The following is a 56168-nucleotide window of genomic DNA, read 5'->3' on the forward strand; positions in this document are numbered from 1 at the left end:
GCCGGCTCTGCGATCGCTGGACCGATCCGCAGCCCGCGGAACACGCCACCCGCCTGGCCACCCAACAACGCGGGTCGGCTCGCGATTGGTGGGTCGACGCGGGGCCAGCCCGGTCCACCACCACTCAGGAGGTGGGCAGATGAGCCGGCTCTGCGATCGCTGGACCGATCCGCAGCCCGCGGAACACGCCACCCGCCTGGCCACCCAACAACGCGGGTCGGCTCGCGATTGGTGGGTCGACGCGGGGCCAGCCCGGTCCACCACCACTCAGGCGGCGGGTGGATGAGCCGGTTCCTGGTCGTGGTGCCGCCGCTGATGGGGCACGTGGCACCGTTGTTGGGGGTCGTGGCCGCGTTGCGGGCGCGTGGGCACGCGGTGGAGTGGGTGGGGGGCGGTCAGTGGGTGCCCGCCGACCACGTGGTGCACCCGTGCGACCTCAGTGGGATCCCGCCGCGGCCACCGGGGTTGCGCGGGGCGGCGGCGTTGAAGTTCCTGGTGCAGGACTACCTGGTGCCGTTGGCGGACGTGATGGCGCCGGTCGTGGCGGACGCCGTCCAGCGGGCGCGGCCGGACGTGGTGATCGCCGACCAGCAGGCCTACGCCGGGGCGGTGGTGGCGCGGCGGCACGGCGTCCCGTGGGTCACCTCGGCGTCGACCTCGGCCGAGCTCGTCGACCCGTACTCGCCGGTGATCGCCGACTGGGTCGAGCGGGTCCTGGTCGAGGCGTGCGGGTTCGACCCGCGGTTCTCGCCGTCGCTGATCCTGGTGTTCAGCACCCGCGCGCTGACCGGCGAGGTCACCCGCCCGGTGCGGTTCGTCGGGCCCGCGATCGCCGACCGGGGCGATCGCGCCTGGCACCCGCCGTGGCCCGGTCCCGCGCCCCGGGTCCTGGTCACGCTGGGCACCGCGAACGTGGACGTCGGCGGCCGCTTCCTCGCCGCGAGCCTGGCCGCCCTGGCCGCGAGCCGGTGGCAGGCGGTGCTGGTCGACCCGGTGGGCACCCTGGGCCCGGCACCACCGAACGTCGAGGTGGTGCGGCGGGCACCGCAGCTCTCGGTCCTGTCCCAAGTGGACGCTGTCGTCTGCCACGGCGGCCACAACACCGTGTGCGAGGCGCTCTGGCACGGGCTCCCGCTGGTGGTCGCGCCGATCCGCGACGACCAGCAGGTGATCGCCCAGCAGGTGGTGACCGCGGGCGCGGGCGTCCGGCTCCGCTTCACCCGCGCCACCCCCGCCACCATCACCGAGGCGGTGTCGACGGTGTTGACCAAGCCGTCGTTCCGCGCGGCCGCGCGCCGGATCCGCGCGGAGTTCCACGCCGCGGGCGGTGCCTCAGCGGCCGCGGACCACCTCGAACACCTGGCGGCGACCGCGCCCCAGTCGGTCAGCCCGAGGTAGCCGCCTGCCCCGTGCGGACTGCGGCGGCGGGTGGTCACCTCGCCCCGAGTCGGCGCGCACGATCGCCACCACCGACCGCTCGGCCGGTCAGTCAGTCAGCGGTGGCAGGCGCGGGATCCGGCCGCGCGGCGGTCGGACCCGGGTCGGCTGGGCCGTGATCACCCGGACCAGGCGCTCGACGCCGTCGGGGGTGAGGGCGGGGATCGGGTAGTGGTCGGCGGTGTGCGGCTGGAGGAAGTGCGGGATCTCCTCGACCGCGTGGCCGGGGAGCAGCACCGGCAGCAGCTTGGGCAACCAGGTCGGGCGGTCGCCGTGCAGCAGGTCGCGCAGGACCGCCGCCTCCGACTGCACACCCCGGTTGACCTGGCCGGGACCCAGGCCGTCGCCCGCCCGCTTGTAATCCGGGGAGGCGACCACGACGACGTAGTCGGCCGCCGTCATGGCGCCGATGGCCCAGCTGGACCAGTCCTGCCGGGCCGCGGTGCGCCACTGGTCGAGGTCGGCGGCGATACCCGCCCCCTCCAACAGCACCGCGAGCGCGCGCACCTCGGCCTTGTGCTGGTCCGTGTCGTGCGCGTAGCTGAGGAACACCTTCGGCGAGAGATCCACCGGCCCAGCATGTCAGGACCGACCGACACCGAGCAGGCCGGTGTCGATCTTGATCGAGGATGAGCAGGCGACCACGCACGCCTCTCCTCGTTACCTTCTCCGTAGTTCCTGATCAGGGAGCTGTGGTCGCCGGTTCGGTGTGGCGCACGCCCCCAGTCGCACGCGTGATCCGGGGGTCACCGGGTTCGGTGGCATCGAGGACCACTGACAGGGCACGGCCGCCACCTTGAGAGGCGATCATGATCGCCCTCGGCGAGCAGAAGGTGATCGTGTCAGGCTCCGCGGCCGCCGACGTGGTTCTCCCGAGGCCGGCCGACAGTCTGAAAACTGCGCCGCAGCAACCCAAACAGGTCGCTGAGCAGGTTGAAGGGGCACTTGACGCGCACCCACTTGCCGAGGTCCTGATGTCGATGCCCGGCATCGCGCCGCGTTCGCTGCCCTGCACGACCCGGTCAGCCGCACCTACTACGACCGCGAACGAGCCGAGGGCAAGAAGCACAACGCCGCGCTCATCTGTCTGGCTCGCCGCCGCTGCGACGTCCTCCAAGCGATGCTCCGCAACTGCACCCACTACCGCCCAACCAGCTCCGGCTCCCACAGCGGCTTGACAACCACATAGGGACACCACCACTCGGCCGCCCCGCCTGCGGGGCGGCCGAGTGGCCGGCGATCGTGCTACTCGGCCCCCGCCGACCGCCAGAGCGGCCACATCAGCGGCCCGTCGTCGGGCAGGGCGTAGGGCGAACCGTGCGGCTGGTAGCCGTGGCGGTGGTAGAGCCGGGCGCTCTCGGGCGTGCTCGCCTCCAGGAACGCGTCCAGCCCACCGCTGTCCAAAGTGGAGTGGTGGTGCCGGAGGAGCTCGCCGCCCAGCCCCGCCCGCTGCGCCTTCGGGTGCACGGCGAGCAGCGCCAGGTGGTGGTGCGGCCGGGTCGGGTGGTGCGCTTCGAAAGCCTTGTCCAGCGCGCGGAACCGGTCCGCGTACTCGCCGCAGTCGGCGTCCACCCGGGCGTCGTAGTCCGGCGGCTCCGGGATCTCGACGCCCGCCTCCCGGTGGAACCAGACCGCGACCGCGCGGTCGTCGACCAGGTCGACGTGGCCGTGCGCGAGCGCGTGCTCCACCAGCATGGTGAAGTTCGCCGCCATGACCGGCAGCCTGCGCTCGGCGTCGCCGATCAGCCAGGCCGCCTGCGGGAGGTGCTGGAACGCCGTGGCGACCAGCAGCCCGCAGTGCCCGGCGTCGGCCGCCCCGGCGCGGGTGATCACCGGTCGGCCAGCGCCCGGGCGCCCCGCCCGATGGCGTCGTAGACCTGCGGCCGGGTCTTGCGCAGCAGCACGCCGTAGGCGCAGCCCGCCACCGCCACCAGGCCGAACACGACCGGGATCACCCAGCGCAGCGGCGAGGTCGGCGGCACGCCGAGCAGCAGGGCGTAGTTGGTGACCACCAGCACCAGGATGGCGGTGACCGCGACCGCGGCGATCGGCGGCGCGAAGCGGCGGGCCGAGCGCAGGTCGTCGTCCTCGTGCTCGCGCAGGTAGCGCACGGTCGCGAAGGCCGTGGCGGACAACAGCATCAGCACACCCAGCGCGCCCGCCGTGCCGCCGATGTAGAACAGCTGGGTCAGCGGGTCCCAGCCGCCCACGGCGTAGGCGATGATCACGATCAGCGCGATCGCGCTCTGGCTCAGCGACGCGGGTCCGGGCTGCCCGGTGCGCGGGGTGGTGTGGCCCAGCACGGCGGGCAGCACCCGGTCGCGGCCCAGGGCGAAGGTGTAGCGCGAGCAGGTCGCGTGGAAGCTGATCAGCGCGGCCAGCACGCTGGTCACCAGCAGGACCTGGCCGACGTCGGCCGCCCACGGGCCCAGGTTCTTCTCGGCGAGGGAGAACAACACCCCGGCGGGCTGCGCCGCGGCGGCGGCCACGACCTGCTCGGGCCCGGCGGCCTGGATGGTCGACCAGGACGAGAGCGTGTAGAGCAGGCCGAGACCGCCGACGCAGATGACCGTCGCGCGGCGCACCGCGCTCGGGCTGGCCTGCTCGGAGAACACCGCGCTCTGCTCGAACCCGACGAAGCCGAGCACCGCCAGGCCCAGCAGCGGGCCGAGGGCGGCGCCGAGCAGGTCGGCCGGGGCCAGGCCCTCGAAGCCCAGGCTGCCGTCGCCCGGGTTCGCGAAGTTGGCGACGGTGTAGACCAGCACCAGCGCGACCTCGGCCGCCAGCAGCACCAGCAGCACCCGCGCGGAGTGCTTGATCCGGCGCAGCCCCAGCACGGCCACCACCGCCCAGGCGATCAACGCGATCACCCACCACTGCAGGTCGACGCCGAACCAGCGCGACAGCAGCGGCGCCGCGGTCGGGCCGATCGCCCCGTAGAGCCCGATCTGCAGGGCGTTGTAGGCCAGCAGCGCCACCCAGGAGGCGCCGACCCCGGCCGGGCGGCCCAGACCGAGGCTGACGTAGGTGTAGAAGGCGCCCGCGTTGGGCACCCGGCGCGCCATCGCCACGTAGCCGACGCTGAACACCGCCAGCACCAGGGCGATGACCACGAACGCCAGCGGCAACCCGAGCCTGCCGGTGGCGGCCAGGCCGGTGGTCACGATCGCGGCGCACACCGTCAGCGGCGTGGCGGCGGAGGCGGTGAAGAACACCACCCCCGCGGTGGTCACGCGCTGCCCGGCGAGGGTTTGAGCGGCGGTTGTGGACACTGGTACTCCATTCGGCGGAACGGGGGGACCGGTTCGAGGGGGGTCAGAACGGCGTGAGCGTCTCGGTCACGAGGACGTCGGTGGTGTGCGCGAGCAGCTGACTGGAGTCCGGGCCGAGGTTGCGCCGCAGCTGCCGGGTGAGCTCGTCGTGCACGCTCGGGTCGCAGTGGCTCAGCACGTACCGGTCGCGACCGGTGGCGCGCAGCAGCCCGGCCAGCAGCAGGTCCGCCGGGTTCAGGTCGCGCGGCACGTTCAGGTTCCCCGCGATGCGCACGCCGGAGGCGGCCGCGGTGCTCAGCGACGGCGGCGCGTAGATCTCCAGCGGCTTGCGCAGCAGCCTGCGCCGGGTGCTGCGCACCACCTTGTTGGCCGCGTGCAGCCGGTGCCGCACCAGGTCGGCGATCTCGCGCGCGGCCAGCACCCGGATCCAGTCCCGGGCCAGCACCACCGAGCGGTCCTTGCGCACCCACTGCCGGACCCGGTTCTGCAGCTCGTCGGCGCACGGTTCGTCGAAGGCGCGCAGCCTGCCGTCGTCGATCACCAGCCGCCCGCCCAGGACCAGCTCGCCGAGCACGGCCGCGCCGAGCCCGACGCCGAGCGCGCGCGGCTCCAGCCGCTGCTCGCCGGTGACGTCGTCGAGGCCGGTCAGGAAGAACTCGTCCGCCAGCAGTCCGGGTACGGAGGTCTGCCGGGGCGGGATCGGGCCGGTCACCCCCGCCACCGCGCGGCGGTCCCGCGGCGGCGGGCCGGGGCCGTGGCGGGTCCACCCGGGTCGCGGGTCATCGAGCCGGGCGCCGCGGTGGTGTGCCCGCGCGCGCCCGTGGTCCGCCCATGGTCGGGTCGACTCACGTTCCTCACTTCTCCATCTGGTGTGCGCGCCGGAGGATAGGGGGCAACATCCACATGACGGGATACCCCAGAGCTCGCGACCACCCGATCGGCGCAATCCTTTACACCACACCGGTGGCGTGGCCCACACCAGGACCAGCAATTAGTTGTCGCCGCAACTCGGTCAAGTGATACTTGTGGATCAATCGGGTGGTATCGCTCCCGGTCTGATCAGTCCCGGTCGGACGGTTCCCGAATCGCGCACAACCACACCACCGGGTTGCCCGGCACCGGCCCGCGGACCGCCGTGTGTCGCATTCGGACGATCGCCGGGTACGCCGGAGGGGCCGCGGGCGCCTGCCCGCGGCCCCTCGGACCGAAAAGATCAACGAGCGACGTGGCTCGACCGGGGATCGATCAGCAGACCCCGAGGTCCGACCAGACCCACGGCGCGCCCGAGGGCCGCTCCGACCGGGTCCACCAGTTGGCCTGGTACACCCGGCCGTCGTGGGACACCCGGGCGCCCGCGGTGTAGGTGCCGTTGCGCGCCCAGGTGGGCGCGGTGCAGCGCACCGGGTAGGGGCCGCCGGTCACGGCCGGGAAGTCGAACCGCCAGCCCGCCGCCTTCCACTCCGGGATGAGCTGCCGGTACGCGGCCAGGGTCGGGCCGCGGTCGCCGCCGCCGTCGTGGCTGAGCAGGACGGCCGTCGGGTAGAGCTGGGACCGCAGCCGCTCGACGATCACCGCGGCGGGCGAGCCGTCCCAGTCGCGCGGGTCGACCGTCCAGGCGAGGGCGGACATCCCGTACTCGGCGGCGATGGCCGGGGTGCCGCCCCAGCTGCCGAACGGGGCGCGGAAGTACGGGATCGGCAGCGTCGGGTCGCCCGCCGCCTGGCGGATCGCGGCGTTGGTCGCGGTCAGCTCGGCGCGGACCGCCTCGGGGGTCTTGGCGCCGAGGTCCTCGTGGTAGAGCGAGTGGTCGCACACCTTGTGGCCCTCGGCGACGATCCGCCGGACCAGCTCGGGGTACTTGACCACCTCACCGCCGAGCAGGCAGAACGTGGCCCGGACCTTCTGCTCCCGCAACAGGTCCAGCACCTGCGGAGTCCACACCGGCGACGGGCCGTCGTCGAAGGTCAGCGCCAGCGCCTGCCCGCCGCCACTTGTCGAGTAGACGATCTCGCCGGTCGGCCCGGTCGCCGACGCGGGGGTCACCGCCGCCAGCGCGAGTCCTACCGCGACCGCCGCGACCGCGGTCCGCTTCATCCAGCCCATGCCGCACGCCCTTATCCCTCAACCGAAATGGTGAGCAGACCTTATTGGTCCAAACCATCCAAGGGGAATGGCGCGCGGCGGTCCTTCGACGGCCCAGGGACTCACCGGTAGGCGGCGAGGAACACCCGCACGGCGTCGTCGGCCACCCGCTCGAGTTCGGCCGCCGCGGGCGGCTCGGACTCCGGGTCGAACATGGCCCGGTCGAGCGCGGCACCGAGGACGAGGAACGAGAAGTGCTCCGCCGCCCGCACCGGGTCGGGGGCCGCGAGCTCGCCCCGCTCGTGCAGCGCGGCGAAGGCGTCGGCGAGGGCGGCCAAGACCCGGCCGGGCGCGCGGCGGTGGTACTCGCGCGCCAGGTCGGGGAACCGGGACGCCTCCGAGACGACCAACCTGCGCAGTCGCACGACCTGCGGCGCGGTGATCGCCGCCAGGTGCCTGCGGGCGAGTTCACCGAGGGCGGCGGGCACGTCCGGGGCGTCGGACAACGCGCCGAGCAGGTGGTCGGCGAAGCGCTCGGCGGTGGCGGTCACCCCGATGACGATCTCGGTGAACAACCGCTCCTTGTCCTGGAAGTTGTTGTACACAGTGCGTTTCGAGACCGCGGCCAGCGCGGCGATGTCCTCGACGCTGGTGCCCAGGTAGCCGTGCCGCAGGAACAGCGTGGTGGCGGCCTCGACCACCGCGGCTCGGGTGCGCACCGAACGCGGGTCGGGCCCGCGCTCCCGCGGAGTCCCCTGCGCGGCAGCCGGTCCGGTCGCGGACACCCGGACCAGCAGTGTGTCGTCCACCGGCCCTGACGGCATCGGCGATCCCCCTTCGCACCTTGTTGCACGCCACGGTACCAGATGGGTACTGTACCGTGCAGTTTCCTCGGTACCGCACAGTGCAAGACAACCCCGGAAAGAAGGTCCGCGATGTCCTGGGACGACTGCGACCGCCCGGCGGCGATCACCCGCTCGCTGCTCGGCTACGGCCTGCTCGCGGGCCCGTTCTACCTGGTGGTCGGCCTGGTCCAGGCGCTCACCCGGGACGGCTACGACCTGCTGCGGCACGACCTGAGCCTGCTGGCGAACGGCCCCCTGGGCTGGATCCAGGTGGTGAACCTGGTGCTCAGCGGACTCATGACGATCGCGGCCGCGGTCGGCGTCCGGCGGGCCCTGCGCGGCAGGCCGGGCGGGACGTGGGGCAGCGCGCTGATCGTCGGCTACGGCGTGGGCCTGGTCGCCGCGGGCGCGTTCACCGCGGACCCGATGAACGGCTTCCCCGCGGGCACCCCCGCCGGACCGCCGGCCGCCCCGACCCCGCACGGCACCTTGCACTTCGTCGCGGGCGGCGTCGGCTTCCTGTGCCTGATCGCGGCAACTTTCGTGCTGGCGCGGCACTTCGCGCCCGGCTGGTCCTGGTACTCCCGGGCCACCGGCGTCGCGTTCCTGGCCGGGTTCGCGGGCATCGCCACCGGGTCGGACAACCCGGGCGTCGTGCTCGGTTTCTGGGTGGCGGTGGTGCTCGGCTGGACCTGGCTCGCCGTGCTGTCGCTGCGGCTCTACCGGGAGACGCCCGACCCGAACCGGCCGCGCCCGGCGGCCGAGGTCACGGCCGATCACCAGCCGCAGGGCAGCGCCTAGCCCGCACAAGCAGTCCAGGTGCCCGCCGAGCGGCCACCCGCCGGGTCAGAAGCCGCGGACCCGGCTCGGCCGGAAGCGCAGCGCGACGGTGTACTTCGCGGCGAACTGCTCGACGCCGCCGAAGACCTCGGTGATCCGGTCGGCGTACTTGGCCAGGTAGTCCGCGTTGTCCGGGATCGAGGGCGCGTCGGGCGCCTCGGCGAGTTCGCCGGTGAACACGGCGAAGTTCTGCCCCAGGCCCTCGTCGCTGAGGTGCACCGACGTCCGCGGGTTGGCCCGCGCGCGCTCGACCCGTTTCGCGTCGGGCGTGCTGTAGATCAGCACCGTCGCGCTGTCGGCCTCCCAGACGAACCACACCGGCGCGGGCTGCGGTGTGCCCGCGCGGTCGACCGAGGTGACCCACGCGATCAAGTCGGTGCGCAGCCGCTCCGCGACGCGAGCGCCGAACTCGGTGTCCTGGTCGAGCAACGTCATGGCGTTCTCCCCTGCTCCGGTGGTGATCACCACGGCGAACGCCGCGGGCCCCGGCGGCTATTCCGGGGCCCGCGGCGATCACACCGATCGTGTCTCCCTCGGTCCTGCCCGACGGTCAGGTGGACATGCTCTCGATGAAGACGTCCAGCACGCCGTCGCCGAGCAGCACCGGGCCCGGCCGGTTCAGCTCGCCCGGCGGGACCTGGATCGCGCGGGCCTGCGCGATGAGCTGGTTGGCCTCGGCGAAGTGCTCCTGCGCGGTGGCCTCGTCCCCGTTGACCTGGGCCGACTCCCCCACCAACGCGGTCTGCAGCGCGTCGGTCCACAGCGCGAGGGCGTCGAGCCAGGCGTCGGAGTCCGCGCCGAACCCGGCGTCGGTGGTGCCGGTGCGGATCAGCTGGGGCGCGGTCTTGAGGATCTCGGAGTAGTCCCACATGGCGTCGATGGCCCCCTGCGGGTCACCGGCGAAGTCCTGGCGGTACTGGGCGATCCGCGCGGCCAGCGCGGGGGCCTGCGGCTGCCACGGGCCCTCCTCGTCGTCGGCGACCGGGGCGAGGTTGTTCAGGTCGAAGAAGGCCAGCAGCGCCTCGGTGACCTCGCCGCCGGGGCCGTCACCGAGCCACTCGGCGAACTGCCGGACCGCGCGGTCGGGCTCGTAGCCGCTCTCGTTCCAGGTGAAGTCGGCCAGCCCGAAGAGCACGACCTTGCTCGCCGAGGGCAGGTTCATCGGGTTGGCGGTGATCCCGGACAGGTGCGCGCTGATCCCGGCCTTGCGCTCGTCGTAGGGCCCCATCAGCAGCCTGCCCGCGGCCTGGTCGTAGTCGTTGGTCGGGTAGTTGTCCCACACCAGCGGCTTGCGACCCCAGATCGTCTCGGCGGCGGCGGCCTCGGAGACCTCGATGGAGGTCGGGGTGACGCCGTACCCGGTCCACATAACCTGGACCCGGCTGTCCAGCTCGGCTCGGTAGGTGCTCTTGTAGGGCGAGTCGTCGATGTCGTAGTAGTCGGTCGGGACGGTGATCAGCGGCGCGGCGCCGGGCAGCGTGTCCAGGAACGACCGCTGCACCTTGTTCAGCAGCTCGACCTGGGCGTGCGCCATGTTCGCCTTGGTCGGCGAGCCGTAGTGCTGCTGGTCGGCCGCGCACTGCCAGAGGTAGTCGTTCTCCGCGTCGACCTCGATGTCGTCCACCGGCAGGGCGAACGAGCGGACCCCGATGTCGTAGAGCTGACGCAGCTTGGTGGTGATCGCGGTGTAGTCGGCCGCGTTCGAGTAGCACACGCTCAGGCCGGGGGCGAGGGCGTAGGTGAACTTGATGTGGCTCTCCTTGGCCCGCTGCACCAGTTCGGCGAGCTCGGCCCGGCGACCGGCCGGGTAGAGCTGGCGCCAGTTGTCCCGGTGGTAGGGGTCGTCCTTGGGGGCGTAGATGAACGAGTTGTACTTGACCCGCGCGCCGAACTCGATCTGGTCGAGCTCCTCCTCGTGCGTCCACTGTGGACCGTAAGAGCCCTCGACCACGCCGCGGACCGGGAAAGACGGGTAGTCGGTCACCGTGACCGGGGCGATCTTGCCCGGCTGCATGAGCTGCCAGAAGGTCTGCGTGGCGTGGAAGGTGCCGTCGGCGTCGCCGCCCGCGAGCACGATCTCGCCCGGCCGGGCGGTGAGGTAGTAGCCCTCGGCGGGCAGCGAGGCGGGCAGGGTCACCGCCGCGGCGTGGATGTTCGCGCCGCTGAGCACGCCCACCCGGACCTTGAGCGGCGAGGCGTGCTCGTGGCCGTACTCCACGACCTCGACGGTGCCCACCCCGCCCTCCCGGAGCACGTCCTCGACACCGTCGCGAGTGGACTGGTCGGTGCCCGGGTCGACGACCACCAGGGCACTGGTCGGGAGCACGACGTCCGCGCCGGAGCGGCTGATCTGGTGCGGCCGCGGCCACACCTCCGGCGGGGGCAGGCTGTCGCCGGCGTGAGCGGGCACCGCGAGCAGCGGCAGCAGGACGGCGACACCGGCGAGCAGGGCACGAGTACGCATTGGTCTTTCCCCTCAGGTGGCGGCCCGGGGCGGGCGAACCCGCCCCGGGCCGGACGAACGTGCTGGTATCAGGAACTTCGGGAGTGCCTCGGACCGGGTCAGCTGACCCGGACGGGCTTGCCGAGGTCCGCGCCGATCTGGAAGGCGGTCACCGAGTCCGGGTCGACGGTGACCCACTCGTCCAGGTCGCCCTCGGTGACGTAGAGCGCGCCGCCCTTGAGTCCCGCGACGCGGTCGCCGTCGATCTGGTAGCCGTCGACCTGGGTGCCGATGAGGTCCGCCTGGGTGCTCAGCGCGCCCTCCTGCAAGTAGAGGTCACCGCCCTTGGCGAAGGCGATCCGGCCGCTGTCGAGCTGGAACGAGGTGACCGAGTTCGGGCTCACGGTGAGCCAGCCCGGACCCAGGTCGCCCGCCTTGACCTCGAGCGCACCCCCGGTGGTCAGCACCGCGACCCGGTCGCCGGAGAGCTGGTACTGCGCCACGCCGGACTCCTGCTGCTCGGACGGGGCGTCGAGTGCGCCGTCCTGCGCCCACAGCACGTTCCCCTCGGTGTAGGCGATCCGGGCGCCGTGCAGCTGGAAGCTGGTGACGCCGGTGGCGATGTCCACCCAGCCCGGTTCGAGGTCGCCCTCCTTGACCTTGAGCACGCCGTCCGGGGTCAGCACGCCGACCCGGTCGCCCTCGATCTGGAACTTGGCCACCGCGGCGTCCTGGTGCACCAGGGGTGCGTCCAGGCCGCCCTCCTTGATGTAGAGGTCCTGGCCCTCGGTGAAGGCGATCCGCTCGCCGTCGAGCTCGAAGTCGGTCACCGAGTCGGTGTTGATCGTGGCCCAGCCGGGACCGAGGTCACCCTCCTTCACCCGCAGCTCGCCGTCCGGGGTGAGCACGCCGACCCGGTCGCCCTCAAGCTGGAACTTCTTCACGTCGTCGTCCTGGTCCTGGTTCGCCGCGTCCAGCGCGCCCTCCCGGGCCCACAGGTGGTCGCCCTCGGCGAAGGCGATCCGGTCGGCCGGGGAGGTGTGCGGGCCGCCCTCGTAGAGCCGGACGGCGCCGTAGTAGCCGCGGTTGGCCACGCTGGCCACGCGCACCGGGATGCCGGTGGTGGGCGCCTCGACCATGTAGCCCTCGCCGAGGTAGATGCCGACGTGCTCGAGGTTGCTGAAGAACACCAGGTCACCGGGCAGCAGCGGGTCGAAGCCCTCGGCGGCGCTGAACCGCGCCACCCGCCGCGGCGAGTCCCACTGGGTGTAGGTGGTGCCGTTGATGATGTCCTCGTCGACGGCGCGGGCGTAGGCCACCCGGGTCAGCCCGGAGCAGTCGAGACCGCCCCCGGTGGGACCGGGCTGCGCGCCGTGCCCGCCGCCGTAGAGGTAGGGCGTGCCGAGGTAGTCGCAGGCGCGGTCGACGGCGTCCTCGGCCTCCGGGGCGGCGCCCGGGGCGAGCACCTCGCAGGCCGGGGTGGCCGAGGCGGCCGGCGCGGTGGCGACGGCGAGCCCGCCCGCGCCCGCCAGGGTCGCGATGACGAGGCCGAGCCGGGCCAGCGCCTTCTTCGTGGTCAGGGTGTTCATGGTGTGGTCCCCAGTGTTGGTTTCAGAGGGTTTCGGTGGTCGTGCGGGGTGGTCAGTAGCGGACGCAGTTGATGCCGTCGGGCAGCTCGCCGTCGTTGAAGTGGCGCAGCGCGGTCTTGAAGCGGTCGCAGCGGCGGGCGTCCTCGGCCGGGTTGGCCCCGTAGCCGATGCCCCGATCGACCAGCCCCATGTCCAGGTCGTCGGCGGCGGCGTTCATGTAGGTGCGGGCGACGGTCCAGTACCAGACCGCGATGGGCGCGCTGTACTCGTGCGAGGCGGCGGCGTCCGGGTCGGCCATGAAGTTGTAGTCGAAGTAGTCGGTCACCGCCTGGTAGTTGAAGTTCGCGGTGAGCTGGATGTAGCCGCGCCCGCGGTAAGTGATGTGCTCTTGACCGATCTCCTGGGCGTTGTAGCGCAGGCCGCTCTCGCTGAACATGGTCGCCAGGAAGGCGGAGACGCGCGCCGGGTTGTCGACGTCGCCCGCGGCCATCGCGGCGTTGAGGTTCGCCAGGTCCGACTCGGTGGCCTGCTCGTCGCCGAGCGGGCCGAAGATCTGGTGCAGGTCGTCCATGGTCACCCCCGGTCCGCCGCCGTGCCGCAGGCCGTCGAGCAGCTGCAGGTCGGTCGCGGAGTCGGCGTCGGCGGTGAACCAGCCCGGGCCGAGGTCGCCCTCCTTGACCAGCAGCGCGCCGTTCTTGATCACCGCGACCCGGTCGCCGTCGAGGTCGAAGCCGCTGACCCCGGTCTCCTGCACGGTCGAGGGGGCGTCCAGGTCGCCCTCCTGGGCCCACAGGGCGCCGTTCTCCAGGTAGCCGATCCGGTCGCCGTCGAGCTTGAAGTCGGTGGCGTGCTCGGTGACCGTGGCCCAGCCGGGCTCCAGGTCGCCGCCCTTGACCTCCAGCTTCCCGGTGGTGGTCAGCACCCCGACCCGGTCGGCCTCCAGCTCGAACTTGGTGACCTCCTGCTGCTGGTCGATCGAGGGCGCGTCCAGCTCACCCTCCTGGGCGAACAGGTGGGTGCCCTCGGTGTAGGCGATCCGGTCGTTCCTGAGGGTGAAGTCGGTGACGTTGTTCGCGCTGATCTCCACCCAGCCGGGCCCGAGGTCACCCTCCTTGACCAGCAGCCGGTGGTCGGGGGTGAGCACGCCGATCCGGTCGCCCTCCAGCTGGAACTTCACGACCTGGGCGTCCTGGTGCTCGATCGCGCCGTCGAGCCCCTCCTTGACGTAGAGGTCCTGGCCCTCGGTGTAGGCGATCCGGCCGTCGCGCAGCTGGAAGTCGATGACCGAGTCGGTGTTGACGGTGGCCCAGCCCGGGCCGATGTCGCCCTCCTTGACCAGCAGCGAGCCGTCGGTCTTGCGCACGCCGATCCGGTCGCCGTCGAGCTGGAACTTGGTGACACCGGTCTCCTGCAGCTCCCAGTCCGCGTCCAGCCCTCCTTCCTTGACGTAGAGGGCGTCACCTTCGAGCACCGCGATGCGGGCGCCCTGCGGGGCGTCCGCGTGGGCGGCGGCGGGCAAGGCGACCAGCAGGCCCGCGCCTGCCAGGGCAGCGAGGGCGGCGGTGAGTGGTCTCCGGGTGCGGGACATGGTCGGACTCCGTTTCGGTTCCTGCGGTGTGTTCCTGCGGTGGTGCTGGGCAGAAGCCTGGGATCCGGACTTGACTCGGCGGTGACTCGGTGACGACGGCGGGTGTCAGCGTTGTGCGAAACACGTCGAACAACATCATCAGTGGCCGTAGAGTCCCGGTGGGTGATGGCTTCGCTGTGGTTCGGGCTGCTGGGTCCGCTGGAGGTGCTCCGCGACGGGGAGCAGGTCGCGCTGCCCTCGGCCAAGCAGCGCATCGTGCTCACCGCGCTGCTGCTGCGCGCCAACCAGGTGGTGACGGTGGACGAGCTGATCGACCGGCTCTGGCCGGACGAGGTGCCCTCGAGCCCCCGACCCACCGCGCAGGCCTACGTGATGCGACTGCGCCGGGTCCTGGGCGACCCGGCCGAGGACTACCGACTCGTCCGCACGGTGGAGAACGGCTACCTGATCGACGTGGCGCCCGGACAGCTCGACCTCACCCTGTTCCGCGAGGAGATGCGGCTGGCCGACGAGGCCGCGGGCCGCGCCGACCCGGCCCAGGAGACCGTGCACCTGCGCGCGGCTTTGGCGCTGTGGCGCGGGAAACCGCTGGCCAACGTGCCCTCGGACCAGATCCGCCGGGAGGAGGTGCCCTGGCTCGAGGAGCTGCGGCTGCAGGCGCTGGAGCGGCGGATGCGGCTGGAGCTCGACAGCGGCGGGCACGACCAGGTGATCACCGAACTGCGCGCGCTGACCACCGAGTACCCGCTGCGCGAACGGTTCTGGGCGCAGCTGATGCTCGCGCTGCACCGGGCCGACCGGCAGGCCGACGCGCTCGAGGCGCACCGCGGGCTCACCAAGATCCTGGCCGACGAGCTGGGCATCGACCCCGGCGACGAGGTGCAGCGGTTGCAGCTGGCGATCCTCAACAACGACCCGGCCCTGCGGCTCGCGGTCGCCGCCCCGGTCGCCGCGCCCCGACCGGCGAGCGCGCTGCCGCCGGACTCGGTCGACTTCGTCGGGCGGGCCACCGAGATCGCCGCGGTCACCCGCCTGCTGGACCCGGCGGCGACCGCGCGGGCGCCGCGCTACGTCGTGCTGTCCGGCCCGCCCGGGGTCGGCAAGACCGCGCTGGCGATCCACCTCGCGCACCTGCTCGACGGCGCGTTCCCGGACGGCTGCCTCTACGTCAACCTGCGCGGGTACTCCCAGCAGGCGCCGCTGGGCGTGCCGCGCGCGCTGACCCAGCTGCTGCGCGGCCTGGGCGTGCGCCCGGAGCAGATCCCGCTCGACGAGGAGGACCAGCTCGAGCTCTACGGGTCGCTGCTGGCGGGCAAGCGGATGCTCGTGGTGCTGGACAACGCGGCGGGCTCCGGCCAGGTCCGGCCGCTGCTGCCCACCCAGCCCGGCTGCGCGGCCGTGGTGACCAGCCGCAACGACCTGCGCGGGCTGGTCGCGCTGCAGGGCGCCCGCCGGGTGGCGCTGGACCCGCTGCCCGACGCCGACGCCCGGCTGCTGCTGGCCGACATCGTCGGGCCGGGGCTGGTGGCCGCCGAGCCGGACGCGGCCGCCGAGCTGGTGCGGCTGTGCGCGCGGTTGCCGCTGGCCGTGCGGATCGCGGGCGCGAACCTGTCCAGCCGGTCGGCCACGACGATCGCCGACTACGTGACCGAGCTGCGGCAGGCGAACCGGCTCAGCGCGCTGGCCATCGAGGACGACGAGCAGGCCGCGGTGCGCACCGCGTTCGGGCTGTCCTACGAGATGCTCAAACCCGAGGTGCGCCACCTGTTCCGGGTGCTGGGGCACGTGCCGGGCCCGGACTTCACCCCGGCCGCGGCGGCGGCGCTGTCCGGGGAGTCGGTGGAGCAGGCGACCCGGCTGCTGGGCACGCTGGTCACCGCGAGCCTGGTGCAACCGCAGGCGCGCAACCGCTACCAGTTCCACGACCTGCTCCGGCTCTACGCCCAGGAGCGCGCCGAACTGGAGGACTCGCCGGAGTTCCGCGAGGCCGCGCTGCGCAGGCTGTACTCCTGCTACCTCGGCCACACCGACGCGGCCGCGCGGGTGCTCGACCCGGCACTGCCCAGGACCGCGCCCACCGAGGAGGTCGCGCGGTTCGAGGGGCCGCAGGAGGCGCTGGGCTGGCTCAACGAGGAGCGGGTGAACCTGGTGGCGGCGGTGGAGTTCGCCGCGGGCGAGGAGTCGCTGCGGCCGTTGAGCTGGCAGCTCACCGACGGGTTGACCGGCTACCTGCACACCCACCGGCACGACTCCGACCTGCTGGCCAGCGGCACGACCGCGCTGGCGGCGGCCCGCGAGCACGGCGACCAGGCGGCCGAGGCGACCATGCTGGGCGCGCTCGGCGTGCTGCGCTGGAGCGTGGGCGACTACGTCGGCGCGCTCGACCACCTGCGCCGCTCGCTGGCGCTGCACCGCGCGGGCGACAACCCCGCCGCGGTGGGCACCGCGCTGGTGAAGCTGGGGGTGGTGCACCTGGAGGACGGCACGCTGTCCGAGGCGGTGCGGCACCTGACCGAGGCGCTCGGCCGGAGCACCCCGGCGGGCGGTGTGGTGGCCCGGGTCCGGCTCGGCGCGGTGCACCTGGAGATGGGCGAGTTGGCCACCGCGCGGGCGCACCTGGACGCCGCGCTGGCCGAGTGCGGCCCACTGGGCCTGGTGCACACCGAGGCGCTGGCGCTGAACACCCTGGGCGCGGTCCACCTGCGGCTGGGCGAGTTCGACGACGCGATCACCTGCCACGAGAGCGCGCTGGCGCGCTACCGCACGCTCGGCTCCCGGCACGACCAGGCCGAGGTGCTGCAGAACCTCGCCGCGGTCTACCGGGACGCGCGCCGGTACGAGCGGGCCGTCGAGTACGGCGAGATGGCCCTGGAACTGGCCCGCGACACCGGGAACCTGCGGTTCGAGGTCGACACCCTCAACACCACGGCGACCGCCCGGCGCGGTCTGGGCAGGCACGACCCGGCGCTCGACGCGCACGCCGCGGCGCTGACGCTGGCGGTGCGCTCGGGCTACCGGCAGGGCGAGATCGCCGCGCTGATCGGGATGGCGGCCACCCGGCTCGACCTCGGCCTGGCCGGGGAGGCGGCCGAGGACGCCTGGCGGGCCGCGGAACTGGCCCGCAGCACGCGGTTCCGGCTGCGGGAGGCGCAGGCGCTCACCGTGCTGGCGGCCGCGGAGCTGGCCGTCGGTCGGCACGCCGCGGCCGGTGAGCACGGTCGGCAGGCCCTCCGGATGCACGCCGACGCGGGCAACGCGCTGGGGCAGGCCGGGGCACACCGGGTGCTGGGACTGCTGGCCACCGCGCTGGGCGACCGCGAGGACGCCGAGCGGCACCTGACCGAGTCGCTACGGCTGCACGAGCGGTTGGCGACCGGTGCGGCGCGGGCGATCCAGGCGCTGCTCGACGAGCTGTAGCCGCGGAGTCAGAACCGAGTCACGACGGAGTCAACGGCGCCGCCGACGCTTCAGCGCCATGGCCGCAATCAGCAGAAGGACCTTCCTCCGGGGTGGCGCGTTGGCCGCCACCGCCGTGTTCACCGCCCGGCTCGCGGGCACCGCGGGCGCGGTGCCCGCCACCGCCTCGACCCTCGCGGTCGCCTACAACGACGCGGTGATCACGCCGCACTTCCCCGAGTACTCCAGCCTGTGGATGGGCGGCTACGGCTGGACCCCGCGCGGCAACCACCACCCGGTGTCCGTCGACCGGGACCTGCGCGCGCACTGCATGGTGATCCACGACAACGGCACGCCCAACGTGCTGCTGCGCCTGGACGTGGTCAGCATCCCGCGCGACATCCACCAGGAGATCCGCCGCCGGGTGGTCGAGGTGGAGCGGCTGGTGGCGACCGAGGACTTCATGATCGTCTCCAGCCACACGCACTCCGGCCCGTTCGTCGGCGACACGCACCCGGACCCGGTGCTGATCATGGGCATCGGCCAGGCCGACGTGGACGTGATCAACGAGGCGGGCTGGCTGCTGATGGACGCGCTGGTCGAGCTGGTGCGCAAGACGGTGCAGGAGCCGCCGATCGAGGCGACCCTCGGCTACGCGGAGGGCTCGGTGGAGCTGGGGGTCAACCGGGCCGGGCTGCCGTACACGCTGCCCCAGGTGCCCGTGCTGCTGGCCCGCGACGCGGGCGACGGGACGCCGCTGGCCGTGCTGTTCGGCTACGCCTGCCACCCGGTGGCCCGGGGCCGCGACGAGGTCTACGACAGCGACTACTGCGGGTACGCCGCCGAGCGGATCCACGAGGAGCTGGGGATCCTGGCGCTGTTCTTCCAGGGCTGCTCCGGCGACATCGACCCGCCCGCGCACGGCACCGCGGTGGTGGCGGACCTGGGCGAGCAGCTGGCGCAGACGGTGCTCTCGGTGATCGACGACGACGACTTCACGCCGGTGACCGGGCCGTTCGGGACGGCGCTGATCGAGGTGCAGCTGCCGTTCAGCCGCGACCTGACGAACCCGCGGGAGCGGGCGGACCTGGCCGCGCGGTACCAGGCGCGGTTGGACTCCTACGCGGGGATGGACTCCGCGCAGGTGCCCTGGCACACGGTCCGACACGCCGAGCTGATGCTCCGGCAGATCTCGGACGGCGTGCTGCCCACCTCGATCCCGATGCCGATCCAGCGGTGGCGGATGGGCGGGCTGACGATCCTGGGTCTGGGGCACGAGGTGTTGAGCACCTTCGACGTGCTGCTGCGCGCCCGGGCGGCGGACCTGGGCGTGGGGCCGTTGTGGATCATGGCCTACGCGAACGAGACGCAGTGCTACGTGGCGGCGGACGACAAGATGTGGATGGGCGGGTACGAGGCCGGGCGCACGGCGGACGACGACACGATCGCGGAGCCGAACAGCTACCTGGTGTCGTACGGGTGGCCGCTGCCGTTGAACGCGTCACCGAATGGGACGGATCCGTCCGCTGTGGACAGTGTGGAGACGATCGTGCTGAACGCCGCGGTGTCGTTGCTGGCTTGAGGGTTCGGCCTTGGTTGGCTCGTTTCGCCTTTGGTTGGCGCGTCGCGCCTGGGGACTGCTCGTTTCCACGAGTTGCCCGGGCAAAGAGGGGGGCTCGATTGGTTGGACTGCCTTCGCGTGGGGCCCCTAGGCGACCGCGTGGGGACAAAGAGTGGGGAGAAGGGCATCCCCACTACTGAGGCAAGTTTAGCGGTCGCCTCCCCCCACACGAAGGCAGTCCAACCAATCGAGCACATCCGTAGCGGGCCGGCGGTACCAGCGGGCTTGGCTGTAGGGATGGAAAGACTGAGAGATTCAGGGACTCAGAGACTGAGGGAATGGAGATTGGTGCTTGCCGGGTGGGCGGGGGGTGGGTGGGTGCGGCTTTGAGAGGTCGGAGTGCCTGGGGCGCTACGACTTGTCTGAGGAGTGGGTCCGACTCGGCTACTCGGCTACTCGGCTGGGGCCGGGGCTGGAGTGGGGTCCTCGTCGTTGCGCCAGGTGGTGCCGGGGGTGCCGGTGTCGCGGGTCCAGGCGACGACCAGTTCGTCCTTAGTGCCGAAGCGGACGAGGTGCTTGCCGACTACCTCCTCGAGGCGCGGGAGGTCGTCGGGGGCGCCGTCGACGGTGAGGAGGAGGGCGCCGGGGTCGGCGTGCAGGGTGGCGGTGCCCATGGCGAAGGTGAGGGTGCCGTGGCCCGCCTCGGCGTCCCAGTCGGTGGTGATCTTGCGGGCCATGTGCGCGGCGAGCTGCTTGGCGTAGCGGCCTGGGCGGTCGGTGGTCACTCGGGCGTGCGAGGTCGCCATGGCAGTACTCCCGTCGTCGGTGGTCCCCCGGGCGCGATGCTACACACGGTCGGTGCTCGGACCGGGTGGTGAAGGCGGGTGGCGGCCGGGTTCTGGGAACCGGCGCTCAGCGTTCCGTGGCTGGTGGGCGGGGTGGGTGGCTCGGCGCGGGGCGGTGTTCAGCAGGTCGCGCGGCAGGTGGGGATGTCGACTGCCAAGGCGACCACGGCCTTAGTGGAGTCGAGTGAGTCCACCCACACAGTGCCTCGGCGGGGGCACGCGGCCTCGGCGGGGCACGCGAGAGGCCGTTGGCCGGGAGTACTCCAACGTCTGTCGGTGATCGCGCTCGGACAGCCTCGGCGGGAGGCCGTTGGCGGTCAGGGCCAGTGGGGTTCCTCGGCCAGGAACTCGGCGACCGCGTGGGCGACGGCGGTGGGTTCGTCGTCGTGGATCCAGTGGCCTGCGGTCGGGAACTCGACCAGGCGGGTGTCGGGGCGGGACAGCATCTCGGCGGCCACCTCGGCGGGGAACAGCGGACTGCGGCCGCCGCGCAGGACGAGGGTCGGGCAGCGGGTCGCCGTCCAGTCCGACCACCACCGGCCGACGCCGCCCTGTTGCACGGCCATCATCTGTTCCCAGTCGAACAGGAACCGCCACCCGTGGGCGTCGGGGACGGCGCTGTGCAGGAAGTAGCTCGCGTCGGGGATTCCCTTGGTCAGGATGGCCTCTTCCAGTGCTTCGCGGGTCAGTGCCGATCGTGGCCAACCCCGCACGTCCAGCACCGGTGCCGGGACCCGGGGCGCGCACAGCTCCGGCCCCACGTCCTCGATGACCAACGCGCGCACCAGATCCGGCCTGCGCGCGGCCACCTGGAACGCGGTGATCCCGCCTAGCGAGTGACCCAGCAGCACGACCGGCCCCCACCGCTCCAGGAAGGCCACCGCGTCACTGACGAACTCGTCGCGCCCGAAGCCGCCGGCTGACGGACTGAGCCCGTGCCCGCGCTGGTCGGGCGCGATCACCCGGGCCCGGTCACCCAGGTCGGCCGCCAACCGGGCGAAGACGCTCCCCCGACCGAACGACCCGTGCAGGGCGACCAGCGACGGCCCCGGACCACCGAAGTCCACATAGGACAAGACCTGCCCACCGACGGTGACCGCGCGCTGCTCCACCGCGACATGATCTCAGAGCGACTCGACCACCACGACCGCGTGCCCCCGAACCCGGCCCGCCCGGTTGTCCTCGATCGCGGCTGCGGCCTCGGCCAGCGGGTAGGTCCGGTCCAGCACCGGCGCCAGCGCACCGGACTCGATCAGTCCGGTGAGGGCCACGAGGTCGTCCCGGCTGTTCTTGTGCACGAGCGGGCGGACCTTGACACCCAGGAACGGCGCCCGGAGCAGCCCGCGCAACCACCGGTCGGTGCCCATGAACCACGGGCCACCAGTGCCACCGACGAAGACGAGCGTGCCACCGGGCCGGAGCACGCGCTTGCAGTCCGACAGTGCCGGATTACCGTAGATGTCAAGGAAAGCGTCGAAGTCGTCACCGACGTCGACCAGTTTCGTGGTCGCGTGGTCGACCACCCGGTCGGCACCCAGCGACCGCACCAGATCGGCCTTGGCCGCGCCGCACACGGCGGTGACGTGGGCGCCGAGCGCCTTGGCGATCTGCACGGCGTAGATCCCGACGCAGCCGGACGCACCGGTGACCAGCACCCGCTGTCCGGAGTGGACCTTCGCGCTGTCGCGAACCGCCTGCAAGGCAGTCAGCCCTGACAGCGGAACAGCGGCGGCCTGGGCCAGGGTCAGCGTGGCGGGCTTCGGCGCCAGGTTCCCTTCCGGGACGGCCACGTACTCCGCCAGCGTGCACCGCGACCAGCCGTAGACCTCGTCCTCGATGGCGAGGGTACGCACGTCCACCCCGACCGCCGCCACGGTGCCGGACAGCTCGAACCCCGGCACGCGGTACTTGGGTCTGCGCATCCCATCCGAAACCCTTGCCACGTAAGGCTGTCCGCGAACCCAGTGCCAGTCGGTACCGACGACCGGGCTGGCGTGCACCCGCACCAGCACCTCCCCGGGCCCCGGCTCCGGCTTGTCGACCTCGGCCACCGCGAGGACCGCCAACGGCGGACCATAACGCTCTTGCACGATCGCTCTCATCACTCATCCTCCGGATACTGGAACACGTCCCCGAGCGGAACCCCGAACACCCGGGCGATCTGGAACGCCATCTCCAACGACGGTGAATACCGCCCCTGCTCGATGGCGATGACGGTCTGCCGAGTCACGTCCACCCGACGCGCCAGCTCGGCCTGGGTCATCTCACCGTGCGCGAACCGCAACGCCCGGATCGAGTTGGTGATCCGGGTGGCCCGCCCCACTACAACCCCCGCCGGTACGCGACGAGCTTCACCACGGTCCCCACGGCGGCCGCCAGCACGAACGCCGCATACATCCCATTGGCGATCCAGAACCGGTGCGCCTGCAGCAGGACCAGCGCGAACGGCACGGTCATCGCGATCCCCAGGACCAACCCACCGACGTACTCCCCCAGCCGATTGATCTCCCGGTCCCGCGCGTCGCCCCGGTGCCGCTCACTGGGCCGCAGCACCTCGACCAGCACCCGCCCGACCACCGACACCCCGACCCCGACACCGATGGCCCACAACATCGTGGCCACATAGGGAACCCGGCCCACGTCACCGGCCCAGCGCCCGACGAGCAGGACGACGTAGCAGGCATAGGTCCCCAGGGACGCCACCAGGTAGACCCAGGCCCCCTTCTCCTCGTACGACATCCCACCACTCCCTTGTAAAACAAACTTGACATCACCAAGGTAAAGCACACCAGACACCATGTCAAACATCTTTGACACACCCGACCATCCGCCCACACCCAGGCAACCGCCCACCACACCCGAGCACCCCAGACCAACCCGACACACCCCCAGTCCACCCGCAGACCCGGGCCAACCCGCAACCCTCGACACCGACACCGGCCCCGGCCCCGACACCCTCGGAACACCCCACGGACCGACCCTCTCAATGTCCACTGTGGAGAGTCCGCACAACGCCACCACCCCACAACCGCACCCGGGCAACAATCCTGCTCGATGGGGTGGTGTGGCTTTGTTTGGGGAGAAAAGAGGCGCTAGCCTGGTCCCGGCGTGGGTGATCCCTTCCCCACCCGCTTCACCCCGGCGCCTCTTTTCTTAGGGGCCCCAAACAAAGCCACACCACCCCATCGAGCACACCCACAAAGCCCCCGCGCCACGCCAGCAGACCCGCAACGCCCCACACCACGCCATCGAGCCGCAAGCCCCCTCGCCATCCCCAACGAGCCCAGCCAGCAGCAGAACAGCCCACAGCAGAGCCCAGTTGACGCCACCCCAGCACCCCGATTCAATCAAGCCGTGCGCCTGAAGCGAGTTCTCTCGATCACCTGCGTCATCACCTCAGTCCTGACGGCCCCGATCCCCGCCGCCGCGACCCCCACGCGCTTCGACCTCGACCGCGCCACCATCCCCCAACTGCGCAGGCTGATGGACCGCGGTGAGCTCACCGCAGTCGAGCTCACCCAGGCCTACCTGAACAGGATCCGCGTCGTGGACCCCAAGGTGCACGCCGTGCTCAAGGTCGACGACACCGCCCTGGCGCAGGCCGCGGCCAGCGATCGCCGTCGCCGCGCCGGTCACGCGCGTGGTCCGCTCGACGGGATCCCCGTGCTGCTCAAGGACAACATCGACACCCGCGACCTGGACACCACCGCCGGGTCACGCGCGCTCGCGGGCGCGCCGCCGCTGGTCGACGCCCCGCTGGTCGCGCGGCTGCGCGGGGCGGGCGCGGTGGTGCTGGGCAAGGCGAACCTGTCCGAGTGGGCCAACTTCCGCTCCACGCACTCGACCTCCGGCTGGTCCGGGGTCGGCGGGCAGACGAACAACCCCTACTCGCTCGACCGCAACCCGTGCGGCTCGTCCTCCGGTTCCGGGGCGGGCATCGCCGCCTCGCTGGCGCAGGTCGCGATCGGCACCGAGACCGACGGGTCCATCGTCTGCCCGGCCGGGGCGAACGGGATCGTCGGGCACAAGCCGAGCCTGGGCCTGGTCAGCCGCACCGGGGTGGCGCCGATCTCGGCCGAGCAGGACACCGCGGGCCCAATGGCGCGCAACGTCACCGACGTCGCGATCACGCTGTCGGTGCTGCAGGGCCGCGACCCGGCCGACCGCGCGACGCTGGCCTACCCCGGCGACCAGACCACCGACTACGCCGCGGCCCTGCGCCCCGGCGCGTTGCGCGGCACCCGGATCGGCGTGTGGCGACTGTCCGGCATCGACCCCGATGTCGACCGGGTGGTCGCGCGCAGCATCGCCGTGTTGCGGGTCAACGGTGCCACCGTGGTCGAGGTCGACCTGCCGTACCAGGACGAGATCGGCGCGGTCGAGTACCCGGCGCTGGTCACCGAGATCGGCCGCGACCTCCCCGCGTACCTGCGCACCCGGCGCGGCGCGCCGCAGACCCTTCAGGCGCTGGTCGACTTCAACCGGCGGGACCCGGTGGAGCTGAGCAAGTTCGGGCAGGAGCTGTTCGAGCAGGCGCTCACCGCGCCCGGCACCGACGACCCGACCTACCGGCGGCAGCGCGCGACCGCGACCTCGCTGGCGCGGCGGTCGATCGACGAGACCCTGGCGGCGAACCGGCTGGACGCGATCGTCGCACCGACCAACAGCCCGGCGTGGAAGACCGACTACGCCGCGGGCGACGCCTATATCCTCGGTTCCTCCACCCCGGCCGCGGTGGCGGGCTACCCGGATGTGAGCGTGCCCGCCGGGTACGCGGGCGAACTGCCCATCGGCCTGTCCTTCTTCGGCGGCCGCTGGTCCGACGCCCGGGTGCTGTCGCTGGCGGCGGCCTACGAGCAGGCGTCGCCGGTGCGGCGGGCGCCGCGCTATTTCACTCGCACAACGGGATCGGGTCGGTAGTCGGCCGGAACGTCACCACGCTCGGGCCACCGGTGGTGGTGCCGGGGTCGACGGTGAACCGCAGGGTGTGGTCGTCGACCCGGGCCATCCGGCCGGAGACGTATCCGTCGTAGCGCGTGCCGCCGTCCGGGCCGGGCGCGCGGGTCGGGTCGTCAGCGGGTTCGTCGGCGACCCAGTCGCGGTCGGCGTAGCGGGTGTAGCGGATCCCGCAGTGGGTGTAGAGCCGGAACGGCTCCCCGAGCTCGACCGTCGTGGTCGGCGCGGGTTCCGTGGTGCCGGGCCCGGACGGCACGGGCGCGGGTGGCGTGGGTCCGGGTGGCGCGGTGCAGCCGGTCAACGCCAAGGCCGTGAACGCTGAAGCGATGAGCGGCCGGCTCAGGGTGTGTCTCACGATGTGTCTCGGCACGATGTCCCCCTTGGTCGAACGGTGGACGGGCGCGGTCGGCGCCTGGGTTGCACTGTCGGTGGTCTCGCTTACGGCCTCGTGCGTGGTTGGGTGGGGCCGCGCGGGATGATCTTGTGTGGGGTGTGCGGTGGTGGGGTCGAGGGCGCGCGACATGCGGCTCGGCCAAGGCTGCGCGCGGTGGGCGCGGTAGGCGAGGTACCGGTCGGTGTTCCTCGACCGGGCTGTTGGCCACCGTGGTGCACCTTCGCCATGGTGTCACCCACGACTGGTTAGGGGTGGGTCGGTCCACCGTCACACGGGCGGTCGACGAGATCCGTCCGATCCTGGCCGAGCGCGGATGCCGGGTCGGCGACTACCCGGCGGCGGACCTGGGCCAAGGTGGTCGACCACCTGGGCGCCACAAGGTCGGGCGCGATCATGTGGCGCCACCGGGGCACGGGTGCGGCGTCGCGCGGCCCCACCCAACCAGGCACGAGGTCGTTAGTGTGGCCGGGTGGACCTACGGCGGGACTTGCGGCTGGACGATGGACGGGTGCTGCGCGCGCACGACAGCGGGAGCGGGTCGGTGGTGCTGATGTGGCACCACGGGTCGCCGCAGACGGGCGCGCTGCTTGAGCCCGTGGTGGCCGCGGCGGCCGAGCGCGACATCCGGGTGCTGTCCTACGGCCGCCCCGGCTACGGCGGTTCGACCCGTTCCCCCGAGCGCGACGTCGCGTCGGCGGCCGCCGACGCCGCCCACGTCGCCGACGCCTTCGGCGTGGACCGCTTCGTCGTCGTAGGCGCCTCCGGCGGCGGCCCGCACGCCCTGGCCTGCGCGGCCCTGCTGCCCGACCGGGTCACCGCCGCCGTGTGCTTCGCCGCGATCGCCCCGCCCACCGACGAGTTCGACTGGTACGCGGGCATGGTCTCCCCCGGTGGCCTGCGCGCGGCGCGGGTGGGCCGCGCGGCCCGGGAGCGCTTCGCCGACACGGAGGAGTTCGACCCGACCAGCTTCACCGACACCGATTGGGAGGCGCTGCGGGGCCCGTGGTCGGCCCTGGGCGCGGACGCCGGGCAAGCGGGCCAGGAGGGCACCGACGGCCTGGTCGACGACGACGTCGCCTTCGCCAAGCCGTGGGGCTTCGACCCGGCGACGATCACCGCCCCGGTCCTGATCGCCCACGGCAGCCAAGACCGCGTCGTCCCACCCGCCCACGCCGAGTGGCTGGCCACCAGGCTCCCGCACGCGCAGACCTGGATCCGCCCGGAGGACGGCCACGTCTCGATCCTGCGCGCCTACCCGGAGGCACTGGACTGGCTGCGATAACCGATCGCCGCCGCGCGCCGCGCTGGGGCAGGATGGGCGGGTGAGCTGGGTGGCGAGTGTGATGGTGTCGGTCGGCGCGGGCGACCGCGGCCGGGCGGTGGAGCTGAGCGAGTGGCTGCGCACCCAAGCGCCGCACCGCGACGACCCGGAGGCCCGCGGCTGCGGCTCCCTCCGGGAGGTCACCGGCCGGGATTCCCAGTGGGGCGGCGGGAAGTACCCCGAGTGCGACGTCTGGGCGGGCGTGCTCAACCACGCCGACCTCGAAGCGGTCCTCGACCGGGTCCGCGCGGTCGAGTGGCACGCGCCCAACGAGTTCCAACTGTTCTTGATGGATCAGGAACAGTCGTTCTTCCGCCTGTGGATGTTCCGCGACGGCGACCTCCGGCAGTTCGCCCCCACCAGCCCGAACGAGGAGGACCCCGAGTTCTTCCCGCCCGAACCCTTCGCCCGCTGAACCACGCGCGGCCACCAGGGCTCGGCGAGCTCAGGCGGTGGAAGCATCTGCTTCGAGGAATGGGGGTGAGCGGAGAACACCGGCAGCCCGGTGGCCGTGATGTCCCTGTGCAGAGCCGTTTCTGAGCAGCGGTCCCAGGTCAGGGACCGCTTGATCGAGGCCGGGAGCGGGCCGACCGCGGAGATGATCGCCTCCCTCACGGTCAGCGAGTCCCTTCCGGTCAGCGGGACCAGGACCGGGAACCGGCTGGTGCGCTCGACCAGGGTGACCGCGGCTGTCCTGCCGCCCTTGCCGGGACCCTGGTCACCAGCGCAACCTCAGCAGGCCGGGCACCACCGACACACACCGGGGCCGACGATCGACCGCGAACGGATCAGGCCGCGACCGGGCGATCACGGCCGGTCCGTGACCGTCGCCCGATACCGATCCGGACCGCGATGTCCCTGCACTGCCCTCAGGCCCGGGCGGTCGTGCCCGCCTCGGCCTGGGTCTTGGTCGCGAGCACCAGGGTGATCGTCGACTGCTTCGGACCCGGCGTGAAGATCGGTTCCAGCATGGGGAACGCGCGCCCCAACTCGGCGAGGACGTCCGCGCCGGTGAACCCCGCGAGGGCCGCGTAGACGCGGCGGAAGACCCGGGCGGTGAGCCGCTTGCCGACCGGCCGCAGGTCGTAGACGAACAGCTTCCCGCCGGGCCGCAGCGCGTCGCGCGCGTGTCCGACGGCGGTCCGGACGTCCGGCATCGCGCTGAAGGCCGCCAGCGCTACCACGGCGTCGAACTCCCCGACCCCGTGCGCCGTGCGCGAGGCGTCGGCTTGTCGGACCTCGACGTTGGTCCACCCCCGCTCGCGCACCAACCGGCGCGCCCGCGCCACCATGCGGGGGCTGTAGTCGACCCCGACGACCCGACCCCGCTCCCCCACCGCCGCGCGCAGCGACGCCAGCGTGGCGCCGCTACCACAGCCGATGTCGAGCACGGCCTGGCCGTCGCGCAGGTCCAGCCGCCGCACGGCCAGCTCCCGCAGTGGCGCGCAGAGCCGGTCGACGATGCCGTAGTAGGTCAGGCTCGCCACGTCCCACAGCAGCCGCCCACGTCGCAACCGCGCCTCGTGCCGCCTGTCGGGTCGCGCCTTCGCACCCATGTGTCCCCCTGTCCGATGTTTTACAATGCGATCGCATCGTATCGCACGCTCCGCCCGGACACAATGCGATCGCATCGGGCTGGACGTCTTGCCACAAAAGGGAACGCGGCCGACGCGGGCCGACTTGCGAGTGCGCCAGTACGGGATACGCTCACGGTAGGTGACGAAACTGCTACCGGTCCGAGGGGACACCTGGTGACTTCCACGGCAACACCACTCGATCTAGTGCCCACCGCCCCGAACCGACTGCCGCTGCTGGGCCACGTCATCCCGTTGGCCCGCAGGCCACTGGAGTTCCTCACCGACGCGCGCCGCGGCGGGGACGTGGTCAAGGTCTACCTGGGCACCAGCCCGACCTACCTGCTCAACAGCCCGGACCTCATCCACCAGGTATTCGTGACCGACGCGGCCAAGTACCACAAGGGAAAGCTGTTCGACGTGCTGCGCCCGATCCTGGGCAACGGCCTGGTCAACTCCGAGGACGTCCTGCACCGCAGGCAGCGCAAGCTCATCCGGCCCGCGTTCCAGCAGAACCGGCTGCCCGGCTACGTCGAGGCGATGAGCGCGGTGGCGGCCGAGCGCACCGCGGGCTGGCAGCCGGGGCAGCGGCTCGCGGTGGACGAGGTCACCAGCGACTACGTCCTGCGGGTCCTGGCGCGGACGCTGCTGCCCACCCAGCCCACCGCGGTGATCAACGAGGTCCAACGCGCGCTCCCGGTGCTGATGGGCGAGGTGCTCCGACAGATGGCCCTACCGTCCACAGTGGCCACTTGGCGGACGCCAGGGCGGCGCAGGTACGAGCGGGCCAAGGCGGTCATACACCGCGCCGCCGACGAGGTCATCGCCACCTACCGGGCCGACGGCACCGACCACGGCAACCTGATCTCGGTGCTGGTCAACGCCCGCGACGACGAGACCGACGAGACCATGACCGACGCCCAGGTGCGCGACGAGATCGTCACCATGCTCGTCGCCGCGGTCGACAACGCCGGCGTCGGGCTGGCCTAATTCTTCCACCAGCTGGGCAGGCACCCGGCCGTGCTGCGCCGCGTGCAGGAGGAGGTCGACGCCGTGCTGGCCGGTCGCCCGGTCGGCTACGCGGACCTGGCCGAGCTGCGCTACACCGGCCGGGCCCTTGCCGAGACCCTGCGGCTGTCCAACACCACCCCCATCCTGTCCCGGCGGCCCCGCGAGGACGTCACCCTCGGCGGGTTGCCGCTGCGGGCGGGCACCGAGCTGATGATCAGCATCGCCGCGCTGCACCGGGACGGCACCCGCTACCCGGACCCGCTGCGCTTCGACCCCGACCGCTGGGCCGACGACCGCCACCACAACCCGCGCAACACCGACTACCTACCGTTCGGCGCGGGCCCGCGCGCGTGCGTCGGCGGCGACTTCGCGTGGCTGAGCATGCTGACCCTGATCGCCACCATCACCTCCCGGTGGCACCTGACCCCGGACCCCGACCACCGGGTCCGGGTCAAGCAGAGCGTCGTCCCCCGCCCGGACCGCCTCCCGATGACCGCCCACCCCCGCCGATAGCGGAAACCCCTCGTACAGCCGCGTTCCCGGCCGTCGCGCGCGCCCGGGCGGGTATGGTCGAGGTCGTCTGAGCGGTGTCGGTCCGCCGCTTTGCCCGCGCCGCAACGGTTCTGCCCATCAGGTCCGCGAGGGGACGGTTGAGCATGGTCGAGCACGTGGTGGTCGTCGGGGCGGGTGTCTACGGCGCGGCCGTCGCGGCGTCGTTGGCGCGGCGGGGCGCGCGGGTCACGGTGGTGGACGCGGGCGCGCCCGCGGGTGGTACCTCTGGTGCGACCTTCTCATGGACCAACTCGTGCGGGAAGCAACCACGGACCTACCACGACCTCAGTGTCGCGGGCATGGACGCCCACCGCAGGCTGGCCGCGGACGCGCGCGGCGACTGGTACCACGAGGACGGCAATCTGGAGTGGGCCGCCGACGACGCGGGGCGCGAGGAGTTGCGCCGCAAGGTCGACGGAGTCCTGGACTACGGGTACGAGGCCCGGTGGATCGACCGTGCGGAGGCACTCGCTCTAGAACCAGGTCTCGACCCCGGCAGGGTGCCCGCGGACGGCATCGCGCACTTCCCCCGCGAGGGCTGGGTCGAACCGACCGGGTTGATCAACCACCTGCTCGCGACCGCCCGCGGTGTCGAGGTCGTCCGGGATGACGCGGTCGTCGACCTCGAGGTGACAACCGTTGCGGTGCAAGCGGTTCGACTCGCCTCGGGTCGGACAATGTCGGTGGACGCGGTGGTCGACTGCGCAGGCCCGCAGGCCGCCCGGATCGCCGCGCTCGCCGGCCTGGACCTGCCGATGCGCAACACCCGCGGCGTGCTCGTGCGCATCGCTCCGGTCGAGGGCGCGGTGTCACGGGTCGTGCATGCGCCGGAAGTCCACGCGCGCCCCGACGTCCACGGGCGGGTTCTACTGCACTCGCTGGAGATCGACCGGGCCGCGCGCGTGACCGAGACGGGCGAGGTCGACGTCGAGCTCTCGGCGATCGACACCGTCGTCGAGGCGGGTCGAGCCCTCTACCCGAGTCTGCGCACCGCGACCGTGCACAGTGTCAAGGTCGGCGAGCGGCCCATCCCCGACGACGGCCTCCCGGTGCTGGGGCGGGCGGTCGCACTGCCCAACTTCCACTTCGCTGTCTCGCACAGCGGCGCCACCCTGGCCGTGCACGCGGGCGACCTGGTCGCCGCCGAGGTCCTCGGCGAGAACCACGACGAGACGCTGCACCCGTTCCGGTTCGAGCGCTTCTGAGCACGGCGGACCCAGCGGCCGCGGGGACCTCGGCGCACACCGGCTCGATATGGACCGGCTGCGAGGATCGCGTGCCGCGGTCGAGGTCACGCGCGTGCGGGGACGCCGAACCACTCCTCGACGGCTGCCCGCAGCTCGTCCCGGTCGGGGTGCGCGTCGTTCGACGCCCACACCACGTAGGAGTCCGGGCGGAGCAGGAGCGCGGTGACGTCGGTGTCCGCCTTGGCATGGACAACGTCGACGCCGTCGCTGCCGTCGACGCTCAGCTCGCCGTCCTCGGTGAGGTCGATCAGCAGTGGCCGGGCCGTCCTGACCAGCTCGGCGAGGCGGACCACGCCGTCCGGGGTGCACAGGTCGAGGTCGGGCGCGAGCCACCCCGCCAGCGGGTGCGCGCCGTCGGCGACCGGGTAGCGGACGTCCGCGCCCGCGACGAGAGTGGCGAGGGACCGCACGACGCCGGGCTGGGCGAGCAGTTCGCCGAACACCTGGCGCAGACCGGTGACGTCGTCGCCGGGGGCGAGCAGCGCGGCCTGAGCCCGGGAGAAGGTGATCGTCCGGTCGGCGACCGGGCGGCGCTCGGTCTCGTAGGTGTCGAGGACGTCGGCGGCGCCGTTGAGCGCGGCCGCGAGCTTCCACCCGAGGTTGACCGCGTCCTGCATGCCTAGGTTGAGCCCGGTGCCCCCCGCGGCGAAGACGTGCGCGGCGTCGCCGACGAGGAACACCCGGCCGTCCCGGTACCGCTCGGCGACGCGGGTGTTGCCGCCGTTGATCCTGCGCAGCACGTGCGGCCCGTCGCCGGGTGGCGGACCGAGCGGGATGTCGGCGCCCAGCACGCGGCGGACACTGTCCCGCAGCTCGTCGAGGGTCATCGGCTCGCCGGTCGCCGGCTGGTCCCACTCGGTGGTGGCGACCAGCGGCGGACGACCGGGCAGCGGCGCGTAGGCGAACCCGCCGTGCGCGGTGCGGACGGGCAGGAACGGCAGGATCCGGCCGTGGCCCGGGATGTTCAGCGCACCGGTCGTGGGATCGACCAACTCCGCGGGCAGGGCGACGTGCGCGGTGCGGTTGGTGCTGCGGTCGTAGGTGACACCTGGGAACGCGATGCCGGCTGCCTTGCGAACGGGACTGTGCGCGCCGTCGGCACCGACGAGGTACTGGGCTCGGAGCTCGTAGGTCCCACTGGGCCCGTCGACGGTGAGCGTGACGCCCTCGCCGTCCTGGCTGAGGCCGGTGAAACCGTGCCCACGGCGAATGTCGACGCCGAGTTCGTTCGCGCGGGTTTCCAGGACCCGCACGGTGTCCAGCTCGGGCACCGGCAGGTTGTAGACGGGACTGTCCGCGAGCAGGCCGAGGTCGAGCGGCATCGCGGCGAACATGAAGTACGCGTTGTTCGGGCGGGGCGGACCGGCGTGGCCGCTGAGCGGTTCGAACAGCCCGCGGCGGTCGACCACCCGGACGACCTGCCCGACGAGACCGTTGGACCTGGGCTCCGCGCTGGGCTCGGTGCGCCGGTCCAGCACGATCGACCGGACGCCACCGAGGGCGAGTTCGCAGGCGAGCAGCAAGCCGTTGGGTCCGGCACCGACGATGACCACGTCCATGGTCGTTCCTCCTGTTCCAGGCATGCCTGACAGGCCCGTCGGGCGGGCTCGGTCGCATCGGGATCGGGTTGCAGCGAGATGGTCGCAACGGGATTGGTCGCGACGGGATCGGTCGTGGTGATTGTTCGCGCGTGGTTGGTCGTGCGGGTCAGTGCGGGGCGGGAAGCCCGGCGCGGATCTGGTCGAAGACCTCGTGCAGCAGGGACACCAGCGACCGGGTCGGATCGCGCGTCCAGTGGGCCATCGCCGTGCCGAGCCCGGCGCTGACTACCGCGGCGACGATCTGCGGGTACAGGTCCTCGGCGCCAGCGCCCGTGCGGTCGGCGATGGCTGCGGTCATCTCGTCCTGAGCCGAGGCGTGCGCACGGAAGACCTCATGCTGAACCGAAGGCTCGGCGAGCAGCCTCTGGAGTGCCGCGGCGTACCCGTCGATCTTCGGCCGCGCGGCCGAGCGCGGCTCGGGATCCTCGTCCCACCCGAACTGCGCCACGACCGAGTGGACGAGCGAGTCCCAGAGCGGTTCCCCGACCGGCCGCTCCCGCAACACCTCGGCGATACGCCGCCCGCGCTCGACGTGCGTGGCGACGATCGCCTCGGCCTTGCTGCTGAAGTAGTTGCGGAAGGTCCGCTCGGAGACGTTCGCCGCAGCGGCGATGTCGGCCACCGAGACCGCGTCCAGCCCACGCTCCAGCACAAGCCCAATAGCCGCCTGACTCAACGCGAACCGCGTCTCCCGCTTCTTGCGCTCGCGAAGCCCGTCGTCAGCCGCCATACCAACAGCCTAGCCAAACTTGCCGAGTTTGCAAACTTTCCGACTCGGCAACTTGTTGTGCGCGGGCCGACCAGGACACTCGCGAACCGGTGCTCGGTCACTGGTTCGGCGCGCCCCACTGATCAGCAGCGCCCGACCGGGTGTCCCCGGCAGGAGTCGAACCTGCGTCTCCGGCTTCGGAGGCCGGTGCCGTGTCCACTGGGCCACGGGGACCAATGGCGTCGAGGGCACGGGAGTGTGCCCTCGACGCCGCGTGCGTCCCCGCCAGGACTCGAACCTGGGGCCTCGACATTCGTAGTGTCGCGCGCTGTCCGACTGCGCCACGGGGACCGGTGGTGGAGGGTGGAGTCGAACCACCAGTGCCCACGAGGGGCGCCCGGGTTACAGCCGGGTCGGGCTCCGCAGCCCATCTCCACCGTGTGCCCGCGACATTCTTTCGCAGGCGGGGAAAATAGTCCGAAATCGTCGGAGACAATGTCGGAATTGTTCGAGCAAAGCTATTTCGGGTGCGTCTAATAGCGGAAGCCGCCCGATTCGGTGTCCCGATGGGCGGCTTCCGCGTCCTGACGTATCACCAGGTCAAGACCGGAAGGACGGGTATCGTCGATACGACCGGGAGGACAGCGCGACGACGGTCGCGGTGCCGGTTCGGCCCTGCGCCCCTCGGGTCGGCGTGCTGGTCATGATTGCTCCTCGGTCGTTCGGTATAGCGCAATCATGCCCAGCCGAATGCCGCGCGTCAATGGTTTATCCGAATTCAGCGGAGCCCGGTCACCCTCGGTCGAAGTCCTTGGTGAGCCAGCGGTCCGGGCGGATCTCCACGTACTCCGGCTCGCCGACCGGGTTGCCGCCGCCCAACTCCCAGGCGACCCATCCCTCCACGGCGTCGGCGGGCAGGTAGCGGCGCCCGATGCCCGCCATCTCCTCCTCCGTCGGCCGCCCTTGCCGGACGACGGTCCCTTCCACGGTCACGTACCGGTAAGGCGCGTCAGTCTTCTGGACGGACACGGACACGACGCCCGCGTGCCGAATAAGACGGGACTTGCGCTTGTCTTGCCGCAAGAGGATGCGGACCGTGCCGCCGGGCGCGTAGTCGTACCAAGTCGGTAGCGCTGACGGAGGGCGGTTGTCGTCCGCCGTGACCGCCAGGATCGCGATGTGCGGTAGCGCGAGGAACTCCTCGCGCTCAGTGCGGGTAAGACTTCGTGAGCTGGGCGCCGTGGCCATCGTCTGCTCCCCAGGAGGTGGTGTCGGACACCAACGCCAACCCCGGCAGCCGGGTGATCATTCCGCGGGCACGTGCACCAGGGTCGAGCCGAGCGCGGCGGCGACGCTCTTGGCCCGGCTCAACGCCTCTTCACGGGAAACGCACTCGAGGTCGAACCCGTCGGTAGTGGTGACAACGAGATCCGCAAGGGCCAGCACCGTCACCGCGGCGTAGTCGCCGATGCCGACCCACGCCTCCGCCCGGTCAACGGTGAACGGGACCGGTGGCACTACCGCCGAGGACTCCACGGTCACCAGTTCCAACCACTCCTCCGCCCCGGGCGAGTGCCGGAAACGCAGGTGGGGTTCCGTCGGCCACCGCGGTTCCAGGGTCGGGCCCAGGTGCACGAGGCCGTCTTGGGAGTAGGACAGCACCACCTGCCCGTCCCCCAGGGCCAAGGCGAGCGTGCCGAGCAGCGGGACCTCGCCATCCGCGGACACCGCGGCGAGCCGGGAGACGGCGGTGATCTGGCGACCCCTGAGCCGCGCGAGCAGGTCCGTTATCCCGGAGGTGTCGGCGAGCTCGGGATGTGCCAAAACGTGCTCCTCCTACCGCCCCGACCTCGTGCCGGAAGTCAACCACACGCGGACGGCGGCCCGAGCCCGTCGGGTGCGGCGGCGGCCCCACCGGGCCGCCGCCGCGACCGGCTCAGCCCTGCGGGGCCGCGACGTAGCGCAGGTAGGGCTTGACCTCGTCGACGTCGCCGTACTTGGCCTTGGCGTCCGCGGTGGACACCGTGGGCGGCACGATCACGCGGTCGCCGCTGCGCCAGTCGACCGGGGTGGACACCGCGGCCCGGTCGGTCAGCTGCAGCGCGTCGAGGGCGCGCAGGATCTCGTCGAAGTTGCGGCCGACGCTCTTCGGGTAGGTCAGCGTCAGCCGGACCTTGTCGGCCGGGTCGATGATGAACACCGAGCGCACCGAGGAGGTGTCCCCCTCGTTCGGGTGGATCATCCCGAACAGGTTGGCGACCTTCTTGTCGGGGTCGGCGATGATCGGGTAGTCGACCGTGGTCCCGTTGACCTCGTTGATGTCGGGCACCCACTTGCCGTGGTCGTCGACCGAGTCGACCGACAGCGCGATCGGCTTGGCGCCGCGCGCCGCCCACTCCGCGCTCAGCTGCGCCACCCGGCCCAGCTCGGTGGTGCAGACCGGCGTGAAGTCGGCCGGGTGGCTGAACAGCACCGCCCACGAGCCGCTCTTCCAGTCCCGGAAGTCGATCACACCGGCGGTGCTGTCGGCGGTGAAGTCCGGCGCGAGATCGCCCAGTTGCAGACCCACTCGAAGTCCTCATTTCCATCCGGTCAGGACAATTCGCCGCGAGTCTAGGGAGGCGGCCGAGCACCGGGCCACCGGCACCGGCCGAATCACACGCCCGGCGGGCCTGGGCAGGCTCGATCCGCGGACCGGGCCGGATCCGACGACACTGGGGGTGTGAGGTTCGCGGACCGCGAGGCGGCGGGGCGGGTGCTGGCGGAGCGGGTGCGCGCGCACCTGGCCGAGGGGGTCCGGCCGCTGGTCCTGGCGCTGCCGCGCGGGGGTGTGCCGGTGGCGGCGGAGGTCGCGCGGGCCACCGAGGGCGAGCTCGGGGTGCTGGTCGCGCACAAGATCAGCGAGCCGGAGCGGCCGGAGTAGGGGCTCGGGGCGATCGCCGAGGACGGGCCCGCTGTGTTCGACCAGCGGGCACTGCGCGCGCTCGGCCTCGTCGCGGACGACCTGGCCGAGGAGGTGCTCCGCGAGCGCGCCGAGGTGCGCCGCCGGATCGGCCGCTACCGGGGCGACCGGCCGCCGCCCCAGGTCGCCGGGCGGACCGTGGTCGTGGTGGACGATGGTCTGGCCACCGGCGCCACGGCCCGCGCCGCCCTGCGCTGGGTCCGCCCGCGCGGCCCGGCCCGGCTGCTGCTGGCGGTGCCGGTGGCGCCCCCGGAGACCTGCGCCGCGCTGTCCGCCGAGGCCGACACCGTGGTCTGCGCGCACGCGCCCGCGGACTTCACCGCCGTGGGCGCGTGGTACGACGACTTCGGGCAGCTGGCGGACACCGACGTCGACCGCTACCTCGGCGGGCGGTGACCCGCGAGCCGGGCCGGGCGCGCGTCCACCACGAACGACACCGAGGACGCCAGCCGGTCGGCCAGCGTGGCGGCCTCGCCCGCGGTGTTCGCGCCGACGACGACGGCGCCCGCGCGGTCGGAGGACTCCACGGCGGGCACGACGTCGGTGCCCGGCTCGGCCAGCAGGTCGGCCACCAGCACCGCCGGGTGGTCGCACACCCGGGTCCAACCGTCCACTCTGGACACCCGGCCGGGCGGGGCGAACAGGTAGCGCGCGGCGGCGGCCTGGGTGGGCACGCCGGGGTGCCGGGGCGTGCCCAGGGCGTCGTCGTAGACCAGGCCGAACAGGTCCAGGCCGGGGATGGCGTGCCGGAGCAGCTGGTGGATCCAGTCGCCGCCGGGGCGGGCGTGCACCTCGCCGAGCACCACGCCCGCGGCGGTGTGCCACAGCTCGACGTGGAAGAGCCCGTACCTCAGCCGCAGCGCCCGCAGCGCCGTGCGCACCTGCCGCTCGATCTCGGCCCGGGTCGCCGCCGGCAGCCGCGCGGGCAACACGTGTCCCTCCTCGACGAACGCGGGCGCGGCCGTCACCTGCTTCTCGGTCACCGCCAGGACGTGCGGCAGGCCGGCGCGGAAGTAGCCCTCGACGCTGTACTCGCGGCCGCGGACGAACTCCTCGACGAGGAACGGCCGCGGCAGCCCCGCCACCGCCGCGGCCAGCTCGGTCGGCCCCTCGACCCGGCGCACGCCCAGGCTGCCCATCGCGTCCCGGGGCTTGACCACCCAGGGACCCCGGGAGCGGGCCAGGAAGTGCCCGGCCTCGGCGGTGGTCCCGCACAGCCGGAAGGCGGGCTGGTCGAACCCGGCCGCGACCAGCGCCGCGCGGCAGGCGTCCTTGGCCCGCACCCGGCGCACCGCCGCGGGCGGGTTGCCCGGCACGCCGAGCGCGGCGGCCACCTCGGCCACGGTGACCTGGGCGTACTCGCGCACCCCGAGCACCAGGTCGAACCGGTTGCCGCGGCGGGCCTGGTCGGTGGCCCAGGCGACGCAGTCGGGCGCGTCGGTGAAGTCCAGCTCGGTCGCGTCGTCGGCCAGCGCGGCGACCGCCGAGCTCGCCGCGAGCGAGGCGCGGTCGGCCAGCAGGTGCGTGCCGATGCCGCGGTCGCGGGCCTGCGACAGCGCGAGCGCCGCCACCGCCGACCCGAGCGCCCCGTGCCCCGCGCCGCCGACGAACAGCAGGGTGGTCATCAGCCTCCCCCTCAGCCTGGTGCCCGTTCGCCTGCTGTCCGTCGAGCGGCCCGATGCCCCCGGGCCGCGGGCGCCACCGGACCGGCCGGGTCCCGGGGCGCCGCGGCCGAGTCTGCGACCGGGGTCGGTGAGAGGTCAACGAAGCCGCGAACCGCGATCACTAGCCCAAGTGAGTGAGAGTTGCCCCCGCAGGTGAGTAATCACTAACGTCCGCACGACCTGGGCCGATCCAGTTGACGTCCGATGCCGCACTCCGACCGGGGGTCACACTGGTGGTGGAACCGGGCCCAGCCCGCGCCCGTCTGCTCGAGGCAGGCGCCGCCCAGCTGCTCGACGACGGGCTCAAGGTACTCGCCCGCGGCCTCAACGTCGCCGAGATCGCCGAACGCGCGGGGGTCAGCCAGAAGACCTTCTTCGCCACCTTCGGCGACAAGGGCCGCTACCTCGAGGAGCTGCTGCTCAGCCTCACCGGCACGCCGCACCGGGCGATGACCGAGCTGGCCCGGGTGGTCGGCGAGTCGATGATCGAGACCAAGGGCGACCCCCGGCAGGCCGTGCGCGCGGTGTGCAGGTGGGACTTCCAGCAGGTCCGGCACGACCCGGTGTCGCTGATGCTGCTGGCCACGCACGTGCTGGCCCGCGACCACCCGGGCGCGATGAAGCGGCTGCGCGGCGTCTACGCGCATTACGACGGGATCGCCACCGACGCCTACCGGCCGCTGCTCGCGCACTGGGGGGTGGCGCTGCGCTCCCCGTTCACGATGGAGATGCTGGCGGTGACCCTCACCGCGCTGATCGAGGGTCTCACCATCCGGCACCGGGTGGACCCGGCCGCGGTGCCCGAGGAGCTCTTCGGCGACGTGGTCGTCGCCCTGCTCGGCGCGCTGCTCGACATCGGGCAGCAGCACGAGCACGTCGACGACGTCATCGCCCCGCTGGCCGACCAGGTCATGCTCGGCTTCACCGCGGCCATGCCCGACGTACTGCCCGCGCACCCGCGCAGCGCGCTGCTCGCCGCCGCCCGCAAGGAGTTCGCCGCGCGCGGCTACTTCGCGACCACCCCGGCGCACATCGCCACCCGGGCCGGGCTCTCCCAGGCGGTGGTCAAGCAGCTGTTCCCGCGCAAGTCGATGATCGTGCTGGACGCGCTGCGCGGCCCGTACGCCGAGCTGCGCTCGATGGTCGGCGACGACATCGCGCTGGGCGTGGAACCGGTCGCCGCGCTGCGCCGCTACCTGACCCGGCTGGCGGCCTTCGCCATCGACCACCGCGAGTTCGTCGAGGCCCTGCTGGTGGTGATGATCCACGACGTGGCGGTCTCGCCGGACACCGCCGAGGACGTCGAGCGCGAGCTCGACCTGCCCGGGCTGGTGGTCCCGGTGATCGAGTCCGGCAGGCGGGCGGGGGTCTTCGCCGCGGACCTCGACCCGCGCGAACTGGCGGCGATGCTCACCCACAACGTGCTGCTGCGCTGCTTCACCCGCCGCGACGACGAGCCCGCCGCGCACGCGGCCGCGGTGGAGGCCGCCATGCTGCACGGCCTGATCGCCCGGTAGCGGGTCCACGGGAGACCGGTACCGACCACGGAAGCGGAGCCACACCGGGCGGTCGGTATGGGTGCCGACGAGAACGCCCGGGTGAGTGGTCGTGGGCGGCTCCGTGCGGGACTCCACGCCGTGAACCCAGCGCTCGCGGTGCGTGCGCGGCGGTGCCGCGGCGACTCCGCCCGTTCTGTCCACTTCGGACTCGTCGAGGTCCGCCCGGCACCCGGTGGACCGCGCCCCGCCCCGGTCAGCGGAGCCCGATAGCGGTCGGTGGTCCCAACAGCGGCATCGGATTGCTCTGCGTGGGTCCGAGGTGGATCACCGGCGTACTTTCCGGTGAGATCGCCGCGCGGCCCTCCGCCGCGCCGCCGGGCTGGGCCATGATGGTCGAGCAAGATCATCTAGTGCCCCCGGCCGGGGATCCCCTTCAGCGACGGACGAGAAGTGAGGGAAGTCCGCATGGCGAAGTACAAGACCTTCTACCAGGTCGGCGGGGTCAACGGGGCCTGGCAGCCCGACGGCCAGCTGGAGCTGACCATCAAGAGCCGTAGCGAGGTCGTCGGCACCGGCGGTCCGGCCACCGGCACCAGCGTCAGCTGGAGCGGCCCGCAGGGCAACGCGAGCATCACCTTCTTCGACAACGGCCGGACCTTCGCGGGCACCGCGGTGTTCCCGAACGAGGGCCCGATCGGCTACCGGGGCGAGCTGGCCTGAGGTCGAGCCGGTCCGCGGGCCCGACCCGCGGACCGGCTCCCTTGTCCCCCGGAAGTGTGGTCGCGTCGGGCTGGCTTCACTACATAGTGGACAGTGGTTGGTCCTACCCGGCGACCATTCCTATGGTCGAGCAATGACACCTCAGGCGGGCAGTGAACGCGGGACGGGTATCTGGCGCGGCGCCAATTGGGTCGCGCGCGCACTGGTGGCCGCGCTGGCGGCGGCCGTCGTGGTCACCGTCGGCGCGGGCTGGTCGGTCCGCCGGTCGATCGAGGACCAGCTGACCGTGCTCCCCGCCGGCCTGCTGGACGGGCTGACCAACCGGCCGCCCGCCGCGCTGGCGGGCCTGGCCGCGACCACCCCGGAGACGGTGCTGCTGATCGGCACCGACCGGCCCGCCGGCACCGACCTGCAGACGGTGGCGGGCGCGTCCGACTCCGTCGTGCTGCTGCACTTCAACGCGACCCGCACCCGGGCCGACACCCTCGCCTTCCCGCGCGACGCGCTGGTCACCACGGCGGGCGGGCAGCGGCCCTTCGCCGACCTGCTCACCACGGGCGGCGTGCCGCTCATCGTCTCCACCGTCGAGTCGCTGACCGGGGTGCGGGTCGACCACATCGCGGTCGGCGACCTGGCCGCGATCGCCGAGCTGACCACCGAGGTCGGCGGCGTCGAGGTGATCAACGAGACCGCCGGCACCGACCCCCTGACCGGCACCTACTACCCGGCGGGACCGATCACCCTGAGCGGCCAGCGCGCGCTCACCTGGGCCCGCTGGATCCACGACCTGCCGCGCGGCGACCTGGACCGGATCGAGCACCAGCACCAGCTGCTGGAGGCGCTCAAGGTCAAGATCACCAGCGGCAGCGTCACCCGCGACCCGGTCAAGCTCAAGCGGCTCGCGACGGCGTTCGCCCGGCACCTGGCGGTGAGCCAGTCGCTGACCCTGGAGGCGATCTCGTCGCTGTTCACCGACCTGGGCAACGTGCCCAAGGAGAACCTGCACTTCTACACCGCGCCGGTCACCGGGGCGAACGTGCTCGACGAGCCGCTGCTCAAGAACGCGGGCACCGCGCTCAACGAGGACAAGGCCGTGCCGCTACCCGTCACCATCGGCTGAGCCCGCTCACCTGGTCGGCACGCGGTCACGGCGGTAGGCGAGGTCCCAGACCAGCTCGACCGGGCCGCGGGTGTGCCGACGCAGCCACCAGGTCGCGGCCACCAGCACCGTCGCCGAGACCACGAGGTGGCAGCCGACCGTCCACAGCAGACCGAGGTGGCCGAGTCGGCCGGTGAGGCCGAGTCCCCAGTCGTAGCAGAGGAACGCGGCCAGCAGGTTCTGCGCGACGTAGCAGGAAAGAGCACACCGTCCGACCGCGGTGACCGCACGGCGCAGCAGCCCGGGCGCACCCATCCGGTGAACCAGGGCGGTAACAGCACCGAGCAGGCCGAAGGCGACCACCGGCGCGGCGAGGTAGCGGTCGACCAGCGCCCACTGGGGACCGGCGTACGCGGTCAGCGCGTTGATCGGGATCCCCACCCCCAACCCCCAGGTGATCAGCCGTCGGCGAACGATCGCGCCACGGGCCGACCGCTCGAACGCTCCCGCCCGCAGGAGAGCGGCGCCCGCGAGGAAGAGCGCCGTGCTCAGCGGCAGGACGAAGATCGCCTCGGCGCGGAACGCGGCGGCGTGCTCAAGGCGCGTCTGGACCTGACCGAGCCAACTCGAGGTGTCCGCGGGCAAGGTGACCGAGGCGTCCCCGTTGGCCAGGGCAGCCGTCACCAATCCGACGAAGACCACGTGCAGCGCACCCGCGCCGATCATCCACCACCGCGCGGACACCCGGCCCACCAAGAACGCCACTGGGACCGCGACGACGGCGTAGTACATGAGCACGTCGAACTCGAACACCAGGACGTAGTGCAGCGCGCCCTCGACGAACAACAGCGCCGCCCGCAACGGGTAGCGCCCCGGCCAGCGCGCGCCGCGCCGCCGCGCCGAGGCCTCCTGCAGCGCCAGGCCGACGCCGAACAGGATCGAGAGCAGCGCGAGGAACTTGCCGTTGCTCAGGGTCCGCAACCCGGTCTCGACCGGGTCGCCCGCGCCGAGCGCCGCGCGGGTGGTGAAGATCCAGACGTTGGTGCCGAACGTGCCCAGGATCGCGATCCCGCGCAGCACGTCCAGGGCCGTGATACGGCCATCCCCCATGACTTCCCCCTTGTCGTGGCCTGCCCGCGACGCTAGGCGGGCCACGACGACGGCGCGTCCGTCGTCCGACGGAGCACGGGGTCACCCTTAAGTCAGGGAGTCACCCTCGAGTCAGGCGGAACGCGACCTCGGGCTCGGCGAAGTGCGCCGCGACGGCGGCGTCGGTCACCTCGGCGAGGGTCGCGGGCGACCACCGCGGGTCGCGGTCCTTGTCGATCACCTGGGCGCGGATGCCCTCCACCAGGTCGTGGTCGCGCAGGCAGGCGGCGGACACCCGGTACTCCTGGACCAGCACCGACTCGACGTCCGGCAGCTCGCGCGCCCGGCGCAGGGCGGCCAGGGTGACCTTGAGCGCGATCGGCGACTTGGCCTCGATCTCCTTGGCGACCGCGACCTGACCGTGGGCAGCCAGCCGGTCGAGAATCTCCTCGACGGTGTCGACGGCGAAACAGACATCGATCCACCCAGCCTGCTCGGCCAACCGGGAGGGCGGCGGGGTGACCGCGTACCCGACGAGGTCGAGGCTGCCCGACTCCAGGTGGGCGAGCAGCTCGGGAAGGCGGTCGCTGGTGACGAGGTGGTCGGCGAGGCCGCAGTGCACGGCGTCGGCGCCGGAGATGGTCGAGGCGGTCAGGGCGACGTAGGTGCCCAGCTCGCCGGGCGCGCGGGAGAGCAGGTAGGTCCCGCCGACGTCGGGGGCCAGGCCGATGCCGACCTCGGGCATCGCCAACCGGGTGCGCTCGGTGACCACGCGGACGGATCCGTGCGCGGAGACGCCGACGCCGCCGCCCATCACGATGCCGTCCATGATCGCCGCGTAGGGCTTGGGGTAGCGGGCGATCCGGGCGTTCATCCGGTACTCGTCGGCCCAGAACGCCAGCGCGGCCGAGCCACCCGCCAGGGCGGCGGCGTGGACCTCGCGGATGTCACCGCCGGCGCACAGCCCGCGCTCCCCCGCGCCGTCGACGACCACCGCGTGGACCCCGTCGTCAGCCGCCCAGGCGGCCAGGGCCGCGTCGACCTCGACGACCATGGCGTGGGTCAGGGCGTTGATCGCCCTGGGCCGGTTGAGCGTGATCCGACCAACGCCGTTGACCACCCGGGCAAGCACCTCGACCATCAGTTACTCTCCGCAACTTTCCCGCCGACAAATTGCCCCTGGTCCCGCCAGCTCAACACACCCTATGGTGGGACAACGAGTTAGGTGAGCCTAAGTTGACTACGGCAGGTAACGATGACGACACTGGACTCCCCCCAGCACCCGGCGGGCTTCGCCGCTGAGCTGCGCGGCGCCACCCGGGCCGAGCACGAACACGCCGAGCGGTCGGTGTTCGTGTCCGCCCTGCTCGACGGGCAGCTGCCCCGGGAGTCCTACGCGGCGCTGCTCGGCCAGAGCCTGCTGTTCTACACCGTCCTGGAGGAGGCCGCCGAGACCTGGCGGCCCGACCCGGTCGCGGGCCGGTTCGTGCTCGACGCGCTGCACCGGCGCGACGTGCTGGCGGCCGACCTGGCCTGGCTGCTCGGCCCGGACTGGCGCGCGTCGGTGCACCCGCTGGCCGCGACGCGGGCCTACGTCGAGCGCCTGCGCGAGGTCTGCTTCACCTCCCGCAGCGCTTTCGTGGCGCACCACTACACGCGCTACCTCGGCGACCTCTCCGGCGGCCAGATCATCCGCCGCAGGCTGCACGACGCCTACGGCCTCGACACCGACGGCGTCCGGTTCTACACCTTCGACGGGATCCCCAAGGCCAAGCCGTTCCGGGACATCTACCGCGAGCTGCTGGACGGGTCGCCGTGGACCGAGGGCGAGCGGGAGAACCTGGTCGCCGAGGCGAACGTCGCGTTCCGGCTCAACCGCGCCGTCTTCGACGACTTGGCGGTCGCGGCGGGACTCTGAGCGCGGGTTTGCAAGGGGCACCCGCGTCACCGCAGGGCGGTGGCCGCCACCGCGGTGACCGCGTCGGCGAGGGCGGACAGCGAGGGCGAGTCGAGCTTCCACTGCTGCCAGTACAGCGGCACGTCGATCGGGCGCTCGGCGTCGAGGTCGACCAGCCGCCCCGCCCGCAGGTGGGCCGCGGCCTGCGCCTGCGGAACCATCCCCCACCCGAGTCCCGCCACCACCGCGTCGAGGAATCCCTCCGACGACGGGATGTGGTGCCGGTGCCTGCTCGGCGGCGCGTCCGGGGCGTGCGCGCGGGTGAAGCGGTCCTGCAGGTCGTCCCTGCGGTCGAACACCACCACTGGTGCGGTGGGGAGGGAAGCGTGCAGCGGACCGGAAAGCCACTCGGCGGCGAACGCGGGCGTCGCGACAGGTCGGTAGCGCATGTTGCCCAGGGCTCGCACGGAGCACCCGGTGACCGGCTCCGCCAGCGAGGTCACCGCGGCCATCACCAGGCCGTCGCGCAGCAGGGTGGCGGTGTGATCCTGGTCCTCGCGGCGCAGCTCGAAGCAGGTCCGCAGGCGCGCGGGCACCTCGACCAGCGCGGGCAGGAACCAGGTGGCCAGCGAGTCGGCGTTGACCGCGACGGCGAGCCGCACGGGCTCGCCGGTGTCGGTCAGGCCGAGCTCGGCCCGGGTGTCGCGTTCGAGATGGGCCAGTTGGCGAGCGAAGCGGACCACCAGCACACCGGACTCGGTCAGCCGCACCGGTTTGGTGCGCGTCAGCAGCACCCGGCCGGTCCGCTGCTCCAGCGCCTTCACCCGCTGGCTCACCGCCGACGGGGTCACGTGCAGGGCGGTCGCGGCGGCGTCGAACGTGCCCTCGTCGACCACGGCCAGCAGGGTGCGGACGTGGTCCAGCGGCAGGTCGGTGATCACGATTCCTAATGATACGTAAGAATCTTTAGCTGTACTCACGGGACGGTCGTTCCTAGGGTCGGACCGTGCTCCTCACCGCGCTCGCCGGCTTCGGCACCGGTCTCTCGCTCATCGTCGCCATCGGCGCGCAGAACGCGTTCGTGCTCCGCCAGGGGATCCGCAGGCACGCGGTGGCCGCGGTGGTGGCGATCTGCGCGGGCTCCGACGCCGTCCTCATCGCACTGGGGGTGGGCGGCGTCGGGTCCGTGGTGCGGGCGTGGCCGCGCGCGCTGACCGCCGTCGCGCTGGTCGGCGGCGCGTTCCTGATCGGCTACGGGATCCTCGCCGCCCGCCGGGCGCTGCGGCCCGCGACCATGCCGCTCGACGGGCCGACCACCGGCTCCCCGCGCCGCGCGGTGCTGCAGGCGCTGGCGATGACCTGGCTCAACCCGCACGTCTACCTCGACACGCTGCTGTTGCTGGGCACCATCGCCGCCGCCCGGGGCGAGGCCCGCTGGGCCTTCGGCTTGGGTGCCGCGCTGGCCAGCCTGTGCTGGTTCACCGCGCTCGGCTTCGGCGCCCGACTGCTCAGCGGGTTCTTCCGCCGCCCGGGGTCCTGGCGGGTGCTCGACGCGCTGGTGGCCGCGACCATGGTCACCATCGGCGTCGGGCTGATCGCGGGCGCCTGAGCACGGGCGAGTCGCCGCGGTCGGAGCCGCACCGACCGACCGGGCCTGACCATCCACTGTGGATGGTCAGGCCCGGTCCGACTACCTGGCCCCGACCAGGTGCGCCACCTCGCGCGCCAACGTGCCCGGGTCGTTGAAGTAGGCCGTGTGGCCCACGCCGGTCCAGGTCAGCAGCTCCGAGCCCCGGATCTGCCTGGCCAGACCGACCGCCCACTCGTGCGGGGTGGACGGGTCGTGCTCGCCACCGACCACCAGGACGTTGGGCACGCCACGCACCGGCGTGGGCCCCCACGGGTTGGCCGGACGCACCGGCCACCCCGCGCATCCCGCCTGACCGTCCCACGCCTCGACGTACCCGCGCGTCACCGGCGCCACCCGCAGGATCGTCTGCTTGCGGGCGATCAGGTCGGCGGCCCCCCTGACGTCACTGGGGAAGTCGTGGCACCCGATGGTCCGGTACGTCCCGAGCCCACCTTCCCCCGACACCAGGGTCGAAGCGTCCGGGCTGGTCGCCATGGCGTCGCGCAACGCCTCGGCGAGCAGGGGCCACTGGCTGGTCAGGTAGAGCAGGGAGTACATGCCGAACCCGATCTGCTCGGCGTTGACCCCCTCCGGGAACCCTTGCGCGGGAATGGTTTCCCGATCGGCCCGGTCCAGCAGCGCCCGGTACTCGGCAACCACGTCACGCCCGTGCAACGCGCACTCGGCGGTGTCCGCGCACCACTGGGAGAATCGGGCGAACACGTCCTCGGTCACCCGCGCCTCGTCCAGCGCCATCCGCTCACTACCGACGGTGTGGTCCACCGCCCCGTCGAAGACCGCCGCCCGCACCCGGTTCGGGAACAGCTGGGCATAGGTCGCCCCGAGCAGCGTGCCGTAGGACAACCCCAGCCAACTGACCTTGTCCGCGCGCAACGCCACCCGCACGGCCTCGAAGTCCCGCGCCGCACTGACCGTGTCCACATGATCGATCAACGGCCCGGTCGCCTGCCGACAGGCGTCCCCGACCTCCCGGTTGTAGGCCACCAACCGCCGGTACTGCGCCTGCGTGTCGGGGTACTGGGTAACCCGCAGGTCGGTGGGCGACTTCGGGCAGGCGATCGCCGGACGACTCTCCCCCACCCCACGCGGGTCCACCCCGACGATGTCGAACCGATCCCGCAACTCCGCCGGGAACAACTCCGCCGCGAGATCCCGCACCAACGGCACGGCGGGCCCACCCGGGCCACCGGGATTGAAGTACAGCACCCCGATCCGCCGAGCCGGATCAGCGGCCTTGAGCCGCGCCACCGCCACCGTGATCCGCGCACCACCGGGACGCGACCAGTCCAGCGGCACCCCGATGTCGGTGCACTGCGCACCGCGCTCCCCACACGCGCGCCACCCAACCTCAACCGGTTTCGCCTGCGCGACAGCGGGTGCGACCCCGGCAACCACCCCCACCACCACAACGGCCGACACCAGCACTCGTCTCATGGTCCTCCTCACGTCGTCCACTTGGGAAGATCATGGTGTGGGCCCGCCACGACGGACATCGGTCCCGGGGATGACCGCGGGCTCATCCCACCGACGCAGGACCACGGTCCACTTCCCTTGACGACCAAGGGAAAACCCTGACCCACCCCCCGACCAGCCCCCAACGCCACCACCGCAGCGGAGAAGCCGACTCCGCTGGCAAGCAACAGAATCCCCACCCCACCAGACCGCAGCGGCAGGCCGACCCCGCTGGTATGCAACAGGATTTCCACCCCGCTGGAACGCAAGTCCCGCTACGGATGCTCGATCTGGTGGACTCGCTTCGTGTGGGGGGAGAGCACCGCTAAACTTGCCGGTGGTGGGGAATGCCCTTCACCCGCCCTTTTTTCACCACCGCGGTGCTCTAGGGGCCCCATACGAAGTGAGTTCACTAGATCGAGCCCCGCTTGTAACCTGGGCAACGAAGACGGCTACACCGAGGTGAGACCGAGCCTACACTCAAGCCCCGGACGCCGAAAAACTCCAACCAGAAACGGTTTCACCGCTCCACACCCGATACCCGGACAGCAATAAACCATCACCATTCACATTCCCATTCGCAGGAATCGGACAACCGTCTCATTTGTCCGCCCCGCCGGCGTAACGTCCTCCGCACGGTCGAACTGGAGGGTGACCCCATGAGTGCACCGATCATCCCCACCGCCCGCGGGAAACTACCGCTGCTCGGCCACGCGCTCCCCCTGCTCCGCAAGCCGGTGGCGTTCCTGAACTCGCTGCCCGCCCAGGGCGACCTGGTGCGGGTCAAGATCGGCCCGGTGGACGCCGTCATGGTCTGCGACGCCGAGCTGGCCAACGAGGTGTTCCGCGACGACCGCACCTACGACAAGGGCGGCGTGTTCGTCGACCGCGCCCGCGAAGTGGTGCACGACAACCTGTCCACCTGCCCGCACAGCATGCACCGCCGACAACGCAGGCTGTTGCAGCCCGCGTTCCACAACGCGCGGATGCCCGCCTACGCCGAGGTCATGGCGACCCAGATCGAGCGGGCGCTGGCGGGCTGGCGGGATGGGCAGGTGCTCGACGTGCCCCGCGAGATGTCGGTGCTGACGGTGAACGTCCTCAACGCCACCATGTTCTCCGACACGCTGTCCGAGCGGGCCGTGCGGGAGTCCTACGACGACGCCGAGGTCCTGGTGTCCGGCATCCTCAAGCGGATGGTGATGCCGGAGACCATCGCCCGGCTGCCACTGTTCGGCAACCGGGCTTTCCATCAAGCCGCCGCACGGCTGCGGCGCACGGTGAGCGAGCTCATCGAACAGCGCCGAGTCACCGGCGCCGACCACGGCGACCTGCTGTCCGCGCTGTTCCTCGCCCGCGACCCGGAGAACCCCGAGGAGGGCCTGACCGCCGACGAGATCGTCGATCAGGTGCTCACCTTCCACCTGGCGGGCAGCGAAACCACGGCGATGGCACTGAGCTGGGCCCTGCACCTGGTCGCCGCGCATCCGGAGGTCGAGCGCAGGCTGCACGCCGAGGTAGACACCGTCCTCAATGGACGAACAGCGAGCCACGCCGACCTGCCCCGGCTCGACCTGACCGCCCGGGTGATCACCGAGTCGCTCCGGGTCTGGACCCCGGGTTGGCTGTTCACCAGACTGGTCAGCACCGACACCGAACTGGGCGGGCACCAACTGGCAGCGGGCACGACCGTCGCCTACAGCCCATACCTGATCCACCACCGACCGGACCTCTATCCCGACCCGGAGCGCTTCGACCCCGACCGCTGGGACACCTCAACCGGCACCACTCCCCCGCGCACGGCCTTCATCCCGTTCGCCGCAGGCGCCCGCAAGTGCATCGGCGACAAGTTCAGCCTCACCGAAGCCACCCTGGCCCTGGCCACCATCGCCGGCCGCTGGCGGTTGGAACACGCCTCCGCACGGCAAGTGCGGCCGGCACTGTCGTTCGTACTCCGGCCACACAAGCTGCGGATGCGCGCGATCCGGCGGCAGGCGGGTGAGCGGGCCGTCAGCTGAGGGTCAGCGGGGCATCAGGGCCTGGTGTCAAGCTTGTTCCAGCAAGGCAAGCGGGACCGGAAAGACAGCGAGACAGCAAGACAACGGGAGAGGTGCCCGGAGCGGCTCATCGGGTTCCTGTTCTACCAGGAAGGGCCTCGGCCCACGCAGGTTCGAATCCTGCCCTCTCCGCTCAAAAGCGCACCACCAAGGCCGCTGGCAATCCCCGGTCTTGGTCTTCAATCCCTCAATCCCTCAATCTTTCAATCCCTCAGTCTTGAAATGCCGCGCCCGCTGGGGCGCAACACCCGCTACGCCAGTGCTCGATTGGGTGGACTGCCTTCGTGTGGGGGGAGAGCACCGCTAAACTTGCCGTGTGTGGGGATGCCCTTCACCCCACGCTTTTTCCCCACCGCGGTGCTCTAGGGGCCCCGCGCGAAGGTAGTCCAGCCAATCGAGCCCCGCTCTTACTCGGGCAGCTCGGACGGTGTGCCGCACACCGACCTACGGTCGACCTGCATGGTGGCTCATCGCTGGGGCTGCCCGAGGAAAAGATGAGGGGCTCGATCTAGTGAACTCGCTTCGTGCGGGGCCCCTAGAGCACCGCGGTGGAGAGAAAAGGGCAGGGTAAGGGCATCCCCACCCACGGCAAGTTTAGCGGCACTCTCCCCCCACACGAAGCGAGTCCACTAGATCGAGCATCCGTAGCGGGCGTTGCTTTCCAGCGGGGTCGGCCTCATCGCTGCGGTTTGCTTGGGGGGACGGAACCCTGTCGCGTGCGGGCAGGGTCGGCCTATCCGCTGCGGTTTAGTGGGGGACGGGCTTCTCTTGGGTGCTGGTGGGGTCGGCCTATCCGCTGCGGTGCCAACGGGGGCGGGATGCCGCTGCGGTTTGGCGGGGGCCGGACCTGTTGCTTTCCAGTGGGGTCGGGAGTCGCTTCTGCTTCGGTTTTGTGGTGTCAGCCCAGGTGTGAGATGTCGTTGACCAAGCGCACTGAGGCGTTGCCGTCTGGGTAGAACTCGACGATCGAGAGGGAGGCCAGGTCCAGGTGGAGTCGGAACAGCAGTGACGGGCCGACGTCCAGGCCCATCCTCAGCAGTGACTTGATCGGTGTGACGTGGCTGACCACGATCAGTGTGCGGCCGCCGAAGCGGGTGATCAGTTCGTCGCGGGCGCGGCGGACTCGGCGGTGTACTGCGTCGAAGCTCTCGCCGCCGGGGGCGGGTACTGAGGTGTCGGAGAGCCATTTGCCGTGTAGCTCTGGGTCGCGTTCGGCGGTCTCGGTGAAGGTCATGCCCTCCCACTGGCCGAAGTCGGTCTCGATCAGACCGTCGTGCGTCTCGACCTGTCCGCCGACTACCTGGGCCACCGCGGTCGCGGTCTGCCTGGTGCGGCCGAGCGGTGAGGCGATGATCGGGGTCTGGGCGTCGATCCCGTCCAGCTTGGCGATCCGTGCGGCCGCTGCGGCGGCTTGGCCCTCGCCCACCTCGGTCAGGGGGACGTCGCCGCGGCCGGAGTAGCGCTTGGCCACCGACATCTCGGTCTGCCCGTGTCGCAACAACAGGATCTTGGTCGGTGTGCCCTGGGCGCCGGACCAGCCCGCGGGCGAGGACCGGCGGGGCTCGGGGTCGGCGCACTGGGTGGGGCGGGTCTGCCTGCTCGGCTGGTCGGGCTGGGGCTGCTGGACCTGTTGTGCCTTGGCGCTGTCCTGGGCGTCCATCGCCTCGTTGGCCAGCCGGTCGGCGTGCCGGTTGCGCTCACGCGGGATCCACGTGTACGAGACGAACGCGAAGCCCGCGGCGATGGCGCGGGCCTCGTCGGCCAACGGCCGCATCGACGGGTGCTTGACCTGCCAGCGGCCGGACATCTGCTCCACCACCAGCTTGGAGTCCATCCGCGCCTCGACGGTGTCGGCGCCCAGTTCGGCGGCGGCGCGCAGGCCCGCGATCAGGCCTCGGTACTCGGCCACGTTGTTCGTCGCCACGCCGATGCCCTCGGCCCGCTCGGCGAGCACCGCGCCGGTCTCCGCGGCCAGGACCACCGCGCCGTAGCCCGCGGGCCCGGGGTTGCCCCGGGACCCGCCGTCGGCCTCGACCAGCACCCTCACAGGCCGGACTCCGGGGTGCGCACCAGGATCGTGCCGCACTCCTGGCACTCCAGGACCTCGTCGGCGGGGGCCTCGCGGATGCGTGAGATCTCCCGGGTGTCGATCTCGATCCGGCAGGCGCCGCACCGGCGCGAGCGCAGCAGGGCCGCCCCGATGCCCTTGACGGCCCGCCTGCGCTCGTAGAAGGCGAGCAGGTCCGCCGGGAGCCCGGGGACGATCTTGGCCCGGGTGCCGCCGCCGCGGGCGTCCTGGGTGTCGAGGTCGGCCAGGTTCTCGTCGCGGCGGTGCGTGGCGTCGGCCAGCGCGGCCTCGGCCTTGGCCAGCTCCACCCCGGTGTGCTGGGCGTCGCCCTGGACCGCCTCGCGGCGCTCCATCAGCTCCAGCAGGTCGTCCTCGAGCACCGACTGGCGGCGGCGCAGGGTGGCCAGCTCGTGCTCGACGTCGGTGAGCTGCTTGGCGTTCAGCGTTCCCCCGGCCAGCAGCCCGCGGTCGCGGTCCTCGCGGGCGCGGACCGCGTCGATCTCCTTCTCCTGCCGGGCGGCCTCGCGGTCGAGGTCGTCGAGCTGGGTGCGCACGGCCACGACCGCGTCGCGCCTGGCCCGCACGTCCTTCTCGGCGGCGGTGATCTCGGCCAGCTCCGGCATGCTGGTGCGGCGGTGGCGCACGCGGTCGAGGTCGGCGTCGACCTCGGCGAGCTCGAGCAGTCGGCGCTGGACGGCGGGATCGGCTTTCACCCGGTGAACCTCCCGGTTCGGGTCGGCGCCCCGGCGGACTGGGCGGTCCAGGGATCGGTGCGGCGGGCGGACACGTCGACGGTGACCGTACCGCCGATGGCCGCGCGTAGGATCTCCGCCGCCTGCCCGCACCACGGCCACTCGCTGGCCCAGTGCGCCAGGTCGACCAGCGCGGGGGCGCCGGGGGTGGCCAGGTGCTCGGCGGCGGGGTGGTGACGGAGGTCCGCGGTGACGTAAGCGTCGACACCGGCGGCGGTAGCGGTGGCGAGGTAAGAGTCACCCGCACCACCGGACACCGCTACCCGCCGGATCTTGCGGTTGGCGTCACCCGCGGCCCTTACCCCGCCCTCGGTGGCGGGGAGCGCGCGAGCGACGCGCTCGACGAACACGGCGAAGGGCTCGGCCTCGGGCAGCTCGCCGATCCGGCCGATACCCGTGCGGCCGTCCGGGTTCGGGTTGAGCGGGCCGGTGACGGTGAGCCCGATGGCCGCGGCCAGCGCGTCGGACACCCCCGGGTCAGCCGAGTCGGCGTTGGTGTGCGCGCAGAACAGCGCGATCCCGCCGCGGATCATGCGGTGCACCAGCGATCCCTTGGTGGTGTCGGCGGGCACCCCGTGCACCCCCTTGAGCAGCAGCGGGTGGTGGGCGACGACCAGCTGGGCACCGAGCTCGACCGCTTCGTCCACTGTGGACTCGACGGGGTCGACGCAGACCAGCACCCTGGTGATCTCCTCGGCCGGGTCACCGCAGACCAGCCCCACCGCGTCCCAGCTCTCGGCCAGGGCGGGCGGGTAGGCGGCCTCGAGCACGGCCACCGCGTCGGCGACGGTTGTCACGGGTGGACCTCCAGGGCGAGTGCGGCCAGCAGCGGGGCGCACTCCTCGGGTGAGCGGACGGCGATGCGGATGTGGTTCGGTCCGAGACCGGGGAACGTGTCACCGCGGCGCACGGCGATCCCCTTGTCCCGCAGGGCTTGCCGCAGGCCGGGACCGTCCTCGACCTCGATGAGCAGGAAGGGTGCGCGCGGGTCACCCAGCACAAGGGGTCCGAGCGCGGCTTGCAGCACCCGCCGGTGGTCGCGCGCCTCCACGGCGGCCAGCTCGGCCTCGGCGAGCGCGGGGGGCTCGCAACAGGCGACGACGGCCTCCAGGGCGAGCGTGCCGACCGGCCATTGTGGACGGTGGCAGGCGAGCCGGGCCAGCAGGTCGGGGTGGCCGATGGCGTAGCCGGCGCGCAGGCCGGGCAGCGCCCAGGTCTTGGTGAGGCTGCGGAAGACCAGCAGGTTGGGGTTCCGGTCGGCGGCGAGCGACTCGGGCTCACCGGGGATGGCGTCCATGAACGCCTCGTCGACCAGCACGGTGGCGCGCTCGGCCAGTTCCCGGATGGCGTCGGCGGGGTGCAGCGTGGAGGTGGGGTTCGTGGGGTTGCCCAGGACGACGAGATCGGCCTCGGGGGGCACGTCGGCGGGGTGCAGGGCGAAGTCGTCGTCCGGGCTGAGCAGGACGCGGCGCACGGGCACCCGGGCGGTGCGCAGGGCGACCTCGGGCTCGGTGAACGAGGGGTGCACCAGGGCGGCCTGGGTGGGCGCGAGGGCGGGCAGCAACGCGAACCCCTCGGCGGACCCGTTGAGGATCAGGACCTCGTCGGGCTCCCGCCCGTGCCGCGCCGCCACGGCCTCCCGGGCCCGGCGGTCGTCGGCGGCGGCCGGGTAGCTGCCGAGCCGGTCGAGCGCCTCGGCCAACCGGCGCCGCAACCACGTGGGCGGCCGCCCACCCCGCACGTTGACCGCGAAGTCGATCAACCCGGGCGCGGCGTCGACATCACCGTGGTGCCGGAGCAGGTCGTCGCTGGTCATCGCCAGGATTCTAGGCACCGCCGCCCGCCCGCCACGACCGACCTCGGCCGCGACGACACCCCGCGGTCCGGCTACCGCGTCCCCGGGGGCGGGCTGTCGAACCGACGCACGCGCTCAGTCGTCGAGTTCGGCCAGCGCGCCCAGGCCGTTGGCGCGCAGCCACCGCCCGGCCCGCCTGCGGGCCAGCTCGTCCCCGGAGCTGCACAGCACGATGTGCTGCTCCACCGCCACCGAGATCCGGTCGATGGCGGTCTGGCGCTGGTCGGCGGGGAGCCGCCACACCGACTCCGCCACCCACCACGGCTCGTGGTCCACACCCCGCTCCTTACCCTTGACCGCGTGCACATCTGCTTCGTCTGCACCGGCAACATCTGCCGGTCGCCCATGGCCGCGCTCGTCTTCGGCGAGCACCTGCGCCGGGCGGGCCTGGCCGACCGGGTCCGGGTGACCAGCGCCGGGGTCGACGGCTGGCACGTCGGTGACCCGGCTGACCCGCGGACCGCGCGGGAGCTCGCCCGCGCCGGGTACCCGACCACCCACGTGGCCGCCCTACTCGATGACGACCACCTGTCCGCCGACCTGCTCGTCGCGATGGACGAGGGGCACGTTCGCGCATTGCGGTCCCGAGTGCCAGACCCCGAACGCGTGACGTTGTTCCGCCTTTTCGACCCGGCCGCGGGCCCGGACCTGGACGTGCCGGACCCCTACTACGGTGGCGCCGCCGGGTTCGCCGAGGTCATGGCCATGATCGAGGCCGCGAGCCCGGGTCTGCTGGCCTGGGTGCGGACCCACGCAGCGTGACCGGCGGCGCCGAACTGGCGGTGGCCGAGTTGCTCGGCGTGCGGCCGGTCGGGTCGCACGCGCTCAAGGGGCACGTGTTCGAGGTCGAGACCGACGACGGCGACCTGCTGGTGGCCAAGCACGACCCGCGGCAGGACGCGGTCGCCGCCGAGGTCGCGGGCCTGGAGTGGCTGGCCGAGCCGGGCGCGGTCGCGGTGCCGCAGGTGCGCGCGCACGACCACGAGTGGCTGGTCATGGAGCAGGTCGAGCCCGCGGACCCCACCGCGGTAGCCGCCGCGGACCTCGGCCGTGGCCTCGCGGACCTGCACGGGGCGGGCGCGGACGCGTTCGGGGCGGCGCCGGGACCGGAGCGGGCGTGGATCGGGCTGGCGCCGATGCGCAACGTGCCCGCGCCGCGCTGGCCCGCCTGGTACGCCGCCGACCGGGTCGAGCCGTACCTGCGCCGGGCGGTCGACCTCGGTCTGCTCGACCGGGACGCCGCGGCCCCGGTGTACGCGGTGTGCGAGCGGATCGAGGACCTCGCCGGTCCGCCCGAGCCGCCCGCGCGGCTGCACGGTGACCTGCACAGCGGCAACGTCTTGTGGCAACGCGACCGGGCGTGGCTGATCGACCCCGCCGCGCACGGTGGTCACCGTGAGACAGACCTGGCGATGCTCGCCCTCTTCGGCTGCCCACAGCTCGACACCATCCTCTCCGCGTACGACGAACACGCCCCTCTTGCGGACGGGTGGGAGTCGCGTGTGCCGCTGCACCAACTGTTTCCGCTCTTGGTGCACGTGGTCCTCTTCGGCACCGGCTACGCGCGGCAAACAGTGTCGGCGGCCCGGGCGGCGCTGCGCGGGTGAGCCTGGCTTACCGTTGGGGTGTGCGGTTGAAACTGCTGCTCCGGCCCGGCTGGCTGCTGTCGGCGCTCGTCACGGTCGCCTTCGCCGTGACGTGCTTCACGCTGCTCGCGCCCTGGCAGTTCGACCGGCACACGGAGCGGGACGCGACCAACGCCGCGGTGCAGGCATCCTTCGACGCTCCGCCCGCGCCGCTCGGATCGGTGCCCGGGGACGAGTGGCGGAGAGTCACGCTCAAGGGCTCTTACCTCCCCGAGGCGGAAGCGCTAGCGCGGTTGCGCACGGTGCAAGGCGCGGCGGCGTTCGAGGTGCTCACACCATTTCGCCTTACCGACGGCTCGGTAGTGCTAGTCGACCGCGGGTTCGTACGTCCCGGCGAGGGTGTGCGAGTGCCCTCTTACGCCGCGCCGCCCTCTGGGCAGGTGGAACTCCTCGCGCGGGTCCGATTCGGCGAGTCGACACAGCGGGCCGCGTTCAACGAGGACGGCCGACGGCAGGTCTATGCGGTCGACCCAGCCGTAGTCGGCCAGGCCGCG

Annotated in this window: 52 protein-coding genes, 4 tRNA genes and 3 pseudogenes (1 of these 59 cut by a window edge); 23 read left to right on the top strand and 36 right to left on the bottom strand. The window is 72.3% G+C overall.

Annotated elements, in window-relative coordinates:
• Positions 1–282: 282 nt before the first annotated feature.
• Positions 283–1398 (top strand): glycosyltransferase, encoded by a 1116-nt coding sequence (locus QSK30_RS19950; RefSeq protein WP_285504807.1) that lies wholly within the window; start codon positions 283–285, stop codon positions 1396–1398.
• A gap of 87 nt (positions 1399–1485) precedes the next feature.
• Here the strand turns inward: QSK30_RS19950 and QSK30_RS19955 are convergent, their stop codons facing one another.
• On the bottom strand, positions 1486–2007 hold the full coding sequence (locus tag QSK30_RS19955) for a toll/interleukin-1 receptor domain-containing protein (protein WP_285504808.1): 522 nt from the start codon (positions 2005–2007) through the stop codon (positions 1486–1488).
• 236 nt (positions 2008–2243) lie between these two features.
• Between QSK30_RS19955 and QSK30_RS19960 the strand changes: the two are divergent.
• Positions 2244–2626 (top strand): annotated as a pseudogene (locus QSK30_RS19960) (IS110 family transposase); the annotation flags it as partial.
• 56 nt (positions 2627–2682) lie between these two features.
• Here the strand turns inward: QSK30_RS19960 and QSK30_RS19965 are convergent.
• From QSK30_RS19965 to QSK30_RS19985, 5 genes are all read right to left on the bottom strand, one after another.
• The gene (locus tag QSK30_RS19965; RefSeq protein WP_285504810.1) at positions 2683–3270 is read right to left on the bottom strand and encodes a GNAT family N-acetyltransferase; all 588 of its coding nucleotides are present in this window, start codon (positions 3268–3270) and stop codon (positions 2683–2685) included.
• Positions 3267–4709: an APC family permease gene (locus QSK30_RS19970; protein ID WP_285504811.1), complete on the bottom strand. Its 1443-nt coding sequence runs from the start codon at positions 4707–4709 to the stop codon at positions 3267–3269. Before QSK30_RS19970 ends, QSK30_RS19965 begins: the two co-directional genes overlap by 4 nt.
• Positions 4710–4752: 43 nt before the next feature.
• Entirely contained in the window at positions 4753–5421 is a 669-nt protein-coding gene (locus QSK30_RS19975) for a GOLPH3/VPS74 family protein (RefSeq protein ID WP_285504813.1), read from the bottom strand.
• A 533-nt stretch (positions 5422–5954) separates the two neighbouring features.
• Positions 5955–6803 (bottom strand): polysaccharide deacetylase family protein, encoded by an 849-nt coding sequence (locus tag QSK30_RS19980; protein ID WP_285504814.1) that lies wholly within the window; start codon positions 6801–6803, stop codon positions 5955–5957.
• Positions 6804–6913: 110 nt separating this feature from the next.
• Positions 6914–7600, bottom strand: a complete 687-nt coding sequence (locus QSK30_RS19985) for a TetR/AcrR family transcriptional regulator (protein WP_285504815.1) — start codon at positions 7598–7600, stop codon at positions 6914–6916.
• Positions 7601–7726: 126 nt separating this feature from the next.
• Between QSK30_RS19985 and QSK30_RS19990 the strand changes: the two genes are divergently transcribed.
• Positions 7727–8437, top strand: a complete 711-nt coding sequence (locus QSK30_RS19990; RefSeq protein WP_285504816.1) for a DUF998 domain-containing protein — start codon at positions 7727–7729, stop codon at positions 8435–8437.
• A 45-nt stretch (positions 8438–8482) separates the two neighbouring features.
• Here the strand turns inward: QSK30_RS19990 and QSK30_RS19995 are convergent, their stop codons facing one another.
• From QSK30_RS19995 to QSK30_RS20010, 4 genes are all read right to left on the bottom strand, one after another.
• Positions 8483–8911, bottom strand: coding sequence for a TIGR03667 family PPOX class F420-dependent oxidoreductase (locus QSK30_RS19995; protein WP_285504817.1), 429 nt, complete (start codon positions 8909–8911; stop codon positions 8483–8485).
• A gap of 115 nt (positions 8912–9026) precedes the next feature.
• A complete protein-coding gene (locus QSK30_RS20000) occupies positions 9027–10940 on the bottom strand; it encodes a glycoside hydrolase family 84 protein (RefSeq protein WP_285504818.1) in 1914 nt (637 codons plus the stop codon).
• A 98-nt stretch (positions 10941–11038) separates the two neighbouring features.
• Positions 11039–12508, bottom strand: coding sequence for a C40 family peptidase (locus QSK30_RS20005; protein ID WP_285504819.1), 1470 nt, complete (start codon positions 12506–12508; stop codon positions 11039–11041).
• 52 nt (positions 12509–12560) lie between these two features.
• Positions 12561–14096 carry a hypothetical protein gene (locus QSK30_RS20010; protein WP_285504820.1) on the bottom strand — a complete coding sequence of 512 codons (1536 nt, stop codon included), beginning with the start codon at positions 14094–14096 and terminating at the stop codon, positions 12561–12563.
• A gap of 165 nt (positions 14097–14261) precedes the next feature.
• On the opposite strand from QSK30_RS20010, the gene QSK30_RS20015 reads away from it, so the two are divergent.
• On the top strand, positions 14262–17513 hold the full coding sequence (locus QSK30_RS20015; protein ID WP_285504927.1) for an AfsR/SARP family transcriptional regulator: 3252 nt from the start codon (positions 14262–14264) through the stop codon (positions 17511–17513).
• 58 nt (positions 17514–17571) lie between these two features.
• Positions 17572–19074 (top strand): hypothetical protein, encoded by a 1503-nt coding sequence (locus tag QSK30_RS20020; protein WP_285504821.1) that lies wholly within the window; start codon positions 17572–17574, stop codon positions 19072–19074.
• A gap of 431 nt (positions 19075–19505) precedes the next feature.
• Here the strand turns inward: QSK30_RS20020 and QSK30_RS20025 are convergent, their stop codons facing one another.
• The 5 genes from QSK30_RS20025 to QSK30_RS20045 form a co-directional block, all read right to left on the bottom strand.
• Positions 19506–19859 carry a DUF2218 domain-containing protein gene (locus QSK30_RS20025; RefSeq protein WP_285504823.1) on the bottom strand — a complete coding sequence of 118 codons (354 nt, stop codon included), beginning with the start codon at positions 19857–19859 and terminating at the stop codon, positions 19506–19508.
• A gap of 356 nt (positions 19860–20215) precedes the next feature.
• Complete coding sequence (locus QSK30_RS20030; RefSeq protein ID WP_285504824.1) at positions 20216–21010, bottom strand: alpha/beta fold hydrolase; 795 nt, start codon at positions 21008–21010, stop codon at positions 20216–20218.
• Positions 21011–21022: 12 nt separating this feature from the next.
• A complete protein-coding gene (locus tag QSK30_RS20035) occupies positions 21023–22000 on the bottom strand; it encodes an NAD(P)-dependent alcohol dehydrogenase (protein WP_285504825.1) in 978 nt (325 codons plus the stop codon).
• Positions 22000–22221 (bottom strand): helix-turn-helix transcriptional regulator, encoded by a 222-nt coding sequence (locus QSK30_RS20040; protein WP_285504826.1) that lies wholly within the window; start codon positions 22219–22221, stop codon positions 22000–22002. The genes QSK30_RS20035 and QSK30_RS20040 overlap by 1 nt, the downstream gene beginning before the upstream one ends.
• Entirely contained in the window at positions 22221–22637 is a 417-nt protein-coding gene (locus QSK30_RS20045; RefSeq protein ID WP_285504828.1) for a hypothetical protein, read from the bottom strand. The genes QSK30_RS20040 and QSK30_RS20045 overlap by 1 nt, the downstream gene beginning before the upstream one ends.
• A 615-nt stretch (positions 22638–23252) precedes the next feature.
• Between QSK30_RS20045 and QSK30_RS20050 the strand changes: the two genes are divergently transcribed.
• Entirely contained in the window at positions 23253–24818 is a 1566-nt protein-coding gene (locus QSK30_RS20050) for an amidase (protein WP_502871855.1), read from the top strand.
• Here the strand turns inward: QSK30_RS20050 and QSK30_RS20055 are convergent.
• Positions 24790–25209 carry a hypothetical protein gene (locus QSK30_RS20055; protein ID WP_285504829.1) on the bottom strand — a complete coding sequence of 140 codons (420 nt, stop codon included), beginning with the start codon at positions 25207–25209 and terminating at the stop codon, positions 24790–24792. The two genes, QSK30_RS20050 and QSK30_RS20055, sit on opposite strands and share 29 nt — an antisense overlap.
• 248 nt (positions 25210–25457) lie before the next feature.
• Between QSK30_RS20055 and QSK30_RS36940 the strand changes: the two genes are divergently transcribed.
• From QSK30_RS36940 to QSK30_RS20065, 3 genes are read left to right on the top strand one after another with little or no spacing between them, the layout of a single operon-like run.
• Entirely contained in the window at positions 25458–25799 is a 342-nt protein-coding gene (locus tag QSK30_RS36940) for a helix-turn-helix domain-containing protein (RefSeq protein ID WP_352231597.1), read from the top strand.
• Entirely contained in the window at positions 25718–26530 is an 813-nt protein-coding gene (locus QSK30_RS20060; protein WP_285504830.1) for an alpha/beta fold hydrolase, read from the top strand. The genes QSK30_RS36940 and QSK30_RS20060 overlap by 82 nt, the downstream gene beginning before the upstream one ends.
• A 49-nt stretch (positions 26531–26579) precedes the next feature.
• Positions 26580–26984 carry a hypothetical protein gene (locus QSK30_RS20065; protein WP_285504831.1) on the top strand — a complete coding sequence of 135 codons (405 nt, stop codon included), beginning with the start codon at positions 26580–26582 and terminating at the stop codon, positions 26982–26984.
• Between the two features lie 56 nt (positions 26985–27040).
• Here QSK30_RS20065 and QSK30_RS37165 read toward each other — a convergent pair.
• Positions 27041–27292: pseudogene (locus QSK30_RS37165) on the bottom strand (transposase); the annotation flags it as partial.
• 146 nt (positions 27293–27438) lie between these two features.
• On the bottom strand, positions 27439–28125 hold the full coding sequence (locus QSK30_RS20070; protein WP_285504832.1) for a class I SAM-dependent methyltransferase: 687 nt from the start codon (positions 28123–28125) through the stop codon (positions 27439–27441).
• 225 nt (positions 28126–28350) lie between these two features.
• On the opposite strand from QSK30_RS20070, the pseudogene QSK30_RS20075 reads away from it, so the two are divergent.
• Positions 28351–29667: pseudogene (locus QSK30_RS20075) on the top strand (cytochrome P450).
• A 143-nt stretch (positions 29668–29810) separates the two neighbouring features.
• Entirely contained in the window at positions 29811–30911 is a 1101-nt protein-coding gene (locus tag QSK30_RS20080; RefSeq protein WP_285504834.1) for an NAD(P)/FAD-dependent oxidoreductase, read from the top strand.
• An 86-nt stretch (positions 30912–30997) separates the two neighbouring features.
• Here QSK30_RS20080 and QSK30_RS20085 read toward each other — a convergent pair whose 3' ends face one another.
• The 8 genes from QSK30_RS20085 to QSK30_RS20120 all read right to left on the bottom strand — a co-directional run bounded on the left by QSK30_RS20085 (position 30998) and on the right by QSK30_RS20120 (position 35832).
• Complete coding sequence (locus QSK30_RS20085) at positions 30998–32512, bottom strand: FAD-dependent monooxygenase (protein WP_285504835.1); 1515 nt, start codon at positions 32510–32512, stop codon at positions 30998–31000.
• A 148-nt stretch (positions 32513–32660) separates the two neighbouring features.
• Positions 32661–33284, bottom strand: a complete 624-nt coding sequence (locus QSK30_RS20090; protein ID WP_285504836.1) for an acyl-CoA-like ligand-binding transcription factor — start codon at positions 33282–33284, stop codon at positions 32661–32663.
• A gap of 141 nt (positions 33285–33425) precedes the next feature.
• A tRNA-Arg gene (locus tag QSK30_RS20095) sits at positions 33426–33497 on the bottom strand.
• A 43-nt stretch (positions 33498–33540) separates the two neighbouring features.
• Positions 33541–33614: transfer RNA gene (locus tag QSK30_RS20100), tRNA-Arg, on the bottom strand.
• 3 nt (positions 33615–33617) lie between these two features.
• Positions 33618–33701 (bottom strand) — tRNA-Tyr (locus QSK30_RS20105).
• A 354-nt stretch (positions 33702–34055) separates the two neighbouring features.
• Positions 34056–34511, bottom strand: a complete 456-nt coding sequence (locus QSK30_RS20110) for a pyridoxamine 5'-phosphate oxidase family protein (RefSeq protein WP_285504837.1) — start codon at positions 34509–34511, stop codon at positions 34056–34058.
• A gap of 57 nt (positions 34512–34568) precedes the next feature.
• Positions 34569–35087, bottom strand: a complete 519-nt coding sequence (locus tag QSK30_RS20115) for a hypothetical protein (RefSeq protein ID WP_285504839.1) — start codon at positions 35085–35087, stop codon at positions 34569–34571.
• Between the two features lie 112 nt (positions 35088–35199).
• On the bottom strand, positions 35200–35832 hold the full coding sequence (locus tag QSK30_RS20120) for a peroxiredoxin (RefSeq protein WP_285504841.1): 633 nt from the start codon (positions 35830–35832) through the stop codon (positions 35200–35202).
• A gap of 153 nt (positions 35833–35985) precedes the next feature.
• On the opposite strand from QSK30_RS20120, the gene QSK30_RS36945 reads away from it, so the two are divergent.
• The gene (locus QSK30_RS36945) at positions 35986–36186 is read left to right on the top strand and encodes a hypothetical protein (protein ID WP_352231598.1); all 201 of its coding nucleotides are present in this window, start codon (positions 35986–35988) and stop codon (positions 36184–36186) included.
• Positions 36187–36219: 33 nt separating this feature from the next.
• The gene (locus tag QSK30_RS36950; RefSeq protein WP_352231599.1) at positions 36220–36621 is read left to right on the top strand and encodes a phosphoribosyltransferase; all 402 of its coding nucleotides are present in this window, start codon (positions 36220–36222) and stop codon (positions 36619–36621) included.
• Here QSK30_RS36950 and QSK30_RS20130 read toward each other — a convergent pair.
• Positions 36603–37850: an ATP-grasp domain-containing protein gene (locus QSK30_RS20130; protein WP_285504842.1), complete on the bottom strand. Its 1248-nt coding sequence runs from the start codon at positions 37848–37850 to the stop codon at positions 36603–36605. The genes QSK30_RS36950 and QSK30_RS20130 overlap by 19 nt on opposite strands.
• Positions 37851–38122: 272 nt before the next feature.
• Between QSK30_RS20130 and QSK30_RS20135 the strand changes: the two genes are divergently transcribed.
• From QSK30_RS20135 to QSK30_RS20145, 3 genes are all read left to right on the top strand, one after another.
• The gene (locus QSK30_RS20135) at positions 38123–39406 is read left to right on the top strand and encodes a TetR/AcrR family transcriptional regulator (protein ID WP_285504843.1); all 1284 of its coding nucleotides are present in this window, start codon (positions 38123–38125) and stop codon (positions 39404–39406) included.
• 447 nt (positions 39407–39853) lie between these two features.
• The gene (locus QSK30_RS20140; protein ID WP_285504844.1) at positions 39854–40108 is read left to right on the top strand and encodes a hypothetical protein; all 255 of its coding nucleotides are present in this window, start codon (positions 39854–39856) and stop codon (positions 40106–40108) included.
• Between the two features lie 133 nt (positions 40109–40241).
• The gene (locus QSK30_RS20145; RefSeq protein ID WP_285504845.1) at positions 40242–41228 is read left to right on the top strand and encodes an LCP family protein; all 987 of its coding nucleotides are present in this window, start codon (positions 40242–40244) and stop codon (positions 41226–41228) included.
• Between the two features lie 6 nt (positions 41229–41234).
• Here the strand turns inward: QSK30_RS20145 and QSK30_RS20150 are convergent, their stop codons facing one another.
• The gene (locus QSK30_RS20150) at positions 41235–42317 is read right to left on the bottom strand and encodes a DUF418 domain-containing protein (protein ID WP_285504846.1); all 1083 of its coding nucleotides are present in this window, start codon (positions 42315–42317) and stop codon (positions 41235–41237) included.
• A gap of 100 nt (positions 42318–42417) precedes the next feature.
• Positions 42418–43437, bottom strand: coding sequence for an enoyl-CoA hydratase/isomerase family protein (locus tag QSK30_RS20155; RefSeq protein ID WP_285504848.1), 1020 nt, complete (start codon positions 43435–43437; stop codon positions 42418–42420).
• Between the two features lie 114 nt (positions 43438–43551).
• Here QSK30_RS20155 and QSK30_RS20160 point away from each other — a divergent pair, with 114 nt between their 5' ends.
• Positions 43552–44214: a biliverdin-producing heme oxygenase gene (locus QSK30_RS20160; RefSeq protein WP_285504850.1), complete on the top strand. Its 663-nt coding sequence runs from the start codon at positions 43552–43554 to the stop codon at positions 44212–44214.
• 26 nt (positions 44215–44240) lie between these two features.
• On the opposite strand, the gene QSK30_RS20165 is transcribed toward QSK30_RS20160, so the two are convergent.
• Complete coding sequence (locus QSK30_RS20165; protein ID WP_285504851.1) at positions 44241–45134, bottom strand: LysR family transcriptional regulator ArgP; 894 nt, start codon at positions 45132–45134, stop codon at positions 44241–44243.
• 65 nt (positions 45135–45199) lie between these two features.
• Between QSK30_RS20165 and QSK30_RS20170 the strand changes: the two genes are divergently transcribed.
• Positions 45200–45802, top strand: a complete 603-nt coding sequence (locus QSK30_RS20170; RefSeq protein ID WP_285504853.1) for a LysE/ArgO family amino acid transporter — start codon at positions 45200–45202, stop codon at positions 45800–45802.
• Positions 45803–45883: 81 nt separating this feature from the next.
• Here QSK30_RS20170 and QSK30_RS20175 read toward each other — a convergent pair whose 3' ends face one another.
• Positions 45884–47278, bottom strand: a complete 1395-nt coding sequence (locus QSK30_RS20175; protein ID WP_285504854.1) for an alpha/beta hydrolase — start codon at positions 47276–47278, stop codon at positions 45884–45886.
• Between the two features lie 677 nt (positions 47279–47955).
• On the opposite strand from QSK30_RS20175, the gene QSK30_RS20180 reads away from it, so the two are divergent.
• Positions 47956–49314, top strand: coding sequence for a cytochrome P450 (locus tag QSK30_RS20180; RefSeq protein ID WP_285504856.1), 1359 nt, complete (start codon positions 47956–47958; stop codon positions 49312–49314).
• Positions 49315–49400: 86 nt separating this feature from the next.
• Positions 49401–49485 (top strand) — tRNA-Arg (locus tag QSK30_RS20185).
• 766 nt (positions 49486–50251) lie between these two features.
• Here the strand turns inward: QSK30_RS20185 and QSK30_RS20190 are convergent.
• The 5 genes from QSK30_RS20190 to QSK30_RS20210 form a co-directional block, all read right to left on the bottom strand.
• A complete protein-coding gene (locus QSK30_RS20190; RefSeq protein WP_285504931.1) occupies positions 50252–51394 on the bottom strand; it encodes a bifunctional RNase H/acid phosphatase in 1143 nt (380 codons plus the stop codon).
• Between the two features lie 2 nt (positions 51395–51396).
• On the bottom strand, positions 51397–52134 hold the full coding sequence (locus QSK30_RS20195) for a zinc ribbon domain-containing protein (protein WP_285504857.1): 738 nt from the start codon (positions 52132–52134) through the stop codon (positions 51397–51399).
• Positions 52131–52970, bottom strand: a complete 840-nt coding sequence (locus QSK30_RS20200; RefSeq protein WP_285504858.1) for a Nif3-like dinuclear metal center hexameric protein — start codon at positions 52968–52970, stop codon at positions 52131–52133. Before QSK30_RS20200 ends, QSK30_RS20195 begins: the two co-directional genes overlap by 4 nt.
• Entirely contained in the window at positions 52967–53989 is a 1023-nt protein-coding gene (gene cobC / locus QSK30_RS20205; protein WP_285504859.1) for an Rv2231c family histidinol phosphate aminotransferase CobC, read from the bottom strand. The genes QSK30_RS20200 and cobC overlap by 4 nt, the downstream gene beginning before the upstream one ends.
• 114 nt (positions 53990–54103) lie before the next feature.
• Positions 54104–54304: a hypothetical protein gene (locus tag QSK30_RS20210; RefSeq protein WP_285504860.1), complete on the bottom strand. Its 201-nt coding sequence runs from the start codon at positions 54302–54304 to the stop codon at positions 54104–54106.
• 24 nt (positions 54305–54328) lie between these two features.
• On the opposite strand from QSK30_RS20210, the gene QSK30_RS20215 reads away from it, so the two are divergent.
• The 3 genes in view from QSK30_RS20215 to QSK30_RS20225 are tightly spaced (at most 20 nt apart) and all read left to right on the top strand, a layout consistent with a single transcriptional unit that may run on beyond the window.
• A complete protein-coding gene (locus QSK30_RS20215) occupies positions 54329–54790 on the top strand; it encodes a low molecular weight protein-tyrosine-phosphatase (RefSeq protein ID WP_285504862.1) in 462 nt (153 codons plus the stop codon).
• Positions 54787–55635, top strand: a complete 849-nt coding sequence (locus QSK30_RS20220; protein ID WP_502871856.1) for a fructosamine kinase family protein — start codon at positions 54787–54789, stop codon at positions 55633–55635. Before QSK30_RS20215 ends, QSK30_RS20220 begins: the two co-directional genes overlap by 4 nt.
• Before the next feature lie 20 nt (positions 55636–55655).
• Positions 55656–56168: the 5' portion of an SURF1 family cytochrome oxidase biogenesis protein gene (locus QSK30_RS20225; RefSeq protein WP_285504864.1), read on the top strand. It continues 279 nt past the right edge of the window; 513 of the gene's 792 nt are visible here — the first part of the coding sequence; it begins with the start codon at positions 55656–55658; its stop codon lies beyond the right edge, outside the window.

The organism is Actinokineospora sp. NBRC 105648, from assembly GCF_030269645.1.
Classification (GTDB): Bacteria; Actinomycetota; Actinomycetes; order Mycobacteriales; family Pseudonocardiaceae; genus Actinokineospora.

Excerpts from the sequence above, each read along its gene's own strand:
- QSK30_RS19990 (WP_285504816.1), top strand. The coding sequence starts at position 7,727 with ATGTCCTGGGACGACTGCGACCGCCCGGCGGCGATCACCCGCTCGCTG.
- QSK30_RS20085 (WP_285504835.1), bottom strand. The coding sequence starts at position 32,512 with ATGGACGTGGTCATCGTCGGTGCCGGACCCAACGGCTTGCTGCTCGCC.
- QSK30_RS20020 (WP_285504821.1), top strand. The coding sequence starts at position 17,572 with ATGGCCGCAATCAGCAGAAGGACCTTCCTCCGGGGTGGCGCGTTGGCC.
- QSK30_RS19980 (WP_285504814.1), bottom strand. The coding sequence starts at position 6,803 with ATGAAGCGGACCGCGGTCGCGGCGGTCGCGGTAGGACTCGCGCTGGCG.
- QSK30_RS20155 (WP_285504848.1), bottom strand. The coding sequence starts at position 43,437 with ATGGTCGAGGTGCTTGCCCGGGTGGTCAACGGCGTTGGTCGGATCACG.
- QSK30_RS20175 (WP_285504854.1), bottom strand. The coding sequence starts at position 47,278 with ATGAGACGAGTGCTGGTGTCGGCCGTTGTGGTGGTGGGGGTGGTTGCC.
- QSK30_RS20180 (WP_285504856.1), top strand. The coding sequence starts at position 47,956 with ATGAGTGCACCGATCATCCCCACCGCCCGCGGGAAACTACCGCTGCTC.
- QSK30_RS20035 (WP_285504825.1), bottom strand. The coding sequence starts at position 22,000 with ATGAGAGCGATCGTGCAAGAGCGTTATGGTCCGCCGTTGGCGGTCCTC.
- QSK30_RS20150 (WP_285504846.1), bottom strand. The coding sequence starts at position 42,317 with ATGGGGGATGGCCGTATCACGGCCCTGGACGTGCTGCGCGGGATCGCG.
- QSK30_RS20140 (WP_285504844.1), top strand. The coding sequence starts at position 39,854 with ATGGCGAAGTACAAGACCTTCTACCAGGTCGGCGGGGTCAACGGGGCC.
- QSK30_RS19950 (WP_285504807.1), top strand. The coding sequence starts at position 283 with ATGAGCCGGTTCCTGGTCGTGGTGCCGCCGCTGATGGGGCACGTGGCA.
- QSK30_RS20000 (WP_285504818.1), bottom strand. The coding sequence starts at position 10,940 with ATGCGTACTCGTGCCCTGCTCGCCGGTGTCGCCGTCCTGCTGCCGCTG.
- QSK30_RS20010 (WP_285504820.1), bottom strand. The coding sequence starts at position 14,096 with ATGTCCCGCACCCGGAGACCACTCACCGCCGCCCTCGCTGCCCTGGCA.
- QSK30_RS20045 (WP_285504828.1), bottom strand. The coding sequence starts at position 22,637 with ATGTCGTACGAGGAGAAGGGGGCCTGGGTCTACCTGGTGGCGTCCCTG.
- cobC (WP_285504859.1), bottom strand. The coding sequence starts at position 53,989 with ATGACCAGCGACGACCTGCTCCGGCACCACGGTGATGTCGACGCCGCG.
- QSK30_RS19995 (WP_285504817.1), bottom strand. The coding sequence starts at position 8,911 with ATGACGTTGCTCGACCAGGACACCGAGTTCGGCGCTCGCGTCGCGGAG.
- QSK30_RS20160 (WP_285504850.1), top strand. The coding sequence starts at position 43,552 with ATGACGACACTGGACTCCCCCCAGCACCCGGCGGGCTTCGCCGCTGAG.
- QSK30_RS20110 (WP_285504837.1), bottom strand. The coding sequence starts at position 34,511 with ATGGCCACGGCGCCCAGCTCACGAAGTCTTACCCGCACTGAGCGCGAG.
- QSK30_RS20015 (WP_285504927.1), top strand. The coding sequence starts at position 14,262 with ATGGCTTCGCTGTGGTTCGGGCTGCTGGGTCCGCTGGAGGTGCTCCGC.
- QSK30_RS20090 (WP_285504836.1), bottom strand. The coding sequence starts at position 33,284 with ATGGCGGCTGACGACGGGCTTCGCGAGCGCAAGAAGCGGGAGACGCGG.
- QSK30_RS20145 (WP_285504845.1), top strand. The coding sequence starts at position 40,242 with ATGACACCTCAGGCGGGCAGTGAACGCGGGACGGGTATCTGGCGCGGC.
- QSK30_RS20070 (WP_285504832.1), bottom strand. The coding sequence starts at position 28,125 with ATGGGTGCGAAGGCGCGACCCGACAGGCGGCACGAGGCGCGGTTGCGA.
- QSK30_RS20130 (WP_285504842.1), bottom strand. The coding sequence starts at position 37,850 with ATGACCACCCTGCTGTTCGTCGGCGGCGCGGGGCACGGGGCGCTCGGG.
- QSK30_RS20025 (WP_285504823.1), bottom strand. The coding sequence starts at position 19,859 with ATGGCGACCTCGCACGCCCGAGTGACCACCGACCGCCCAGGCCGCTAC.
- QSK30_RS20005 (WP_285504819.1), bottom strand. The coding sequence starts at position 12,508 with ATGAACACCCTGACCACGAAGAAGGCGCTGGCCCGGCTCGGCCTCGTC.
- QSK30_RS20080 (WP_285504834.1), top strand. The coding sequence starts at position 29,811 with ATGGTCGAGCACGTGGTGGTCGTCGGGGCGGGTGTCTACGGCGCGGCC.